Below are 57,671 nucleotides of genomic sequence, written 5' to 3' on the forward strand. Positions count from 1 at the left end.
CCGCCGCCTCTGCCCGCGATCGCACCGGCACTGATGCACAACGCAGCAAGCACGAGCAGGAGATTGCACAATCCACGCCGTTTCATGATGCTCACCCCGAGCGCTCTCTAGCCTCATAGGACAGTTTAGGCGTCGGAAGCCGTTTTTTCCGGCACACGTTGACGCGGCGCATCACGGCGCGCGGCCTGTGCGTCAAGCGCGCGTGATCGATGCGCCTCGCACCGCTCGCACGCTCACGTTTGTTCAGCGGGCACGAACGAAATGATGTTCTATCTTCGCGCGCAAGACGCCATCGACAGCCGCGAGTTGTTCGCGCAGGCGAACCGCTTCACGCTCCGAAACTTCGCCGAACACGATCCTCTGTTCGAGAACGTCGCCGAAGCGGGTAACGGCCCACCGGTCGACCACGATCTGTTCCCCTTCGAGCACGTCGGCGGCCGTCGAAACGACGCCGAGATTCAGGCCGGAAACGAGATGAACCGTATGCGTCAGCGTGAAACCAGGAAGACAGTGCGAGAGATCCTCGCAGGGCGTGGAGGAAGAGGAGGCTGCGATATCCTGGCGCATGGTGGCTCCGGAAGAAAGTTGATCGAACCGGTGCCAGCTGCGCTGCTCCCGTTTCGTTGCCGCAAATCGGCCGCATCGCCTCGAAGGCGTCCACCTTGCCCGGGAGGGCAGGTTGGCGTCGGTCAGTCCGACTCTGGATGCATTGCTACTCGTGCTTGCTTCACTCTCGTTCGATATCTCGAACGAGCTTTCATTATACCGAAATCGAGGAACGGAACAAGCCGTGACGCTTTGCGCGAGGCGCCTACTTCCTGGGAATCGGGCCACGCGATTCGGCCGCTCTCAGAAAATCGAAGTCGGCGCCCTTGTCTGCCTGGGTCACGGTATCGAGGTACAGCTTGTGATACCCCCGGCTTGCCGTGGGCACCGTAACCGGGTTCGACTCTCGCCGACGCCGCAGTTCTTCGTCGTCCACGAGCAAGGTAATTTCGCGGTTCGCCACGCTCAGGCGGATGCGGTCCCCGCTGCGGACGTGCGCAAGCGGGCCGCCTATCGCGGCTTCCGGCGTCACGTGCAGCACGATCGTCCCGAATGCCGTGCCGCTCATGCGGCCATCGGAAATCCGCACCATGTCCTTCACCCCGGCGCGCGCCAATTTCTTCGGGATCGGGATATAGCCGGCCTCCGGCATACCCGGCGCGCCTTTCGGCCCAATGCATTTGAGGACGATGATGTCATCGGCATGCACGTCGAGGTCGTCCGAGTCGATGCGGTTCGCCATGTCGCTCGCGTCCTCGAACACGACAGCGCGGCCAACGTGCTCCATGAGCGCCGCGGAGGCGGCCGACTGTTTGATGATGGCTCCGCCGGGCGCGAGGTTGCCGCGGAGCACGGCCAGGCCGCCTTGTGGGTAGACGGGCGCGCCAAGCGGCTTCACCACGTCTTGCGCGAAGCGGGGCCCCGCGCGCTCCATCTCCTCGCCCAGCGTTCGGCCGGTCACCGTCATGGCGTCGAGATGAAGCAACGGCTCGAGTTCACGAAGGAGCGTGGCCATGCCGCCCGCCCGATGGAAATCTTCCATGTAGTGCTCGCCGGAAGGCTTGAGGTTGAGGATCACCGGTGTTTCGCGACCCATGCGGTCCACCGCATCGAGATCGATGTCGAAACCCATGCGTCCGGCGATGGCAGCAAGATGCACGATGCCGTTCGTCGACCCGCCGATGGCGAGCAGGACGCGCAGGCCGTTTTCGAACGACTCCGCGGTGAGTACCTGATCGACAGTGAGCCGTCGTCTCGCCATCTCCACGGCCTGTGCGCCGGTTTGCTCGGCAACGCGCATGCGGTCAGAGGTCACGGCCGGGGGCGTCGCGCCGCCCGGCACCGTCATGCCCATGGCTTCCGCCACGCAAGCCATCGTGCTGGCCGTGCCCATGACGGCGCACGTCCCCACGCCCGGCACGAGCCGCTCGTTCACCTCGGCGATCTCTTCGGCCGTGACCTCGCCCGCACGAAACTTGCCCCAGTAGCGGCGGCAATCCGTGCACGCGCCAACGCGTTCGCCGCGATGCGCGCCCGTCATCATGGACCCGGTGATGAGCTGAATGGCGGGAATGCCCGCCGATGCGGCGCCCATCAACTGCGCGGGTACCGTCTTGTCACAGCCGCCGATGAGCACGACCGCGTCCATGGGCTGTGCGCGAATCATCTCCTCGGTATCCATCGACATGAGATTGCGCATGAACATGCTCGTTGGCTGCGAGAAACTCTCGTGGATGGAAATGGTCGGAAACTCCATCGGCAAACCGCCCGCCAGCAAAATGCCGCGCTTGAGCGCCTCGACGAGTTGCGGCACGTTGCCGTGACACGGGTTGTACGCGCTCCCCGTATTCGCGATGCCGATCACCGGACGCTCCAGCGCGTCGTCGGTATAGCCGGCGCCCTTGATGAAGGCCTTGCGCAGGAATAGCGAGAAGTCCGTGTCGCCGTAACTGATCAGTCCGCCGCGCATGCCATGGGGGCCATGGGAATCGTTTTCGTCGCTCTGGTTGTTCTCGTTGGGGAAGCTCTTCTCGGACATGGGCACATCCTCGGTTCGTTTCGAATGCCGTCGCCAATCAGCGCATTGAGAGCGTACAGCGAACACGCGCAATGAGCAGGCACCACGATATTACAAAATGCCTGCGAGAACGAATGGAACCCGATGCGCGCAAACCCCGATCATTCGAGGTATCGCATTTGCGCGCTGCGTGTATTTCGGTGCATTGAACCTGGCCATGTCGACGAACCATTCCAGCCGCGATTCCGCCAACGACGCCTCCCGCGCTTCCAGCGCGGCGGCCAGCAAAAAAGCGCCTGACCGCCCCCATGGCGCGCCGTCTGCCGCTGCGTTGCCCGCGCGCAAGCAACCCGCGCCGCCCTGCACGCTCGTGATCTTCGGCGCCGGGGGCGATCTGACCAAACGCCTGCTGATGCCCGCCCTTTACACCCTCGCCGCCGATCGCCTGCTCGACGAGGGCACGAAGATCATCGGCGTCAATCATGGCGAGCGCGAAACGAAGGCCTGGTGCGACGATTTGCACGCCGCGCTGCTGAAGTTCGCCGCCGATAAGGCGAGCACTTTTCACGCCGGCAAGCTCGACGATGAAGCGTGGGACTGGGTCGCGCAGCGCCTCACCTACATGGCCGGCGATTTCGAGGACGACACCGCCTATGAACGTCTCGCGCAGCAGCTGAACGGCAAGTCGCCCGGCAACGTCGTGTTCTACCTCGCGGTGGGCGCGCGCTTTTTCAAGCCGATCAGCGAACGGCTCGGCAACGCCGGTTTGCTCCACGAAGGCAAGGACGGCGATGGCCCGTTCCGCCGTCTCGTGATCGAAAAACCCTTTGGCGCCGATCTCGCTTCGGCGCGCGACTTGAACCGGCATGTGCTGCGCTACGCAAACGAGTCGCAGGTCTACCGCATCGACCATTTCCTCGGCAAGGACACGGTGCAGAGCATTCTCGCGCTGCGTTTCGCCAACGCGATGTTCGAGCCGGTGTGGCGGCGCGAATGCATCGACAGCGTGCAGATCACGGCCTCCGAAGTGATCGGCGTGGAAGGCCGCGGCAGGTTCTACGAGCAGACCGGCGCGTTTCGCGACATGGTGCCGAACCATCTCTTCCAGTTGCTCGCCATGATCGCGATGGAGCCGCCCAATTCTTTCGACGCTCAAGCCGTGCGCAACCGGAAAGTCGAGGTCTTCGAGGCGCTCGAGCCGCTCACCCCCGCCGACGTGGTATTCGGGCAATACGCAAGAGGCCCGGCGGGCGTGGGCTATCGCGAAGAACCGGACGTGGCGAAAGAGAGCCGCGTCGAAACCTATGCCGCCGCGCGCGTGCACATCGACAACTGGCGCTGGGCGGGCGTGCCGTTCTATCTGCGCACCGGCAAGCGGCTGGCCGCGCGGCGCACGGAGATTTCGGTCCAGTTGAAGTGCGTGCCATTTCTCCTCTTTCGCGACACGCCCGTCAACACGCTCGCGGCCAACGTGCTGACGCTGCGCATCGACCCGACGCACGGCACGAGCTTCGATTTCAACGTGAAGACGCCGGGGCCGGTCATGCAGATCGGCGCCGTGTGCTCGACGTTCGACTATGACGACTTCTTCGCGGCCCATGCCAATGTCGGCTACGAAACGCTGCTGTACGATTGCATGCTCGGTGACCAGACGCTCTTCCAGCGCGCCGACGGCATCGAAGCGGCGTGGGCGGCGGTGGATGGCGTGTTGCATCCGGAACACGACGCGGCGCTTCGCGTGTACGACTACGCCGCGGGCAGCGAGGGCCCGGCGCAAGCCGATGCGCTGCTCGCGCGCGACGGCCGGGCATGGCGCCCGCTCGCGCGGGCCGAACCGACGAAGACGTGAACCCGATAGCCAAGGAGGACGAATGGTCAAAAGGAAAAGCCCGATCCGCGTGACGACCGCATCGCAGGACATCGGCGACATTCTCGCCATCGACATCGGCGGGACCGGCCTGAAGGCCGCGATCGTCGACGCCGCGGGCGTCATGCGCACCGAGCGCGTGCGGGTGCCCACGCCGCATCCCTGCCCGCCCGAGTTGCTCGTCGATACGCTCGAAAGGCTCGTCGCTCCGCTGCTCGAGGCGTATCCGTCTACGCACGTCTCGATCGGCTTTCCTGGATTCGTGCGCAACAATCATGTGCTCACGGCGCCGCATCTCGGCCCGCAAGGCTGGAGCGACGTGCCGCTCGCGCAGATGCTGGGCGAGCGCCTCGGCATCGCGTCGGTGCGCATGATCAACGACGCGGAAATGCAGGGCCTCGCCGCCATCGAAGGCCACGGCCTCGAATTCGTCATGACGCTCGGCACGGGCGTGGGCACCGCGATGTTCCGCGACGGCGAACTGATGCCTCACCTCGAACTCGCGCATCATCCCGTCAGCAAGAAGCACGCGTACGACGAGTACATCGGCGACGCCGCGCGCCACAAGGCCGGCATCAAGCGCTGGAATGCGCGCGTCGAGAAGATCATCGGCATCCTCCAATCGCTCGTGCATTACGACAAGCTGTGGATCGGCGGCGGCAACGCGGGTCGCCTCGTGTTCGATCTGCCGCCCAATGTGGCGACCGTTCCAAATGACCGCGGCATCGAGGGCGGCGCGCGCCTGTGGCATCCGCGCTCGGTGCGCGAGACGCGGCAGTTTCCGGCGGCGACGCAGCGCGCGGGCAAGTTCCGCTAACGCGGCGCCAATTCACCGACCAACGTTCGCTGGCCCGGCGCGGCGCGCTTACGCGCGCGTTGCGCCGCTGCGCTTGCGAGCGGGCGCCGCAGCATCCGCGAAGAGTTCGATCACGAGTTCGCGCAGCCAGCGGTTGCCTTCGTCGTGCTGCACGCGCGCGTGCCAGAGGAGGTGAATGGGCGCCGCGGGCAGCGTCATCGGCAGCGCGCACATGCCGAGCGAAAACGGCTTGGCCAGTTGCAGCGCGAGCCGTTCGGGCACCGTGGCGATGAGGTCCGTGCGCTGGAGGATGTAGCCCACGCTCATGAAATGCGGCACCGTGAGCCGCACCTGGCGCTTCACGCCGCGCCGCTTGAGCCACTCGTCGACCTGGCCGTGCCCGGTGCCGGCCGACACCACCACCAGATGCTCCGCTTCGCGCCAGGCCGCAAGCGTGAGCGCGGCCTCCTCCAGCGGATGGCCGCGCCTGAAGAGGCACACATAGCGCTGATCGAAAAGCCGCCGCTGATAGAAGCCGCCCTTGAGCTGCGGCAGCAAACCGATGGCGAGGTCGACGCGGCCGTCGGCCATCTCCTCGCTGAGATTAACGCCCGTGTTGCGCACGGTATTGAGCGCGACCCCCGGCGCCGCGCGCGAGAGGCGCTCGAGCAGCGCGGGCAGGAACACGACTTCGCCGATATCGGTCATGCCGATGGTCGTGGTGCGCGTGGCGCGCAGCGGGTCGAAGCCCGTCACGGGATTGAGCGCGCCATGCAGCGTGGCGAGCGCCTGCGCCACCGGCTCGGCGAGACGCTGCGCGAACGGCGTGGGCACGACGCCGCCCGGCCCGCGCACGAAGAGCGGATCGTCCAGCAGGCGCCGCAGCTTCGCGAGCGCGTTGCTCACGCCGGGCTGGCTCATGTTCATCTGCTCGGCCACGCTCGCCACGCGCCGCTCACGCATGAGCCGATGAAAAAGCAGCAGCAGATTGAGGTCGATGTCGCCCAGTTCCATACATTCTCCTCAGTGATGAAGCAGATTCATTCCATTTTATTGTGGAATGAAGATCGGCCGCTGACAATACGGACACGGCGCGGACACGGCGCGGAGACGGCGCATCGCATCCCATCGCAACCCGGCGCACGGGTGTGCGTTCACGCCAGCCATAAATCTGGATATCGGAGACAAGTCATGAAACAGATGGACCTGAAGATCGCGATCGTCGGCGCCGGCATCGGCGGCCTCACGCTGTCGCTCGCGCTGCGCGAGCACGGCATCGATGCTCAGCTCTACGAACAGACAGACGAACTGCGCGAAGTGGGCGCGGCCGTCGCGCTCTCGGCCAACGCCACGCGCTTCTACGAACGCATGGGCCTGCGCCCCGCCTTCGAAAAGGTATGCGCGGAAGTGCCCGGGCTCGTCTACCGTGATGGACGCAGCGGCGCCCTGATCGGCCATCATCGCGGCGCACCCGACTATCGCGAGCAATTCGGCGGGTCTTACTGGGGCGTGCATCGCGCCGATTTGCAGGCGGTGCTGTCGAATGCGGTCGGGCTCGAGCGCATCAAGCTCAGCCATCGGCTGGTCGATCTCGCCCAGCATCCCGACCGCGTGAGCCTGGCGTTCGCGAACGGCCAACGCGTCGAGGCCGATCTGGTGATCGGCGCAGACGGTGCGCGCTCGATCACGCGGCGCTGGATGCTGGGCTACGACGACGCGTTGTACTCGGGCTGCTCGGGCTTTCGCGGCGTGGTGCCGGCGGAGCGCCTCGACCTGTTGCCCGATCCCGAGACCATCCAGTTCTGGGTCGGGCCCGGCGGCCATCTGCTGCACTACCCGATTGGCGATAAAGGCGACCAGAATTTCCTGCTGGTCGAGCGCCACCCCTCGCCGTGGCCGTCGCGCGAGTGGGTGATGCCCGCCAGCGAAGGCGAGCAACTGCGCCTCTTCAAGGACTGGCATCCGGCCGTCGTGCAGATGATCACGGCGGTGCCGATCAGCCAGCGCTGGGGTCTGTTCCATCGGCCAGCGCTCGGCCGCTGGAGCAAGGGGCGCGTGACGCTGATCGGCGACGCCGCGCACGCGCTCGTGCCGCACCACGGCCAGGGCGCGAACCAGTCGATCGAAGATGCCGTCGTGCTGGCCGCGCAGCTGGGCAAGGCGGGGCCGGGCAACTGGCGCGAAGCGCAGGAAGCCTACGAGCGCCTGCGCCGGGGCCGCACGCGCAAGGTGCAGTACGCTTCCATTTCGACGGCGGACGTGCTGCATCTGCCCGACGGCCCCGCGGCTCACGAGCGCAATGCGCGGCTCGGCTCGCGCGAGGGCGTGCTCCATCACCTGGACTGGATTCACGACTTCGATGCGCTCGCGCAGGAGCCGAACGAACGCCAGGGTGGAACGTGGCTTTGACGGGGCAGCGAACCGCGCCGTTAATGATCTGTTAATCTCGGCACTCTACAATCGCCGCTGTCAACGGACCATTATTCCGCAAGGAGCCCCCATGCAAAACACCGCCGTCCAGCGCTATGACCTCGTAGCGCGTCTGTTGCACTGGCTGATCGTCGCCCTCGTGGTGGCGCAGTTCATCATCGGCTGGACCATGCCGGACGTGCACCGCGATACGCGCCCGGATGGTGAAATCGCCTGGCACCTCGGCGTCGGCACGGCGCTCATCGCCGCGATGGCATGCCGTCTGATCTGGCGCGCGACCCATCGGCCGCCGCCCGACGACCAGACGCCATTCATGCGCGCCGTGGCAGCCCTCACGCATTTCGCCCTCTATGCCCTGGTCATCGCGGTGCCGGTGCTGGGGTGGATCAACGCGTCGTCGCGCGCGTGGGCCGTTACGCTGTTCGGCGCCATTCCCTTGCCCGCGCTCTCGCCCGCGGGCTCGTCGTTCGGGCACGCTATGGGCGACGTCCACGGCGTGCTGGCGTGGGTGCTGTTCGCGCTCGTCTGCCTGCATGTGGCCGCCGCGCTCTTCCATCGTTTCGTGCTCAACGATGGCGTCCTGCAACGCATGAAGCTCTAACCGTCATTCGGCGCGGCGGGGCGCATCGGGCTCCGTCACGAAGCCGACCCTGGCGAGCCCCGCGGCGCTCGCCGCCGAGAGCAGCTTCGCAATGCGGCCGTAGGGTGTCGCTCGGTCGGCCGAGAGGCGGATCTCGGGCTGCGGCGAGAGCCGCGCGGCTGCCGCGAGCCGCGCCGATAGACCGGAGTCCTGAACAGGCTGCGCATTCCAGCTCATGCGCCCCTGCGCATCGACGACGATATCCACATGCGGCGCCGCCACATCCTCGCGCTGGCTGTTCGCGCGCGGCAGCGCAAGCTTCGCGGACTGATGCAGCACGGGAAGCGTCACCATGAAAATGACGAGCAGCACGAGCATCACGTCGATCAGCGGCGTCATGTTGATGTCGGCGGCCGGCATCGCTTCGTCATCGAACTCCCGATCTTCGTTCATGCCCGCTCCTTCGCCACGGCGGGCGCCAGCGGTGCGCTGCCGGTCAGCAACAGCGCGTGCAGTCCGAACGCGAACCGGTTGAGCTGCCCGACGATATCGCGCGACACACGCGCCAGCGTGTGATGGCCGAGCACCGCGGGAATCGCGACGCACAAGCCAAGCGCAGTCATGATGAGCGCCTCGCCCACCGGCCCGGCCACATGGTCGAGGCTCGCCTCGCCGCTCGCGCCGAGCCCCAGCAGCGCATGGTAAATGCCCCACACGGTGCCGAGCAGGCCCACGAACGGCGCGGTGCTGCCAATCGAGGCGAGCAGGCCCAGGCCGCGCTGAAGATGCGCCGCGCTCTCACTCACCGAAGCCTTGAGGCTGCGCTGCAGCCAGTCGCTCAGATCCACGCGCGCCCGGTGCCCCGCCCCGCTCGCCTCGTGCTGTGCGAGCGCGCGCCGGCCCGCGCTCGCCAGTTCGAAGAACGGCGTGCCTGGCTGGCCCAGCGCTTCCATGCCATCGGCGCCGGTGCCCGGGTCCCCGAAGCAGCGCTGCGCGGCGCCCGCACGCCGGCGCAGACGCGCGAACTCGATCGCCTTCAACGCCATCACCGACCACGACGCAATCGACATCGCGGCGAGCAAGGCCGCGACGAAGCGCGTCATCGGATCGCCCTGAGCCCACAGGTGCGTGATTCCATAGGTTGGCATGACGTCCTCCGCTTTATTCACCGGGTCATTCGCTGAGATTGAACGTGAACGGCACGTCGGCGCGAGCCGGCGCCGGTTTGCCGCTCTGCGCGTAAGGCTGGCAGTGACTTTCGAGCGCCGCGTTGCGCGCCGCTTCGTCCAGCCGCGCATAGCCGCTGCTCGTCGCGACGCGCGCGGCGACTACGTGGCCATCCGCTGCGGTTTCGAGTTCGATGACGGCAGTGCCCGCTTCCGCGCGGCGCAAAGACTGCGCCGGGTAATCAGGCTTCGTTAGTGAGCAGTCCAGATGAGCGACGCGATGCGGTGTCTCGGCGACGGGTTCGGCTGCCGCCTGCGGTTGGGGCTGCCGTGCGACGGCTACGGGCGGCGCTGGCACAGCGGCTTGCGTCGCGGCGTGGACATCCGTCGGGGCAGTCACTGGCGTCGCGGCCCTTGCCTGTGTCTGGGCACGCGTGTGTGGCGCATCATGCGGTGGAGGCGCCTCGGCAATACTTCGCACTGCATGCTGAATTGGTCGATTGGCCGACGGCGTTTGCCTGTGCGCTTCGTTCCTTTGCGGCATCGCTGGAATCGTTGGAATCGCTGGCAGCGGTGCGATCAATACCGCCTCGATCGTCCTCGCGCGCAGAGGCTCGCTGCGCTGTAGCGGGGCCTCCCACTGCACTACGGCAAGGAGCACCGCATGCAGCGCAAGCACGCCCGCAACGACAACGGCGATCGACAGCCGCCGCCCCGCTGCTTCCCGCCGCGCGAATGCGCCGCGCTCAAACCGCGGGCCATCCCCACGATCGAAGCGCGCAACGGCCGAGCCCATGACGATCCCCCCGCTCAAAGCGCCAGCGAATTCTGCTTGCTGCGAAACACGATAGGCCGCTCGTCGTCGCGCTTCGGCCGCCGCGCGAACTCCACGGCCTGCACGATCTCGCCATGGTGCGGCGATTTCTCGCATACGGGGTCGGCCGCCCTCGCGTCGCCGGTCAGCAAGTACGCCTGGCACCGGCAGCCGCCATAATCGGCGTGACGTTCGTCGCAACTGCGGCACGGCTCACGCATCCAGCCGTCGCCGCGATACGCGTTGAACGCGTCGCTTTCGTACCAGATCTGCCGCAGCGGAACGTCGCGCACGTTCGGCAACACGAGGCCGGGCAATGAACGCGCCGCGTGGCACGGCAACGCCGCGCCATCCGGCGCAACGCCGAGAAACACGTTGCCCCAGCCACTCATGCAGGCTTTGGGCCGTTGCTCGAAGTAATCGGGCACGACGAACAAAATGCGGCACTTCCCGCCTATGCGGGCGCGATAGCGGTTCACCGTCTCCTCGGCTTCGCGAAGCTGCTCGACGGTAGGCATCAACTGATCGCGGTTGAGCATCGCCCAGCCGTAGTACTGCGTGTTCGCAAGCTCCAGATAATCGGCGCCGAGTTCGAGCGCCATATCGATGATCTCTGCCACGTGCGGCAAATTGAAGCGATGCAGCACGCAGTTGAGCACCATGGGATAACCGTGCGCCTTCACGAGCCGCGCGACATCGCGCTTGCGTTCGAAGGTGCGCGTGTTCGTGAGGAAGTCGTTGAGTTCGCGCGTGGAGTCCTGCATCGACACCTGGATATGATCGAGCCCGGCGGCCTTGAGCCGCTCGATTCGCCCGGCGTTCAGGCCGATGCCCGACGTGATCAGGTTCGTGTAGAAGCCGATCTGGCGCGCATGAGCGACCAGCGTTTCCAGATCGTCGCGCAGCAACGGCTCGCCGCCGGAGAAGCCGATTTGCGCGGCGCCCAGTTCGCGCGCGGCGCTGATGGTCGCGCGCCAGGCTTCGGTGTCGAGTTCTTCGCCGTGCCGCGCGAAGTCCACCGGGTTGTAGCAGAACGCGCAGTGCAGCGGGCACCGGTACGTCAATTCGGCGAGCAGCCACAGCGGCTTGGGCAGGAGAGCGGGATCGGGCGCCATGTCAGTCGAGCCAGCCGCGCAGCCGCGCATGATCGAGAAACCGGTAGACGTCGGGCGCCAGCTCCGACGTGCTGAAAAGGCGCTCCAGTTCGCCGATGATCTCGTCGAGTTCGTGCGCGCCGTCACATCGCGCGAGTATCTCGCCCGCGCTCGAATTGAGCTTCACCATCCCTTCGGGATAGAGCAGCACGTACGCGTCCTGGGCCGCCTCCCATTGCAAGCGGTACATGCCGCGCAAACGCGGCCGCAGCGGCACGCCGCTGCCTGCATCGGTCACTATCGGGTTCATATGGGCCATGCCTTTTCGACCGCATCGAGGATCGACCAGAGAATATCGAGCTTGAACTGCAGGATCTCGACCGCGCGCCGCTGCTCGGCGGCCGTGCGGAAATGGCCCAGCGTCACTTCGAGGCCGTGTTCGACGTCGCGCTGCGCGAGCGGTACCCGGCTGCGGAAATACCCGAGCCCCTGCGGCTCGATCCATGGGTAATGCGAAGGCCAGCCGGCCAGGCGGTCGAGGTGGATCTGCGGCGCGAACATTTCGGTGAGCGACGAGCACACCGCCTCCTGCCACGGCGCGCGCCGCGCGAAGTTCACATAGGCGTCGACTGCGAAGCGCACACCGGGCAGCACATCCCGTTGCGACCACAACGTTTCTCGATCGATGCCTACCGCCTCACCCAGCCGCACCCAGGCTTCGATGCCGCCTTCGTTTGCGCCTTGCCCGTCGTGGTCCACGAGGCGCTGGATCCAGCGGCGGCGCGTTTCGCGATCGGGGCAGTTCGAGAGGATTGCCGCGTCCTTGAGCGGAATATTGATCTGGTAGTAGAAGCGGTTCGCGACCCAGCCGCGGATCTGCGCCGGCGAGCAGCGACCGCTGTTGAGCATCCGGTTGAACGGATGGTGAATGTGATACCGCGATTCAAGGGCGCGCAGACGTGACTCGAATTCGTTCGCAGTCCACGGTATCTCATGCGCATCGGTCAACGTAAAAGGTGCGTTCATTTTCATACCTGAAACTGCATGCCGTCGTGAGCCACGTCGATACCGTGTGCGCGCAGCTGCGCGTGCTCGACGGAATGCGGGTCGAGAATCGGGTTCGTGTTGTTGATATGCGTAAGCACCTTGCGCGTGCCACGCGGCAGCGTATCGAGCCAGTCGATCATGCCCGGCCGCCCGCCGTCGCCGCGCTGCGCGAGGTGTCCCATGTCGACCGCGTGCTTCGTGGATAGACCGAGATCGATCATCTCGGTGGTCGTCCAGAACGTGCCGTCCACGAGCACGAGGTCCGCGTTGCGCATGGTGTGGAGCACATCGGTGCTAACTTGTGCGAGACCGGGCGCATAGAATGCGCGCGTTCCCGCATTGGTGTCTTCGATCAGGAGTGCCACATTATCGCCCGGCACCGAGGCCTCGCGGCGCGGCGAATAGGGCGGTGGCTTGCTCTCCACGGGCATGGCGGTAAAGCGCAGGCCATCGCATGCCGCAATCGTGAAGGGCTCGCCTGGCGCGACCGCGTGTGCCTCGACGCCACAGTAGTGGCCGAGCAGCGGCACGAGCGGCAATCCGCTCGAAAGGTCGTCGAGCACCGGCGCGCAGGCATAGAGCGGCAGCGGCGAGGTGCGCTCGCGCAGCATCAGCAAGCCGGTGACGTGGTCGATCTGCGCGTCCGTCAGCACGACGGCCGCGAGTGCGCTGTCGCGCATTGCGCGCGCGGGCTGCAGGTCGCAATGCGAACGCAATTGCGTCAGCAGATCCGGCGAAGCATTGACGAGCACCCAGTCCACGCCGTCGCCGCTCACCGCGATCGACGACTGCGTGCGCGGCAGCACGTCGCCGCGCGCATGCCGTGCGCGGCGGCAGTTCGCGCAGTTGCAGTTCCATTGCGGCAGGCCGCCGCCCGCACCCGAACCCAGTATCCTGATCTTCATGATCGTTCTCTTCGCAGGCCGCCCGCCACGCCTTCATGGCCGCGCGGACGGCACGCTGCCGTGCGCTCAGCGGTTGGCGATATACATCGTGATTTCAAAGCCGAAACGCAGGTCGGTGTATGAAGGGGTGGTCCACTGCATGACATGTCTCCTTGTTTGAGGTTGCATCGCAATACCGCATCGAATGGGTGCGGCCAGTCTCTTCAAAGCAAAGCCCATGCCGATGTGAGCGCGCGCCCGCCTGATACGTTCAGTGCGGGCGCGCGGCAAAGGGTGTTGCGTTTCGGAACACGGGTGCTACAAGATGCAACACCCGTGGGACAGAGGAAGGGGGAGAGGTCAGCCCGGCGACTGGCGCAGAACGCGCTTCAAGCGCCGCCAGAGCCACGGCCCGGATCGACAGCGGGCATCTTGCGATAGATGGTATTGCGCGACACGCCCAGCGCCCGCGCCGCCGCCGAGACGTTGCCTCCGTGCCGCGCGAGCGTGGCGGCGATCATCGAGGCGGTCACGTCTTCGAGGCGCGCGTCCTCCTGCACCAGGGTATCCGCAGGCGCGGGCGACGCCGCCATGGCCTGCGCTTCGCCGCGGCAGCGCAGATCGTCGAAGAAGTCGTCGGGCAAATGCTCGCGCCGGATCTGGCCGTCGTCGTCGACCATGGCAGCGGCGGTGCGCAACAGGTTGCCGAGTTGCCGGAAGTTGCCCGGCCAGGCGCAGCGCTCGAACAACGCCATCACATCCGGCGCGACAGTGAGCGGCTCCCGGTCCGTACGCCCGTGCGATTCCTGATGCAGCAGCTTCTGGATCACGACCGCGAGATCGGTGCGGTCGCGCAGCGGCGGCAAGCGGACCACGAGGCCATTGAGCCGGTAGTACAGGTCTTCGCGGAAGCGGTTCTGCGCGATCATCTCGCGCAAATCGCGGTGGGTCGCGCAGATGATCGCGATATCGACGGGAATCGTCTTCGTCGAGCCGAGCGGATTGACGATGCGTTCCTGCAGTACGCGCAGGAGGCGCACTTGCAGTGGATAAGGCATGTCGCCAATTTCGTCGAGAAACAGCGTGCCGCCGTTGGCCTGCAATAGCTTGCCCGCCGCGCCTTTGCGCCGCGCACCCGTAAACGCCCCCTCTTCGTAGCCGAATAGTTCCGATTCGATCAGCGTTTCGGGAATCGACGCGCAATTCACCGCCACGAACGGCTGATCGCGGCGCGGCGAATCGTTGTGGATGGCCTGCGCGAGCAATTCCTTGCCGGTGCCGGTCTCGCCGGTGATCAGAACCGGAATGTCCTTGCCGATCACCTTGCGCACCTTCGCGATCACGAGCGCGACCTGCGGATCGCCCGTGTCGAGATAGCTCAGGCGCGAGAGGCCCATGGAAGGCGGCTGCGCCGCCGCACAGGCGGGCACGGCCGCCGCATCGTGCACGACCGCTGGCCGGCTGCCCGGCGCTTGCGTCGCGCGCCTGAACTGGACGCGCGCGCAAACGACCGCCCCGTTGGTCAGATTGAGCATGAGGTGCGGCTCGAGGCTCGCGCGCATGCGGTCGATGAGTTGCGCGCTCGTGGTCTGGAACAGCGACGACAGCGTGTGCGCGCGCAGCGCGGCGAGCGGCAGGCCGAGCTGAAACTGCGCGCTGCGGTTCGCCGAAAGAAAACGCCCATCGCTCGTGAACGCGACGATGCCTTCCATCAGCGTGCCGAGGAACTCCGCTCGGCCGTGAAAGGAGACCTGCAGCGTCTCCTGAAAAGTCGTGGCGAACAGATGATTCTCGATCATCTGCACGGACATGCGCGCGAGCGCCATGGTGTGCTGGTGGTAGCTGCGATGATCGCCCGTCACGTCGAGCACGCCGATCACGTCGCCATACGGATCGAAGATCGGCACGCTCGAACACGTGAGAAAACGGTTTGCCGCGAGGTAATGCTGGTCGCCGTGCACGACCATCGCGCAGCGCTCGGCAAGCGCGGTGCCGATCGCGTTGGTGCCCTGGCGGTCCTCGGCCCAGTTCGCGCCGGGACGCAGCGCGACCTTTTCGGCGCGCTGGAGAAAGTCGTCGTCGCCGATCGAATGCAGGATCAAGCCTTCGGCATTGGTCAGCACGATCATGCTTTGCGTATTGACGATCTGCTCGTGTAGCGTCTCCATGACCGGCATCGCATGCAGGCACAGCACGCGATTCTGTTCGCGCTTCAGTTCGAGGCTCGCGCACGTAAGCACATCGTAATCAGGCTTCACCGTCGTTCGCAGACCGAAAGTTTCCGATCGCTCGTGCGCTTTCTGGATCGCTGGCGCGGGCCAGCCATTGGACATCGCGACCGCTTGCCCTGCGGCCATATGAACTTCGTCGCGCATTCTCTCCTCCACGATTGGCCGGTACCTTGCCGGACACATTTCGGTGTCTCTATTAGCAAGCTCCGGGCCATCCGGCCAGCGCACGAAACGGCCGGCTTGCGGCAAACGCGCGCGCGACGCGCAACACGCTGTGTAAGCGAACCGTATGCAAAGGCGCGGGTGTCGAGTCGAACACGCACACAATCGATTCGCCATTCCGTGTATTACCGCAAATCGCCCGCGTGGACAAATGCGGACTCACCCCGATGCGCGCATGGTCGAGTTCCCTTCGGCTCAGTCCCACGCGTAGTGGAGGCCCACCCAAAAGCCGCGCGGCGCACCTGGTCCGACGAATTGCTCGTTCACGGGGTTCGCGCCGTCGAACGTGTGGCCGGGGCCGTTGAAGAAGTTCTGGCCCAGCACGCCGAAGCTCGCATAACGTCTGTCGAACAGGTTCGTTACGTTCGCATAGATCTCCAGCCGCTTCGTGATGCGGTAGCGCGTATCCAGATCGACAAGCACGTAGCCCGCTATCTTTCCGTTGATGTCCTGATTGTTTTCGTCGCCTTGCGCATAAACGCCGCTGCGCCACGTGATGTTCGTACCGATGCTCCACTTCGCCGTGGCCGCGTAATCGAGCCGAAGCTTGACGGCATGGGTGGGAATGCCGGGCACGTGGTCACCCGGCCGCACCGTCACGACGCCGTTTGCATCCGCCGAGGAATTCGCGGGGCTATGTTCCGTCCACGTCGAGCGGTAGGTCGCATTCACGTAGCTGTAGTTCAGACCTATGCCGACGGGGCCCCATACCGTGTGCCCCGCCAGTTCGATACCCTGGCGGCGCGTCTTGCCGACGTTCTGGAAATAGCCCTGCGTGCTGCCAGCCGCGCTCACGAACTCGATGTCGTTGGACAGCGTAGTGCTGAACGCGGCGGCGCTCCAGGTGGTCGCCGCGCCGGGATGGCCGCGCGCCCCCGCTTCGAACGTCTTCGAAACCACGGCTTGCAGCGCCGGGTCGGCCACGAAGTTGTTCGGTAGTGAGCACGGCGCGGCCGGGTCCGCGCACGCAAGCTCGATGGCGGTCGGCGCGCGCATGCCTTCGTTGTAGGCCGCATAAATGGTGAGGGCCGGCAGCGGATTCCAGTTGAGGCCGACAGCCGGATTGAAACGCGAGAACGTGTGATAGCCGTCGAGCAGCGGCTGCATGCCGCTTTCGTCGCCAATGCGCGCGCTCGACCAGTCGTAGCGGCCCGATAGCGTGAGCGTCCATTGCGGCGTGAGCGTGAGCGTCTCGTTCAGATAGAGGCCATAGTTCACGTTGCGTGTTTTCGCATCGGTCTGCTGACTAAAATTTCCGATGCCTACCGTCGCGCGGTCGGACGTGAACGAGGCGTTCTGCGACGACGAAACGTAGTGCGAGTTGGCGAAGTCCGCCGCCACACCCGCAACGAGCTGGCTGCCAATGCTGCCCAGTTTGCCCAGCAGCGTGAGCTGCAGGCTCGCACCGAAGCGCTCCGTCGTGACGACGGAATCGACGTTGCTTCCCTCCAGCGTGTCGACATTGCCATTTTCGTCGATCGATCCGTAGTTCGCATTGTTGTTGCTGCTCGTGTTCTCGTTGCGCAGATGCCGATAGTACGCGTTGCCGCTCAGTTCGACGTTGTCGGTGAAGAAATGCTCGCCCGATAGCGTGAGATAGCCCACGCTGTTGCGATTCAGGTCCGGGAACGTGTAGGCCTGCTTGGGGTTGTCGAGAAACGAGCGGGGAATGGTCTGGCTGCCGTAGAGCGAGTTGTCCGCGCCGCCGCCGGAAATCGAGAGCGTGGTGTCGTCATCGGTGTAGCGCAGCTTGCCGAATGCCTGGCGCACGCGGCTCGCGTTGTGGTCGGCCCAGCCGTTGTCGTTCGTGACGTTGGCATTCGCGTAATAGTCGAAATGCGGCCCGAACACGCCCCCCTGCTCGAATTGCGCGCTCTTGCGCCCCCATGAGCCTCCTGAGAGATCGACGCTGCCGCCCGGACTCGTGCGGCCGTTCTTTGTCGTGATCGCGATTGCGCCGCCCAACGTGTTCAGTCCATACACGGGGTTCGAGCCGGGAATGAGCTGGATCTTGTCGATCGCCCCGGATGGAATCAAGTCCCAGTTCACGACGTCGCCGAACGGCTCGTTCACGCGCACGCCGTCCAGGAACACCGACAACCCCTGCGGCGTGCCAAGCACTGGCGAGGCCGTAAAGCCCCGATAGCTCAGGTTCATCTGGAAGGGGTTGCCCTGGGCGTCCTCCACGCTCACACCCGGCAGGTTGGCAGCGAAGAAGTCCGTCAGCGTTTCGCGGTGCTGCGTTTCGATGTCCTGCGCGCGGACCGTCTGCACATTCGCCGGCACCTGCGCGAGCGGCGTGCCGATGCCGAGCAGCGGCGTCGTGCCGACCACGACAACGCCGGGCAGCACCAGCGGCGTGGGCGCCCCCTGCGGCTCGCCCCCGGCGTCAGCCGTGGCGGCCCTGGACGCATCCGCGCAAAACACGGCGAGCGTGAGCCATGCGCCAAGCACGGCATACGAGCGCCTGGCGCCCACGCGAGCGTCCCTCTCCGTTGTCGACATCCGTCTCCACCTGTCTTATGCGGTCACGGCGGTCAAACGCCAAGGCGTCTGCCGCCGGCCGATGCGTACACAACCTGTCTCCTCTTCGCTGTGGTCTAGCCAGGAACGTGCCAGCACACGGGAAAGCGTGCTTGCCGCTGTCCGGCAAGCGCGCTTCGCCGCCCGACTGTCACGTTCGCCAACAGTTTCCGCTGCGCCTTGTACCTGAATGCAACAGATCGACCATTGCCGGACACCTCGGCCGTGAGCTGAGGAACGGGCTGCATCCCCCGCTGCGCAAAGCGACGCGGAAAATGGCATACGACTTGCAAGAACGGTTTCGCACCCGGACCGGCCCCACCCCCGCGCATCCAGCCTGACCGCTTCCCGGCCGTGCATCGACAACTAATCAGGAGACGAAGATGAAGAGACGCTCGGCTGCGGCAAGCCGGCTTGCGACCTGTGCCATGGGTATCGCGGCGGCGATCACCTTGAACGCGGGCCCCGTGGATGCCGCCTCGGATTACCCACCCGTGACCTATGACCGCCTGACCCGCGCGCAAAGCGATCCGGGCTGGCTCACGTACTACCGGAGCTACAACGGACAGTCGCATTCGCCGCTCAAGCAGATCGACGCATCGAACGTCGGCGAGCTCAAAGAGGCGTGGCGCTACCAGTTTCCCGCTGAACTCAAACAAGGCTTCGAGGCGACGCCTATCGTCAACGGCAACTATCTTTTCGTCAGTACACCGAAGGACAACGTCTACGCCTTCGACGTGAAAACCGGCACGCAACTCTGGAAATACGAACCGAAACTCAGCGCGGAGTCGTTCAAGACCGCATGTTGCGACGTGGTCAACCGCGGCGTCGCGCTCTATGGCAAGAACGTCTATATCGCCATGCTGAGCGGCGAAATCGCCGCGCTCGATGCGAAAACCGGCAACGTGGTCTGGAAGAAACAGATGTTCGAGCCGGGTCTCGGCTATGCGTTCTCGCTCGCGCCGCTCGCGCTCGACGGCTCGCTCGTGGTCGGCACCTCGGGTGGCGAGTACGGCATCCGCGGCTACATCGCCGCGCTCAGTCCGGACGACGGCTCGATCGTCTGGAAGCGCTACACCATTCCTGGCGCCGGCGAAAAAGGCGCGGAGACCTGGCCCGACGGCATGCAGGCGCACGGCGGCGGCGCCGCGTGGCTCACCGGCACCTACGACGCCGCGAGCCGTACCCTGTACTGGGGTGTGGGCAATCCCGGCCCGTGGCTCGCCGCGCTGCGCCCTGGCGATAATCTGTACTCCGATTCACTGCTCGCGCTCGATCCGAAGAACGGAGATCTCAAATGGCACTATCAGTACACGAGCAACGACACGTGGGACTATGACGGCGTCAACACGCCGATCCTCGCGAACATCCAGTACAAAGGCAAGGATTACGACGCCATCATCCACGCGGACCGCAACGGCTTCTTCCACGCCATCGACCGGCAAACAGGCAAGCTGATCTACGCGGAGCCGTTCGTGAAGGCGACCTCGGTGACGGGCTACACCGCCGAGGGCAAGCCGATTGAGGATGCCTCGAAATTCCCCAAGGCCGGCTCGACCATCGACACCTGCCCGAGCTTTCTCGGTGGCAAGAACTGGTGGTCCGTGTCCTACGATCCTGAGCGGCACATCGCCGTCGTGCCGGCGCTCCACGCGTGCATGAGCCTTTCTGGCAAATCGGTGAGCTACATGGAAGGCCTGCCCTATCTCGGCGAGGGCTTCGAAATCAAGCCTGAACCCGGTAGCGAGGGCTATGGTGAGTTGCAGGCCATCGACGTGAACACGGGCAAGAAGCTCTGGGGTCACTGGAGCAAGATGCCCTGGAACGGCGGCGTCGCGACGACGGCGAGCGGACTCGCATTCAGCGGCTCGCTCGACGGCCATCTCTATGCCTTCGACGTTTCCACCGGCAAGGTGTTGTGGGAGAGCCCGCAGCTCGCTAGCGGCATCATCGCGCAACCGTCCGTGTTCGAAGTCGATGGTAAGGAGTACGTCGCGGTGCTCGCCGGCTACGGCGGTGCGAATCCGATCTGGGGCGGTCCGATGGCCGACGTAGCGAAGGATGTTCCGCGCGGCGGCACGCTCTATGTTTTCGCGCTGAACCGGGGCTGAGCGAGCCGTTCCGCGCTTCATCCCGCGCCTGTCATCCCCTGCTTTGCGCCGCACGCGCACGCCGCGCGCGCGGCGGCCTCGCCTCCACTGGAGCACAAGATCATGAATTTCCGCATCACCCACATCGCCGTGGCCGCTGCGCTCGCGGCGGGCGGCGCGCACATGAACGCACATGCCGCGACCAACGCCGTGCGCGTCTGCACGTTGCCGGGCAGCCCAACGGCCGTACTCGACGTGGCCGTTGCGCGCGCCGTGCTAAAGGCCGCCGGCATACCCGCGACGTTCGCCACGCATGGCATCGACGACGATGGCGGCGACGACGGCATCTCCGCGCACGAACTTTCCCGTGCGCTTGCCCGCGACTGCGACCTCGTTGCGGGCTTCCCGCGCTCGTCGATCGCCGACGCGTCGGGCTCGCAGATGGTCTTCTCTCAAGGCTATCTGCGCTCCGGCTATGTGAGCATCACCTTGCGCGGTCCGCACGCCGCAACGGCTGCCGCAGACGGCAAGGAAACCGTTGCGGCGACCTGGTCGAGCCCATCGCAGCTGATCGCCGTGCAGCAGAAGAATGTGCGCTTCGACCTGGAGAACACGTCCGAACTGACTGTCGACGCGGTCGCCAAAGGACGCGCCCAGCGCGCGATCGTCTGGTACCCGGCCGTCGTTGCTTACCAGCGCACACATCCCGAGCAGCAATTCGCCGTGGCAGCGGCGCCCTCCCCGTATGCCGACTGGAATCTCGTCTTCGCTTCGGGACCCGGCATGCGTGCGCTGCAAGCGCGCATCGACGACGCGCTCACGCATATGAATGGCGATGGACGCCTCGCCGCACTCACGCGCGGCTGGACACTGCCAGAAGGTGCTACGAGCGAGGCGCGTGCGGATGCTCCACATTTCGACGACGCAATGACTTCGTATCGGCGAGCGCGCGACAACGTACGCGCAGCGGGGCACATCATCAAGGTGGCCGCAACCACCGGCGGCAACGCACCGGCATTCGATCACGAACAGGTGGAACACGGCCAACACCTTTATTCGGACTCCTGTGCGAAATGCCACGGCGCACAGCTTGAAGGCATTACAGCGCCCGCATTGAGCGGACCGGCCTTTGCCCCGGCCGCGAATTCGCATTTGACGATCGGTGGCATTTACCAGTACATGTCGACCAACATGCCGGCCGACCGCCCCGGCAAGATGAGTGATCAGGAGTACGCGGACCTGATGGCGTTCCTGCTCTACACCAACGGTTACGACGCGGGCGACGCGAAGCTGACTTCGGAAGCCGCGCAATCGTCGACCACGCCGCTCAATGCCGGCCCTCGGCACTAGGCTTCCCTTTAACCATGGCAGTACGAAATATTTGCAATCTCACTCTGGACATCCGCATGAATACCCGCAATCGCAGAACCTTCATCCTTCACGCCGCCGGCCTCTGCGCCGCACTCGCCACGGCCGGGCGGGCAATCGCAGCGCCAGCGCTCGTTGACGAGAACGACGCCACGGCCAAGTCGCTGGGCTATCGTGCCAAGGCGAGCAGCGTCGACGCAAGCAAATTTCCGAAATATGCCGCAGGTCAGCGCTGCGCCAATTGCCGCTTCTTTACGGGCGCCGCGGGCGAAGCAGCAGGCGCATGCCCGATGTTTTCCGGCAAGGCGGTCGCGGCCGACGGCTGGTGCAACGTCTACGCGCAGCGCGCCTGATACTTCGCCGCCAGGCTTGGCGCGGTGCTGTGCTTTAGCTACCGTCGATGGCGCGGCGCCATGCCGTTTTCTCCTTGCTCGCAAGCCGGGCCAGCAGCCCGGCGAACGCCCTCACGATCGCGCGCCCGACGGTGGGGTCGGCGAGCATCGCCATTTGACGGCTTCCTCGGGCCGGCCGCCTTCGAACTCACCATGAAGATCGCGGCGACACCCTGTCCCCCGTTGGAGCGTTGCTCGGGCATATCCGAATGCAAGGCCCGGATATCATCGTCAACTTTGGCGGCATGCTTTCCGGCCCCCTTTATGAGGCTTCCAACAGCCGTCCCTTGGGAAGTGGCGCTTCGACGCCGCTCTCGCCCCCATGCTGTTTTTCGTCCGCCTATCCGATGCTGGCGCCGGGCATCAGCGGCCATGTGGCAGTGATTGCGGCGTCATGCGATGACAATGCACCGCCATCACCGCATTGATTTGCGATCCGAATCCTATCTCCGGCGGCTTGCTTCATTGAAATCGTTGCGCCGTCCTTCAGCGACCGCGTGCATTCCACGACGAATGGCAGGCAGCGGTCATACCGGTTGTTCTGAGGAATAGCGATACGGCTCCCCCACTGCATCGCGGCACATGCCTTGCGCGCCGCTTTGTCGGCATGCGCGCGGCGCGGCTTTGACAGTTCGGACGCGCTTGTGAAGCGGCTTGGAAATGGAGGGGAGGACAATGAAGCAGTCGACGAAACGCGCAGTGATATGGGCGTTGGCATTGGCGCTATCGGGCGCGGGTTACCCCGCAGCGGCCAGGGGCGGCAGTGGTGGCGGAAGTGGCGGCGGCAATGGCGGCGGCAATGGCGGCAACGGTGCGGGTGGCGGCGCTGGCAATGGCGGCGGTCATGGCAGCGGCGGAGCTGGGGCTGGAGCCGGAGCGGGCGCTGGTGGTGTTGGCGCAGGCGCAGGCGCCGGAGCGGGCGCTGGTGGCGCTGGTGCCGGCGCGGGTGCGGGCGCAGGCGCCGGATCTAGTGGCGCCGGCGCTGGTGCCGGGTCAGGTGGTGCGGGCTCAGGTGGTGCGGGCTCAGGCGGTGCGGGCTCAGGCGGTGCTGGCTCAGGCGGTGCTGGCTCAGGCGGTGCTGGCTCAGGCGGTGCGGGCTCAGGCGGTGCGGGCTCAGGCGGTGCGGGCTCAGGCGGTGCTGGCAAAGGCGGTGCCGGCTCAGGCGGTGCCGGCTCAGGCGGTGCCGGTTCAGGCGGTGCCGGTTCAGGCGGTGCCGGCTCAGGCGGTGCAGGTTCAGGCGGTGCAGGCTCAGGCGGTGCCGGTTCAGGCGGTGCAGGCTCAGGCGGTGCCGGTGCAGGCGGTGCCGGTTCAGGCGGTGCAGGCGCAGGCGGTGCCGGTGCAGGCGGTGCCGGTTCAGGCGGTGCAGGCTCAGGCGGTGCCGGTGCAGGCGGTGCCGGTTCAGGCGGTGCAGGCTCAGGCGGTGCAGGCTCAGGCGGTGCCGGTGCAGGCGGGGCCGGTTCAGGCGGTGCAGGCTCAGGCGGTGCCGGTGCAGGCGGCGCGGGTGCAGGCAGTGCCGGTGCAGGCGGCGCGGGTGCAGGTAGCGGCGGTGCAGGTAGTGCCGGTTCAGGTGGCCCAGGCGGACCGATGGGCGGCGCGTTGGCAGCTACGAGCGCGCGTTTGGGGGTCACTACAACTATTGTAAAAGTCGAGCCCCCCAGCGCACCGCATACGAATAGCTACGATCACCCGAGCGTGGCCCATTCGGGCGACGGCATGAACGTAAGGGCGGCTCCCCCGCCTGTCGCAAACAGCTACGGCCCGTCGGGTGCCGCCAGCCGGAGCGGCGCCATGAGCGTCCGTGCGGCTCCGCCGCCCGGGGTGAACAGCTACGGACCGCCAGGCGCGACCAGCAAGAGCGGCACGATGAGCGCGCATGCGGCTCCATCGCCGGCCGCAAACGACTATGGCCCGCCCGGAGGCGCCAGGACAGACGCCAGGGCCGGCACCGCGCTGGATACGGGCGGCTACGGCCCGCCGATTCTCACGCGCACAGGGATGGTGTATTTGGGGCCGCCGCGCGCGAAGCAGAACGCGCCGTCGCGCGCGAATGTTCCGGCCAACACCAACGGTATGCACACGACTCCGTATGACGATACGAAGCCGTAACGCGTAGCGCGCTGCACTGGCGCGATGCTGCGTGGTTGCCCGAGACCGTTGCCGCGATAGAGCGAACGCTCTTTCGCGGCGGGCCGGCTTGCGGTCGTCGAGCCATGCGTCTTGCAAACCCCGCGGTCCTCGCACGTCCGCTGACTTGCAAATGCCGACGCCTCCGCCATCGAGCCGGTCGATGCGGAGGCAACGAAATTGCCGCTTTCGGGTATCGGCGTGCCGGCGGGCGCCCACCCGCCGGCACGCTGCGATCAGAGGCCGCTTACCGTCTTGACCGTCACCCACTGGCCATTCTTCACCTGATAGACCGTAGACGACCCATTCTTCAGCGAGCCATTGGCGTTGTACTCGATATGGCCAGTGATGCCATCAAAGCTGATGTTTTGCAGCTTCGCGCGATAATCGCCGGGCTTCGTCGAATTGGCCGCCTGCATCGCCTTGATGGCAGCCCAGGCGGCGTCGTAGCCGAACGGCGCGTAGGAGAGCACGTCGTCGCCGTACTTCTGCTTGAAGCGCTCCGCGAACTTCGCGCCCACCGGTGTGCTGTCGAGCGGACGGCCATACTCCCATGCCATCGCGCCTTCCGACACGTCGCCCGCGAGCTTGATGAAGTCGACGTCCTTGACGCCGCCGCCGCCCACGTACTGCGCCTTGATGCCGAGCTGGCTCATCTGCTTCATGATGCCGGCCGCCTGAGGATTGAGGGCGCCCACGAAAATCAGATCGGGGTTCTTGCTCTTGATGTTCGTGAGTTGGGTCTTGAAGTCCGTTGCCTGATTCGTGGTGTATTCGCGATCGATGATCTCGCCGCCGTGCGCCTTCACCGCCTTCACGAACTCATCGGCTTCACCCTGGCCGAATGCCGTGCGGTCGTCGATCACGGCGATGCGCTTCGCCTTCGTCGTCGTGACTGCATAGGCGCCCGCGGTGCCGGCGTTTTGCGCGTCGCTCGAAATCACCATGAAGATGTTCTTGAAGCCCCGGCCGCTGATGACCGGGTTCGTGGCGGCCGGATCGATGTCGGGCAAGCCCGCCTTTTCATAGAGATCGGACGCGGGAATGGTCGTCCCCGAGTTGAAGTGGCCGACCACAACCGACACGCCTTCGTCCACGAGCTTTTGCGCGACTTGCACGCCCACGCGCGGGTCGGCCTGGTCATCTTCGGCGACGAGTTCGAACGAGACGGGCTGACCGTTGATTTTGACGCCTTGCGCCTTGGCGTCCTCAAGGGCCATTTTGACGCCGTTTTCCAGGTCTTTGCCGTAGTTGGCGTTCGGTCCGCTGAGCGGCGCGGCAAAGCCGACCTTGACAACCGATTGCGCGCGAGAAGCGAGCGGTGCAACTGCGAGAAGTGCTCCAACTGCCACTGCGATAGGGGAAAGAGTCTTCGCAAAACGCATCTTTTATCCTTTGTCGGCAAGCATATGTTCACTGCTATGGCGCACGCCGGCTTCGCTCACCCGCTTTTCCCGCTTTCCTGCGGTCGCGGCGGCTGCCGGTTCGCGGCTCCCGTTTGCATTGACTGCGTGTGATGCTCCTCCTGAAAAGGCGTGGTATTGAACGACCGCTCCAAACGAGACATGCCGGAACGCTCGCTGAAAACGACTATAGGAAGCCAATATCGCTTCGTCTTGGCCATTCTCGACAATATCCATGCGCATTTCTGCACAGCGGTGCAAGCCGAAGCAATCAGGATAAATACGCCTGTGCTGACAAAATAAGGCGTAATAGAAATGTAATCGCGTGGGTGTGGACGGCGGCGAAGTCCCGCATCGCGCGCATCGCGGCACAACGCTCCGCGCCTGCCGGGCAACGACGATTAGCGCTGCGGGGCAAGCTGCCCGCCCCCAAGCGCCACATACAGCGAAGCGCCGTTTTGCAGAGCAGCCGCTCGCAGCTGGATCAATTGCTGTTGCGCGGCAAACAAGCTGCGCTTCGCATCGACCACTTCGAGGTAGATGGAGATGCCGTTCTGGTAGCGAAGATCGGCCGCTTGCGCGAGCCGCGCCTCGGCGGCCACCGCGCGTTCCTGCGCCGCGATCTGCTCGTTCAGGCGCTGGCGAGCGATCAGTGCGTCGGACACTTCGCGAAAGGCCACCTGAACCGTCTTCTGATAGTTCGCCACGAGTTCGGTGCGGCGCGCTTTGGACAAACCAAGTTGCGCGCTGCGGCGCCCCGCGTCGAATATCGGCAGCGTAACGAATCCGGAAACGAGCCATGCCTGCTTGCCGGGCACGAACAGGTCACTCAATTCGGGAGACACGTAGCCGAAATTGCCCGTGAGCGAGATGCGCGGGAAAAAGTCTGCACGCGCGGCCCCGATATCCGCGTCGGCCGCTCTCAAGGACTGCTCGGCAGCACGGATGTCGGGGCGCACGGTCAGCAGCGAAGAAGGCAGGCCCGCGTCGAGATTGCCGAACTGATCGGCGTCCGCGAGCGCGTGGTGCTCCGTCGTGCCGGCTGGCAGCGGACCACCGATGAGGACCGCCAATTGATTACGCTGCTGCCCCGTCGTTCTTTGCAGTTCGGCGAGCTGCGTCTGCGCCTGCGTGACGAGAATGCGCGCCTGCTCATAGTCCACAAGTGATGTCGCGCCTGCTTCGAGGCGCAGCTGTGCGACTTCCAGTGCGTACTGGCGCGTCTCGAGCGTATGCTGCGCGAGGTCGATACCCTCGTTGCCCGAAAGAATGGCGTAGTAGGTCGCCGCCACGTTGCTGATCAGCGAGAGACGAAACGCTTCATTGGCCTCCACGGTCGCCAGATAGTTGCGGCGCGCGGATTCGCTCAGGTTCGCCACGCGCCCCCAAAAATCGAGTTCGAACGACGTGACGGCCACCTGCACGCTGTACTGGGTGAAGTGGATCGAGGCGTTGTTGTCGGGCAGTTCAGGTTCGACCGAGGTAAGCGGCGTTTTCGTGCGGGTGGCGTCCGCGCCCGCCGCTACTTGTGGTAACTGCGCGGAACGCTGCACGCGATAAAGCGCCTGCGCCTGCTCGATGCGCGCGACCGATGCGGCCAGATCGCGATTCTGCTCCAGCGCCAAAGCGATGAGCCGCTTGAGCATGGGGTCGCGAAAGAACGTCTCCCACGTGAGCTCCGAAGCGAGCCGGTCGCCCCCCGAGGTGGCGATATCCGCGCTCTCATACGAGTTGGCCACGGGCAAATCCGGCTGCTGGTAGCGCGGAGCGAAATTGCAGGCGGCGAGCAGCAGGCACACTACGACCCCGGCTCCCGCTGAATGATTGGCACACTTAAGCATCGCCCTCTCCCGCGGGCAGCGCATCCGCTTCCTCGTCGTCGGGCGACCGCTTGCGGCTCAGCCACCTGCGCGCAACCACATAAAACACCGGCGTGAAGAAGATGCCGAGCAGCGTGGCGGTGAACATGCTGCCCATGATGCCGGTGCCCACGGCCTGCCGCCCCGCTGCGCCCGCGCCCGTGGCGAGCACGAGCGGCAGCATGCCCAGCACGAAGGTCACGCTCGTCATCAGGATCGGCCGCAGGCGCTGGCGCGCGCCGTTTGTGGCGGCGGTCACGGTATCGCTGCCTGCAGCCTCCTCCTTGATGGCGAATTCGACGATCAGAATGGCGTTCTTGGCCGCGAGCCCGATGATGGTCACGAGGCCGATATTGAAGTAGACATCGGCGGAAAAGCCCCGCGCCATGGTGAGAAGCACCGCGCCCAGCACGCCCAGCGGAATGATGAGCAGCACGGCAACGGGAATCGCCCAGCTCTCATAGAGCGCGGCCAGCAGCAGAAAGACCACGACGAGCGAAAGCAGCAGCAATGCCCCGATCTGCCCGGCTGCCTGCTGCTCTTCGTAGGCCGTGCCGGTCCATTCATAGGTCATGTTGCCGGTGAGAACCTGGTCCGCTATGCGCTCCATCTCCGCGAGCGCCGCGCCGCTGGATCGGCCTGGCGCCGCCTGCCCCGATATCGTCGCCGAAGGAAAGCCGTTATAGCGCTCCACCTGCTGCGGGCCCGTCGTCCAGTGCACGCTCGTGAACGCGGAAAACGGCACCATCTCGCCAAGGTTGTTGCGCAGTCGCAGCGCGCTGATGTCCTCGGGCCGCATGCGCTGGTCAGCGTCGGCCTGCATGAGCACGCGCAGCACATTTCCCTCGTAGACGAAGTCGTTCACGTAGTTCGAGCCGAACGCGAGCGCGAGCGCGCTGTTGACCTGCCCGATCTGCAGACCCAGTGCGCGCGCCTTCACGCGATCGATATCGACGTACAGTTGCGGCGCGGGCGGCAAACCGTCGGGACGCACGCCCACGAGCAGCGGGCTGCGCGACGCCTCCATCAGCATGCGCGCGCTGGCCTGCTGCAACGCCGCGCCGCCTACCCCGCTGCGATCCAGTATCTTCATCGTGAACCCGCTGGCATTGCCGAGTGCGGGAATGGGCGGCGGATCGAGCGCGAACACGAGCGCCTCTGGAATGTTGCGGAAGGCGGCGTTCGCGCGCCCGACCAGCGCCGCCGCGGAGTTCGCCGCGCCTGGCCGGTCCGCCCAGGGCTTCAGGTCGACGAATGACATCGCAGCCGACTGCCCCTGGCCGAAGAAGCTGAATCCGGTGATCGACGCGATATTGCGCACCTGGGGCTGCTGCCTGAGAAAGGCCTCGACCCGATCGACGACTTGTTGCGTGCGCTGCGCGGTCGCGCCAGGCGCGGCCGTGTACGCGACAAAGATATGCCCCTGGTCTTCGCCCGGAATGAAGCCGCGCGGCAGTTGCGTGAAGAGAAACCCCGTCGCGACGCACACCACGAGAAAGACGGCGAGCCAGCGCACCGGCGCGCGCAGCATGGCCTCCACGGCGCGCACGTAGCGCTCGGTGGCCGAGTCCATGCCGCGATTGAATGCGTCGAAAACGCGCTGCTGGACGCGCGCCGGCCAACGTATGACGGTATGCCCGTGCGAGCCGTCACCGGCCTTCGCTTTGCGGTGCAGCAGTGTCGCCGACATCGCCACGCCCAGCGTCAACGCAAGCAAGGTAGACAGAAAGATCGAAACGGTGAGCGTGACCGAGAACTGCCGATAGATCGCGCCCGTCGAGCCGGGAAAGAAGGCCATCGGAACGAACACCGCAATGAGCACGAGCGTGCTGGCAATCGCGGCGCCCGCAATCTGGCCGACCGCCTTGACGGTCGCGCGCCGCGAACCGAGCCCCTCTACCTGGATCACGCGCTCGACGCTTTCCACCACCACGATCGCATCGTCATTGAGAACGCCGATCGCGACGACCATGGCAAACAACGAAAGCAGATTGATCGAGAGTCCGAAAAGATAAATGCCAACACAGGTTCCGATCAGCGCGATCGGCACGACCAGCGTGGGGATCAGCGTGGCCTGCCACTTCTGGAGGAACAGGAAAACGATGACCGTCACGAGCAGCAGCGCCTCGACCATGGTGCGCAACACGCCGCTCAGCGAGGTCGTGATGAACGGCGTCGTATCGAACGGAACCACCCATGTCACGCCTTTCGGAAAGGTCGGCTGCAATTGCGCGAGACGCTGCCGCACGGCGCTGGCCACGGCCAGCGCATTGGCGCCGCTCGCGAGCTGAATGGCGATTCCTGCGGACTCCTTTCCATTCACGCGAAAGGCGAATCCGTAGCTGTCGTTGCCCAGTTCCACGCGCGCGACGTCGCCCACCCGCACCGTGGAGCCATCGGGATTCGAGCGCACGATCACTTCGCGGAATTGCTCGGGCGTCGAGAAACGGCCGCGCATGACGATCTGCGCGTTGAGCTCCGCACCCGGCGCAGTGGGTTGGTCGCCGAGACCGCCGCCCGCCGTCTGGCTGTTCTGCTCCTGAATCGCCGTCATCACTTCGTTAGCCGAAATACCGAAGCTGCTGAGCTTCTCCGGATCGATCCATATCCGCATCGCATACGACGAGCCGAAAAGCTGTGCGTCGCCAATGCCGGGAATGCGGCGCAATTCATTGACGATGTTGTTCGCCGCGAAGTTGCCGAGTTCGACGGCCGGTATCGAACCATCGGCGGATTGCAGCGCCACGAGCATCAGAAAGCCCGACGATGCTTTCGTGACCCGCACGCCAATCTGGCGCACTTCCAGCGGCAGGCGCGGCTCCACGCGGCTCAAGCGGTCCTGCACCTGCGAGAGCGCGACATCGAGATTGGTACCGGGCCTGAGCGTGACGGTGATTTGCGCGGTGCCGTTCGAGCGGCTCTGCGACGACATGTAAAGGAAGTTGTCCACGCCGTTCATTTCGTTTTCGATGATCGACGTCACGGTGCGGTCCAGCGTCTGCGCGTCAGCGCCGCTGTAGACCGCCGATATCGTGAGCGATGGTGGCGCGACGTCCGGGTACTGTTCGACCGGCAGCAGCATGAGCGCGAGGCCGCCAAAGAGCGCGATGAAAAGCGCGACCACCCACGCGAAAACCGGCCGGTAGACAAAGAATTGCTTCATGGGTGCGGCGCTCAGGAGGGGTTCGCGGCAACGGGATGCGCGTCGACGCGCTGCCCCGGCTGCACCCTCTGCCAGCCATCGACGATGACCCGCTCGCCCGGCTCGAGGCCGTCCTTGACGACCCATTGCCCCTCTTCCTGCGGGCCGAGCACGACGTTACGCCGCACGACGGTGCCATCGTCGGCCACGAGCGAGAGGCTCGTCGCGTTGTTGTCGAACTGCACGGCACGCACGGGCACGGCCATGCCATTCGGGATCGTGCCGATTACGATCCGACCGCGCACGAACTGTCCGGGCAAGAGAATGCGCTGCGCATTGTTGAAACGCGCGCGCAGGATCTGCGTGCCAGTTGAAGGCTCGACTACGAGATCGGTGAAGTCGAGCACGCCGGGCTCCTTGAATTCCTCCCCGTTCGAAAGCGTGAGCCACACCTGCACGCGGTCGGTTGGCGCCGCGAGCGCGCCCGAAGCGATTTGTTTGCGTACTTCCAGCAACGAAACATTCGATTGCGTGAAAACGGCGTTCACGGGCGTGAGTTGATTGATCTGCGTGAGCAAGGTCGCGCCGGCTGCACTGACGAGCGCTCCCTCTGTAACGAGCGCGCGCCCCACACGGCCCGCAATGGGCGCGCGCACCGTGCATCGATCGAGCCGCAACTGCGCCAGCGTGAGCGCGGCGCGTGCGTCCGCAACGTTCGCGTCGGCCTGTTGCCGCGCACTCAACGCGGCTTCGTACTCCTGCGCGCTGACCACCTGGCGCGCCACCAAGGGCTTGAAGCGCGCCACTTCCGAAGCTGCATTGCCCTGCACGGCCTGAGCCCGGGTAAGCGCCGCCTGCGCCTGCCCCAACGCGGCTTCGTAATCGCGCGAGTCGATGAGAAAGAGCGGCGCGCCGGCGCGCACATCGGTGCCTTCTTCATAAAGGCGCCGCTCGACGATACCGTCCACGCGCGCGCGCACCTCTGCGGAGCGGATCGCTTCAATGCGTCCGGGCAGTTCGATCACGCGTGGAATGGGTTTCGACCTGACCGTTTCGACGAGCACGCTCGGCGGCGGCACGGCGCCAGTGGGGGCTTGCCGGTCGCGGCATCCGAAAGCCGCCAGCAGCACTACAGTCGCGACGGCGAGCAGGCAGGGGCGATAGCTTCTGAATTGGCACTGATGTGGCACGCAGGCTCCCCAATTCAATGGAGACGGTACGCTCCGCCGTGGGATCACTGATTGCGCAGGCGCGTGACCGGCTCATCAAGATATTCACTCAAACGGCGTCTTTCAGCCTCCGATGTGCGCAGTACGAGCGGGGACTGCTAATTGTTATCTAACGATAAGTTCACTCATTCACAGGAATTACCCAGAACTTCGAGAAAATTCGCCAGTCGCAAATTACTTGAAGTCGGAATTCCCTCTACTACTATGGATAGACGACTCACGCCCCAAAATTTTTTCATTTTCAAGCCATCGCCCCTGCTCATTTAGGGCACATTCGCACTGTCGGTTATCACGGCTTTCAGGATGTTCTATAACCGAAGAAGCCATCACTCATGGCGACGTTAATCATCTTCTTGCCTCAGGAGATCGGATCATGAAAAGCCAACTCGTCCTCTCGGTCATTGCTGCTCTCGTCGTCGGTGTGTCCTCGTCCGCAATCGCTCAAGACACGCAAGGCACATCCGGTGGCGACCAAAGCCAGGGGACAGGTCGCCAGCAGGTCATGCCGACCATGCCGCATCGCGACTGGCACGAGGGCCAGCAAGTCCCTTCGAAATACCGGCATTACAACTTTGTGATGAACGGAAACGACTGGAAATCGCACAACCTGGACGCGCCCAAGCGTGGCCAGCAATGGCTGGGGGTGAACGGCGACTACGTGCTGGTGAACCGCAGCAACTGGAAGATCGCGAAGATCGTTGCGGGTACCGAGTGACCGGTCGGATGGCGCGGCGGGCTATGCCATCATAGCCCGCGCCGCGATTTATCCACCATGACTTGCGATAGCCAGGCATGCACGAATGCCATGCCTGACGCCCTTCTTAATCGACGAGCCGCGCGCGAAGGCGCCTGTACTCGTCTTCCGTGATCGAACCCGTAGTCTTGAGTTTATCCAGCTTCTCGATTTCGTCGGCGACGCTGTAGCCCACCATGTGGCGCAATTCGTCGCGCGCTTTCTGCGCCCGCTCCTGGTTGCGATGCGCCATGTCCCTGCCTTGCGTGATGATATAGGCGAATATGCCGATATAAGGCAGCACGATGAGAAAGATCACCCATACGATCTTGAGAAATCCCGATATATCGGTTCGGCGAAACAGGTCACTCGTGATCGTGATGAACAGCCAGAACCACAGAATGAACATGAATATCGAAAATGCATCGATAATAAAGTTCGAAAACGTAAAGCCATTTGCGAAGATCATGAATGCCCTCCGTCGGTTTTTCGTGTGGGGAACTGCAACCGCAGGCTAACACGGGCTTCGCAGGCGCGCGTCGACGCCGTATGCGCCATATGCGGCACGACTCACGCGGATGACGCGGCCCTGCAGTCGGCGGTCCAGTCAGACCGGGCCGCGCCTGCTCTCTCGTCCGGCAAGCGGCACCACGGCCATCGAAATGAGATCGAGCCCGAGGAACAATCCGAGCAAGGGTACGGGCACGCTCGGAAAGTTCGCGGCGAGGAAAATGGCGAGCAGGAAAGACAGCGCGGCGCTGACAAGGCCGATGTTATTGAGCTTGACGTCCTGCCCGACCGAAGCGACGATCTTGAAGAAGCCGTCGGCCACGAAGAATATCATCAGCATCACGGTCAAGCCGCGCGCGCGCGCACTATCATTGACCAGAATGAGAATGCCGATGAGCAACGGTACGACAACCGGTGGAATACGCCTCACGCCGAGTTTCCAGTCTTTCGTCGTAAAGAGATTCAGGGCGTGCACGAAGCCGCAGAACAGCAGCATTCTCGCGATAAAAAGCGTGCCTATCATGGACCTTGTCGTGAGCGACAAGATGATGCAGAAAATGCCTGCCGCGATGAGAAGGGTTGAACTTGCAATCGGAAAAATAGCACGCTTTTTCATGTTCGAATGTAACTGCGTCAATACGGTTACGTTCTTGTCGAATTGCAGGTTCAAGCGAAATTAAGCGTTCCACTATCAGCCGTGGAAGTATAGTGCGTGACTCTGCAAATACAAGGGCGCGATTGCACCGTGAAACTGGAACGCAGCCATACCTTTTCGTTCAGCTCAAACAGCGAGCATTTCCTGCTCGACGGCGAACCTTTCCAGATCCGCAGCGGCGAAATGCATCCGGCGCGCATCCCGCGCGAATACTGGCAGCACCGCATCCGCATGGCGAAAGCCATGGGGATGAACTGCATCGCCCTGTACATCATGTGGAATTACCACGAAACGCACCAGGGCTTTTTCGACTTCGCGAGCGGCAACCGCAATATCGCTGCGTTCATCGGCTTGTGCCAGGCCGAAGCGATGTGGGTGCTGTTGCGCCCGGGGCCCTATGTGTGTGCGGAGTGGGACCTGGGAGGCCTGCCCTCGTACCTGTTGAGCGATGCGGATATCCGGCTGAGGACCGACTCGGCTACCGACGCCCGCTACATGGCGGCGGTCACGCGCTATATCGAGGCACTTGTTCCTCTAATCAAGCCGATGATGATCGAACGCGGCGGCCCGATCCTGATGATCCAGATCGAGAACGAGTTCGGATCGTACGCGCACAATCCCGCGTACCTCGAAGAACTCAGGCAGCTTTGGCTACGCGGCGGCATAACGGGACCGTTCTATACCGAAGATGGTCTTGCACAACTCGAACGCAACCGCAGCACGGTGGCCGGGGGCGCGATCGCATTGAGCAACGGCAATGCGGCGCAGATCGCAGCGGTGCGCCTCGCCTTTCCCGACGTGCCCGCTATGGCGGGCGAGGTCTACCCGGGTTGGCTCACGCACTGGGGCGATCCCGCGTTCGCCGGGCAGAACTACGATCTCTCCGATACGTTGACGGCATTCATGCAGTCGCAACTGTCTTTCAACCTCTATGTCATTCACGGCGGTACGAGCTTTGGCTTTTATGCCGGCGCAAACATCGACGACGCAGGCAACTATCAACCCGATCTCACCAGCTACGACTATTGCGCACCAATCAACGAACAAGGCGCGGCCACGGCGAAATACAGACGGTATCGCGAGATCATCGCGAGCTACCTGGCCGAGCCGCTGCCTGACATTCCCGAAGCCATCCCCAGGCTCGAATGCACGTTCGACCGCGACCTGATGCCGGCGCGCTATGCCTCGATCTGGGACAACTTGCCCGCGCCCTTGCCACGCAGGCAGCACGCCGATCCGCAGTCCTTCGAAGAGCACGGGCAGGCGTTCGGCTTCGCGCTTTATCGCAAGCGAGTGCACGCACAGTCGGAATGCGCGCTGGACATCAGTGGCGTTCATGACTATGCCGCTGTTTTCGCGGGCGAGCACTACGCAGGCGCCGTGTCGCGCGCAAGCCTTCCACGTGACTATGCACAGGCGCTGCGCGTAATGCATCGCACACCGCTTCCCCTTTCCTGCTCGTTTGCCGAGAAGGCTTCCGGCGCTCCCATCATGCTGGAGATCCTGGTGGAGGCCATGGGACGCGTCAACTTCGGAGCCGACATGGTCGACCGCAAAGGGCTCATCGAGCCCGTGAGGCTCCAACACGCCGACGGATCGATCGCGCTCCTCGATGGATGGGAAGTCTTCCCGCTGCCGATGGACGAAACGTTTATCGCCGGCCTCGAGGAACGCTGCACGAATCCGCAGAAACCCGGGCTCTTTTTCAAGGCGATCCTGCACCTCGATAAAGCCGGCGACACATGGCTCGATATGCGTCACTGGACCAAGGGCGTGGTCTGGGTCAACGGGCACAATCTCGGGCGCTACTGGAACATCGGGCCGCAAAGGCGCTTGTATTGCCCCGCGCCGTGGCTCGCGCAAGGCGAAAACGAGGTGCTCATCTTCGACCTTCACCAGACCGAGGCGAAGCCCGTACGACTCGAAGATTCGTTGTATTAGCACTCCTTCAAGAAGTACTCCCGGCAACCGGTTGCAGTTCCAGCGTGAGCACCTCGAACGGCGCGAGTTTGACTTGCTGCAGCGAATCCGCGTCCAGCAGCGCCGGAATGCCAGCGGCACTCGCCCCCCAGACGCGCCGCACATGGAATCGCCCAGGCGCCGATGCAGGCAGCTCCAGTTGACGCCGCAGGTCCAGTGCGAAGCCCTGAGCACGACGTTCCGGATTGCGCAGCGTGACGATCGACTTGTGCGGCGACCACGCGGCCCAGCCGTAAATGGCCGCCTCGTCGGGCGCCCCGCCTATCCAGTGGCTGTCGCGCAATACGCCGGCATTCGCGCGCGCCCAGCGCGCTGCATCCGCAAGCACGTCCCAGTCCTTCCCAGCCAGCAGAGCCGGCGTGATGTATAGCTCCTGCAATTGCGTACCGCTCGCGAAATACGATCGCACTTCATTGGCGAACGCGTGCCCCGCTGACGTGTTCAGGCGCGGATTGCACTGCGCAAACACAACGCCGTGCAGCATGAGCGAATTGAGCGGAAAGTGCGGGCTACGCTCGACGACATTGTGGTACGTCTGCGCGTCGCGGTACGTGATCCAGCGCTCGCGGTTCGTGCCGCTTCCCGCCTGGCCGTCGTCGTTGCCGCCGCGCCAGATCGAATCGACATGGCGCAGCCAGAACGGCGACGGATACGTGCCTGTCGAGAGATTGACGAAGGTTGCGGGACTCGCCGCCCGAATGTCCTCGATGAGCTGGATCGCCGCGGCCCAGTCGCTGTCGAAGCGGCTACCCGGAACCACGCGGTCCGCATTGCCGGTCCCGTCGAACTTGAAGTGGTTGACGCCGTCTCTCGCGAGCAGATCCATCACGACTTCATGAAAGCGCCGGTAGTATTTCTGCCCTGATAACGCGAAGCCGTTGTCGAATACCTCATAGCCGACGGCACGGCCGCGCGTCACGCGCTGGTCTTTCGGCGCGCAATAGCCGCCCCAGGGCGAAAGCCAAATGCCGGGTGCGGCGCCGTATCGAGCCGCGGCCTCGCGCAGCGGAATGAAACCGCGCGGGAATGCCTCGCTGAACTCCCAGCTGCCGCCGAGGTCGTCCCACCCGTCGTCGAACAGGAACGAATCGATCTGCACCCCGCGCGCCGCGTGCAGCGCGCGGCCAATCGCTTCGATGCGCTCCAGCGCCTGATCCTGCGTGTAAGGCGTGAGGTAACCAATATCCCACCAGCTGTTGTAATGCAGAAACGGACACCAGGGACGCGCGCGCTCCTGCTCGATATATGCGGCGAAATCGCGCCGCCCCTGGCCTTCGCGCACGACGCCGGCCACTGCGGTGCAAACGAGCGATTTGTTGCGCTCCAGCGGTAAGGCACGCGGCAGAACGAAGCCGAATCGATCGCTTTCCACATGCGTGGTCGCAAGCGGCAGTTCGAAGCCCAGGTAGAAGTGGCCTGCGAACACCGGCGTGCCCTTGCGTTCGCCGCTGGCATGGGCGCCGACAGCCTGCGTCTGCAGTAGCGAAACCGCTTCGATGGCTTCGTCGTGATGCGCTGTGACCGCCAGCTTCATGCGCAGATATCGCGAGCCCGCGCGCTGCTCGACGCTCCATTCAATTGTCAGACGTTCTTGCGCGTCGGCCAGCATCATGGTGACGCGCCGGCCCGCGATGCGTTCGGCCAGCCGCGATGCCAGTGGATCAGGTACGAGCGCGCTGTCCCTCGCCGGCCCCAGCACCCTCGGTTCGCCAGAGTCGAGCGCCGTGCCGTCGGCAAACGTCAGGGCGAAGGGCGCGGCGACAGGCAGCACGCGGGCGCCGCCGCGATCGATCAGCGAGAAGTCGCCAAGGCGTGCATCTCGCACTGCCCAACGCAGTGCAACCACATCGTTGCCGAGCGAGCAATCGTCGCCCCTCCTCTCGAAGACGGGCATGCCGGATTGCACGGGCGTGGCTTCGTTGGCGCGCATCGGGGAACGTGGTTCGAACACGGGCTGCCACCAAGGGTAATGGCAACGGCCTTGCGCATTCAAGCTGCCGGAGGGTGGAGCAAGCGGGTTACGACCCCAACTTCGCTTTTCCGCAGGTACGAACCTTATGAGAACCTTAAGGCTTGAACAATTTGCACGGCTTTACCGCCAGTTACACGATTGACAATTCGGCACCGATATTGGGTCGTCGCAGCATCTAGAATCCGCTTCCATCGCAACCGCGTCCGTTGACTGGAAAAGAGATCCTCATGAAACGCCTGACCGTTTATTTCCTCGCAGGACTGGCAGGGACGTGTGTCAGCAGTGCGGCGTTCGCCCATGCCGATATCGGCGTCTACCTCGGCGTTCCGGGCCCTGTGTATGCCGCGCCCGTATATCAGGAGGCGCCGCCCGTTGTCTATGAAGCTCCGCCGCCGGTCGTCTACCAGGCAGCGCCAGCCTATTACGGCTATGGCTACCGCTACGACGACGACGAACACCGCTGGCACGACCACGGCCGTCACCGCGGCTGGGAACATCACCACCGCGACGACGACTGACCGCGTCGCGGCAGCGTCGCAGCCACGACTCGCTTGTTGCGCGCGCAACTTCTTGCGCGCGCCCTCCTTCTCCCCCAGGCCGCAAAGCCCCTCCCGCCTCCCGCCGACTCTCGCGCGCTGCCCCATCTTGTCTAGTCAATAATCGCTTAAGGCGCACCGCCCACCTCTTCCGGGCCGCCTAGATTTGCGCTATGCGCCGCGTTTTTCCCGTGTTTTCGCTCCGCCCTCAGCAAAGACCCTACTTATCTCATTATGTGAGATCGCTTATCTTGTCTATACAACATGGCTGACCAGAGCCCGCTGTTGACCATGCCGCCAACGGTCACGGCGGTATCGATAAACGTCATGGAGACTCCACGTCAATGAAAAAGCTTGCCTTGTGCATAGCGATGCTCGCGATCGCCACCTCCGCCTGCGCGAAGGACTGGTCCACCGTCCGGTTCGGCGTGGACGCGAGTTACCCCCCGTTCGAATCGAAAAGCACGGATGGCAAGCTGGTCGGCTTCGACATCGACGTGGGCAACGAGATCTGCAAGCGTATCAACGCCAGGTGCGTCTGGATCGAGAGCGAGTTCGACGGCATGATTCCGGCGCTGAAGGCCAGGAAATTCGACGCAGTGCTTTCGTCGATGTCGATGACACCGCAGCGCGAAACACAAATCGCGTTCTCGGCGAAAGTATTCCACACGCCCACCCGCCTCGTCGCGAAACAAGGCTCGAGCCTGCAGCCCACGGCAGATGCGCTCAAAGGCAAAACGGTCGGCGTCGAGCAGGGATCGATTCAGGAATCCTATGCAAAAGCCAAATGGGCACCTAATGGCGTGAAGATCGTGCCTTATCAGGATCAGGACCAGGTCTATGCGGATCTGCTCGCGGGCCGCCTCGACGCCGCGCTGCAAGACGCCGTGCAGGCCGACATGGGCTTTCTGAAGACGCCGCGCGGCGCGGGCTTCGCGTTCACGGGCGGCGAGCTCAGCGATCCGAATGGCGCGCTCGGCAACGGCGCCGCAATCGGCCTGCGCAAGGAAGATACCGATCTGAAGACGAAGATCGACAAGGCGCTCGCGGACATGATCAAGGACGGCACGTACAAGAAGATCGAGTCGCGCTACTTCGCATTCGATGTGTATGGTGGCTGAGCGGCGCCTGCGCCCAGACTGACCGGCAACGGCGCGGGACTTCCCCCGCGCCGTTGCTCGTTTTATCCTGCTTCCCTCTGTTGAACACTGCCCCCGCGCACGCCATCATGCAGACACAAACCCATCCGTTGATTTCGCCGGCACTCGGCACCGAGCGGCACATCACGAGCTTTCACTACGGGCCTGCCGGCGCCCAGAAAATCTATATCCAGTCGTCGCTGCATGCCGACGAGCTGCCAGGCATGCTAGTGACCTGGGCGCTGCGCAGGCGCCTGGCCGCGCTCGAATCGGCGGGCAAGCTGCGCGGTGAAATCGTGGTCGTGCCCGTGCCCAATCCGATCGGCCTCAACCAGCGACTGCTCGGCCAGATGCTTGGCCGCTTCGAAAGCGGCACCGCGGCCAATTTCAACCGGCATTTCCATGCGCTCGCCGACCTCGTGATCCCGCGCGTCGGGCCGCGCCTCGGCGGCGACGCGCAGCAGAACCTGCTCGCCGTGCGCGCCGCGATGCGAGACGCGCTTGCCGAACAGACGCCGACTACCGAGCTGGCATCGCAGCGTCTCGCGCTGCAGCGCCTGTCGTACGACGCCGATGTGGTGCTCGACCTGCACTGCGACTTCGAAGGCGTGATGCATCTCTACACGAACCCCGATCTCTGGCCCGACGTGGAACCGCTCGCGCGCTATCTGGATGCGAAGGCCTCGCTCTTCGCGCTCAATTCAGATGGCAATCCATTCGACGAGATTCACAGCTTCTGCTGGTCGGCATTGCGCGCGCACTATGGCGAACGCTACCCGATCCCCAACGGCTCGATCTCCGTGACGATCGAGTTGCGCGGCCAGGCGGACGTGAGCTACGCCTGGGCCGAGCGCGATGCTAGCGCGATCATCGACTACCTGACGCATCGCGGAGTCGTGGAAGGCGCACCCGCACCGCTGCCGCCGCTCGCATTCGCGGCCACGCCGCTGGCGGGCGCCGAGGCGCTCGTCGCACCGAGTTCCGGCGTGCTCGTTTTCCACGCGCCGGTTGGCGCGCGCGTGGAACCGGGCCAGCCCATTGCCGACATAGTTGACCCGCTTACCGATCGCGTGCTCACGCTCACAAGTTCCGTCGCCGGCGTGCTGTACGCGCGGCAACGCGCGCGCTTCGCCACCGCGGGCATGGAGGTGGCATGGGTCGCAGGCGCCACGCCGCTGCGCAGCGGGTCACTGCTGCCGAATTGAGCAGAAGAATCGTCGGTCGAAAGAAACCTTGGCCGGGAACGCGGTATGCGCACTGCATCCGACAACGAACGATATGTGACGATGCGTAACAGCCATACCGCGCGGGGCGCTACAAAACGGGCGTTCTTGCTTCGCGGCGTCGTCGGGAAGGGAGCAGGCACTATTTACACTTGCTTTCGATTCTCTCCCCGTTCGGGATGATTTCAAACCTAGAATCAGAAGATGCTCGATGTGTCGGGACCAAGGCGGCCGGGGACTTCTGTACCGGCCGCCTTTCTCATTCGTCAACCAACTCGGCGGAATGGCCCACAATAATGAACAGCTTCGATACCGTCATTCTGGGCGCCCTGACTCGTGTCGATCTGCCCCCACTGCTCAATCATGCAATCCGCGTGATGGCGGGGCTGTACACGTTCAAGGGTTACTTCCTGATCCCTCTCCTGTGCTGGATCTGGTTTCAGCCCCACGAGCGCCGCGAGTGGCGGCGCGAGATCATGGTCGCCACGGTGGCGAGCGGCCTGATATCGCTTGCGGTGGGACGCCTCCTCGCGCGTTATCTGCCGTTCCGGCAACGTCCGCTGTTCAATCCCGACTTGCATCTGCATTTCGCGTCATCGTCGCTGCGTGCCGCCGGGCTGAGCAACTGGAGTTCGTTTCCGAGCGATCACGCCATGCTGTGGGTGGCGATTGCGATGGGAATTTTCCTGGTATGGCGGGTCATCGGCGCGCTGGCGCTTTTGTATGTAACACTAATTATCTGTTTGCCGCGTGCGTATCTGGGCTATCACTACCCAACGGACCTGATCGCGGGCGCCGCAATCGGCGTGGTAATTACCTGGATCTTGACGCGTGATGCAGTCAGGAAGCGAACCGCCGTGCCCGTTCTGCGCTCGATGAAGCGTTTTCCCGGACCGGCCGCGGCGCTCGCATTTCTCGTGTGTTTCGAACTGGTCACGCAATTCGACGATTTACTTCAGTTGGCCCATTCGGCGTTGCACGGAATGAGCTGAGGCGTGGCGCGGGCGACGCGGGGAAGTCGTCCCCGGCCGCCTGCGCCGATCCATTAAAGCGCGCCCGGATTGATATAGGCCGTCTTCACCGTCGTGTAGAACTCGCGCGCATAGCTGCCCTGCTCACGCGGACCGTAGCTCGAACCCTTGCGGCCGCCAAACGGCACGTGATAATCCACGCCAGCCGTTGCAGTATTTACCATGACCATGCCGGCCTGCACGTGACGGCGGAAATGGTTTGCATGACTGAGCGAGCTCGTGCAGATGCCCGCCGACAAGCCGAACTCCGTGTCGTTCGCCACGGCCAGCGCCTCGTGATAATCCTTCACCTTGATGACGGAGGCGACAGGGCCGAACACCTCCTCACGGTTGATCCGCATGGCCGAGGTGGTCTGCGTGACGAGCGCGGGCGCGAGGAAATAGCCGCGCGTGGCGCCTTCAACGCGCTCGCCGCCGAACACCTCGCCGCCTTCTTCGCGCGCAACCGCAATGTAGCGCTCGTCCTGCTGAAGCTGCTTGTCGTCCACGACAGGCCCGATATGCGTGCCGTCCGCGAGCGCGTCGCCGGTCTTGAGCGTCTTCATGCGCGCCTTCATGGCTTCGACGAAGCGGTCATGAATGCCTTCGGTCACGATGAGCCGGCTCGACGCCGTGCATCGCTGCCCCGTCGAGAAGAACGCGCCGTTGATGCACGCCTCCACGGCCACGTCGAGATTGGCGTCGTCCAGCACGACCATGGGGTTCTTGCCGCCCATCTCCAGCTGAACCTTCTTGCCCGTTGCGAAGCTCTTCGCGCCTATCGCGCGGCCCGTTGCGACCGATCCCGTGAAACTCACGGCATCGACATCGGCATCACTGACGATCGCTTCCCCAACCACCGAGCCCCGGCCCATCACGAGGTTGATGACGCCGGCCGGCGCGCCCGCCTCCGCGATGATCTTCACGAGCTCCCACGTGCTGGCCGGCACGAGGTCCGCGGGCTTGATGACGACCGTGTTGCCGTAGGCAAGCGCGGGCGCGATCTTCCACGCGGGAATGGCAATCGGGAAGTTCCACGGTGTAATGAGCCCGATCACGCCGAGCGGCTCACGGGTCACTTCGACCGTCATGCCAGGGCGCACCGAAGGCACGATTTCGCCGCCAAGGCGCAGCGCCTCGCCCGCGAAGAACTTGAAGATCTGCGCGGCACGGCCAACCTCGCCCATCGCCTCGGGAAGCGTCTTGCCCTCTTCGCGTGCGAGGAGGCGGCCCAGCTCGGCCTTGCGGGCGAGAATGACGCTGCCCACCTGATCGAGCAAATCGAAGCGTTGCTGCGGCGTCGAGAGCGACCACTGGGCGAAGGCCTTGCGCGCGGCGGCAATGGCGTCGCGCGTTTGCGCGGCGTCCGCTTGCGCGAATTCGCCGATCACGTCGTCGAGATTGGATGGATTGATATTCTGGGAGGCCGTGGTGCCGCGCACCCACTGGCCGCCGATGTAGTTGTCGAACTGGTTCATGTTGCTATTCCCGAGTGAATGGCTCACAGCAATCCGCGCGAAGCGAGATTGCGATACAGCGCGCGCACGCCGAAGGTCCACGGCGCGAGCTCCGTGCTCAATTGCACGGTGTTGGTCAGCGCGCCGAGCTCCGGCGCCGAGATGGTGACCTTGTCGCCAAGGTGATGCGTGAAGCCGCCCCCTGCCGTGTCGCGGTCCTTGATGGGCGAGAACATGGTGCCGAGAAAGAGCATGAAGCCGTCGGGATACTGGTGATGGCGGCCCCACGTCTGCGCCACGAGGTCGGCCGGGTCGCGGCTGATTTCGCTCATATGGCTGATGCCCTCCAGCACGAAGCCGTCATCCGTGCCCTCCACGCGCAGCGAGACGCTCGTCTTGCGCACCGAGTCGAGATCGAACGATTCGTCGAACAGGCGCACGAACGGGCCGATCGCGCACGAAGCGTTGTTGTCCTTGCACTTGCCGAGCAGCAGCGCCGAGCGGCCTTCGATGTCGCGCAGGTTCACGTCGTTGCCGAGCGTCGCGCCCACGATCTCGCCGCGGCTGTTCACGGCAAGCACGATCTCGGGCTCGGGGTTGTTCCAGACCGAGGCGGGCAGCAAGCCGATGTCCGCGCCGAAGCCGACTGCCGACATGGGCTGCGACTTCGAAAACACTTCGGCGTCGGGCCCGATGCCCACTTCCATGTACTGTGACCACGCGCCGCGCCGCTCCAGTTCGGCCTTCAGCTTCATCGCCTCGTCGGAGCCCGGCTTGATCTTCGAGAGATCGGTGCCGATCGTGGCCACGATGGTTTCGCGAACCTCCTGCGCTTTCGCAGGGTCGCCGCCGGCCTGTTCCTCGATCACGCGCTCGATGAGACTGACCGCGAATGTCACGCCGCAGGCCTTGATTGCCTGAACGTCGTTGGGCGCGAGCAGGCGCAACGCGGGCTCGCTGCCAGGCAGATTCGCTTCGATCAGCTTCTCCACCGGGCCAAGCGATTCGCCGTTCACCGTGCGCGCAAACTGCACGATGTCCTCGCGGTCGAAAAGGTCTGCGGTGGTCGGCGCGCTGCGTGTGATGTCGATGACTTCGCCATCGCGAACGAGCACGACAGAGGGGCCCGTGTTTTCGCCTTCGTTGCGCCATACGCGGCCAACGAGCAGCGCCTGCCCGACGTCGCCAGGAAGCCAGTTTGATTGGGAGTTCGAGGTCATGGTGCGATTTGTCTCCAGTTCATGTGTGCCGCGGCAAGGCCGGCCTCGATACGGCGAGGCGAGCCTCGCGGCCTGGTGTCTCAGCGCCTGCTCAGCGCCTCAGTGCGAGTGGCGCGGGTTGCCGCGCTCGGCGATGACTTTCAGATAAAGCGTGGCTGGCTCGAGGCATCCGCCTGTGGAAAGCTGCCCCACGGTCTTGCGGTACAGCTCCTGCCAGGGCGTTTGTGCGGGCGGAATCTCGAAGTGCGCGGTTTCGCGGCGCCGCTCGAGCTCCGCTTCGTCGACGAGCACATTGACGCTGCGCGCGTTCAGATCGACGCGAATGCGATCGCCCGTTTGCAGCAGCGCGAGTCCGCCGCCCACGGCGGCTTCGGGCGACATGTTCAGGATCGAGGGGCTCGCCGAGGTGCCGCTCTGGCGGCCGTCGCCCATCGTGGGCAGCGACGTGATGCCCTGGCGCACCAGCTCCGCCGGCGGCGCCATGTTCACGACTTCCGCACTGCCCGGATAGCCCACCGTGCCCGCGCCGCGAATCACGAGAATGCAATGCTGGTCGATTTCGAGCGACGGATCGTTGATGCGCGCGTGATAGTCCTCGGGACCGTCGAACACGATCGCTCTCGCTTCGAACGCGTTCTCCGCGCCGGGCTCGCTCAGGTACGTTTGACGGAAAGCGTCGCCGACCACCGACATCTTCATGATCGCGCTGTCGAAGAAGTTGCCCGACAGCACCATGAAGCCCGCGCCGTGCTTGAGCGGATCCTCCGTTGTCCTGATGACTTCGCGATCCGGCTCGGGTGTGCTGTCGGCGATGGCGCCGATGGTCCGGCCGGAAACGCTCAGGCATTCGCGGTGCACGAGGCCGGCGCGGTCGAGTTCGCGCAGCACGCCGGGCACGCCGCCCGCGCGGTGGAAGCTCTCGCCCAGATATTCGCCTGCCGGCATGCAGTTAACGATGAGCGGCACCTGTTCACCCACACGCTGCCAGTCTTCGAGGCTCAGCTCGATGCCCATGTGCCGCGCAATCGCAATGAGGTGCGGCGGACAGTTCGTGGACGCGCCCAGCGCCGAGGCAACGACGATGGCATTTTCGAACGCTTCTTTCGTCATGATGCGCGAAGGCCGGATGTCGTAGCGCACGAGGTCCACGATGCGCTTGCCCGTTGCATACGCCATCTGGCCGCGTTCGCGATAGGCCGCCGGAATGCTCGCGCAACCGGGCAGCGACATGCCGAGCGCTTCGGCGAGGCTGTTCATCGACAACGCCGTACCCATCGTGTTGCAGTGGCCGATTGAGGGCGACGAGGCCGTCGTGAGTTCCATGAAGCCCTCATAGTCGATCTCGCCGGCCGCCAGCAGGTTGCGCGCATGCCAGATGACCGTGCCCGAACCCACGCGCTGGCCGTTGTGCCAGCCGTCGAGCATCGGGCCGCCCGAGAGCACGATGGCGGGCATGTCGACCGTCGCCGCGGCCATCAGGCACGCGGGCGTGGTCTTGTCGCAGCCCGTGGTCAGGACGACGCCGTCGAGCGGGAAGCCATGCAAAATCTCGACGAGGCCCAGGTAGGCGAGATTCCGGTCGAGCGCCGCGGTGGGCCGGCGGCTTTGCTCGGCGAGCGGATGGACGGGAAACTCCATGGGAATGCCGCCCGCGTCGCGAATGCCCGCCTTGGTGCGAGCGGCCAGTTCGATATGGTGGCGATTGCAGGGCGCGAGGTCGCTGCCCGTTTGCGCAATGCCGATGATGGGACGGCCAGACTGCAATTCTTCGCGGGTCAGACCATAGTTCATGAAGCGCTCGACATAAAGCGCGGTCATATCGGCATGGGCCGGATCGTCGAACCATTCCTGGCTGCGCAGGCGCCGTGCGTTGGGCAGGGTCATTTCACTCACTCCGTTACTCCTCGTCTCCCGACCGGCCACATCGAACTGTTACCGGTAACAATTCCGGAATATTAGCACTTTGCGGCGGCGCTGTGCACCAGGTGAGACTCGCGTTTTCGCGGGAAATAGTCGGCGACGAAGCACCTCCCCCGCGCAATCGCCAACTTGCGGCCGCCCCACCCGCCATGCTAATTTAGCACCCGCTGTGTTACCGATAACAAATCAGGTACATTGTCCATCGACAGTGCCGGAATCCAATAACACGCCCACGAAGTACGTGGCCAGCCTCCCCGCAGCGGGGACAGTTCAAAGGCATATGTGAATGGAGACACAACCCATGCCAACCCTCACCCAGATCGCAGACTCCCCGGCCGCCGCCAGCGAAGCCGAAGATCTGCTGTACCGCAAGGTGCTCAAGCGCATTCTGCCGCTATTGCTCCTTTGCTACGTCGTCGCCTACCTCGACCGCGTGAACGTCGGCTTCGCGAAGCTGCAGATGCTGGACTCGCTCGGCCTGAGCGACCGCGTCTACGCCCTGGGCGCCAGCATTTTCTTCTGGGGATATTTTCTCTTCGAGATGCCGAGCAACCTGCTCCTTCACCGCTATGGCGCGCGCTTCTGGATCGCGCGCATCATGGTCACCTGGGGCATCGTCTCTTCGTCGCTCGCGTTCATCGCGCCGCTTGCGAGCTTTTTTCACGTTCAAACGTCCACGATGTTCTACGTCCTGCGGTTCCTGCTGGGCGTATGCGAAGCGGGCTTCTTCCCTGGCATCATCCTTTACCTGAACTACTGGTTTCCGGCGCGGCGCCAGAGCATCGCGATGTCTGGGTTTCTGATCGCCATTCCGGTGAGCCTCACGCTGGGTGGCGTGATCTCGGGGTGGCTGATGGAGAACACCCACGGCCTGCTCGGCCTGGGCGGCTGGCAGTGGATGCTGCTGCTCGAAGGCGTGCCGTCGATCCTCGTCGCCTTCGTCGTGCTGTCGTGCATGGGCGACGGCATCCAGACGGCGAAGTGGCTGACGGCTTCGGAAAAAGCCCTGTTGCAACGCAATCTCGAGCACGAGGGCGCCAAAAAAACACATAGCGCCGCGGCGGCGCTGAAGAGCCCGCGCGTCTGGCTGCTGACCTTCATCCTGCTGACCTTCAATACCGGCTTCTATGGCCTCGCGTTCTGGCTGCCTTCCATCATCAAGGCCTCCGGCGTGAAAAGCACATTGAACATCGGCTTGCTGAGCGCCATTCCCTATCTCAGCGCGGTGGTCGCCATGATCTGGAACGCGTCGCACTCGCGCAAGACGGGCGAGCGCCGGCTCCATGCGGCCATTCCCGCGTGCATTGGCGGCATCGGCCTGATTCTCAGCGCATTCTTTGCGCACAACGTGCCGCTTTCCATCGTATTCCTGACGATCGCCACCTGCGCGATTCTCGGCCTGATGCCGATCTACTGGACGTTTCCCGGCCAGATTCTCTCGGGCACCGCTGCCGCGGCGGGCATTGCGCTCATCAACTCGGTCGGCAACCTGTCCGGCTTCACCGGCTCCATGATCACGAGCGTGGCGAAAGACCTGACTGGCGACATCAACAACGGCACCTACGCGCTGGGCGCATGCCTGCTCGTCAGTTGCGTCCTCATTCTCTCGATTCCGAAAAGCATGCTGAACAAGGACGCGAACGAAGACAACTGAAGCTTGCTAGCCAGATCAAACACGCGCTGAGGAAGTCCGGCTTCTCGCCGGAGCTTCCTTACAGCCTCCCTAAGCGGAAATTGCGTCGGCCTTGCGCCGGCGCTTTTTTTTGCCTTTTCACCCGCGATTCACGCGCCGCCCGTTCCCGCAGGCGACTGGGGCCTGCACAATAGGCAGACAAAACGATATCGTTGCGCCCGCCTCAAGTATCGCAGCGCGCTGCCGATAAGACGTGCAGACTGTTTTCCGCCCAACAAACCGCCACCAGGCCCCGCTCACCCAACGGAGACACTGTGATTCGAAATTGCCTTGGAGCCCTGCTGCTCGCGCTCGGCTGTCTCGGCACCGCATTTGCCGCGGGCCCCGACTGTTCGCGCTCATTTACGCTCGCCTTACACGACCACGGCCTGCTCTACTCCGCCGAGACGGACACCGGCATCGACAAGGACTTCGCCGACGAACTGGCGCGGCGCAGCGGCTGCCAGATTCGCGTGAGCCTGATGTCGCGCGCGCGCATCTGGAAGCTGATCGAATCGGGCGCGCTCGACTTCAGCCTCTCCGGCATTGCCAACGACGAGCGCAATCAGTACGCGGATTTCGCCTGGTACTTCAGCAACAAGTACTATCTGCTGGTTCGCAAGGATTCGGGCATCCAGCAACTGGCCGATTTCGAGCACAACGACAAGTTTCAGCTTGGCGTGATCCGCAGCTTCCGCTATAGCGAATCGGCCAACCGGCTCGTCGATTCGCTGGCCGCCGAAAATCGCGTGAGCCAGGCCGGCGGTCTGGAGCCGCTGTACGACGCGCTGATTCTCGGGCGCATTCAGGGGATGATCATCGAGCCTTTCGATTATCCGGCCATCGACGAAGCGAAGATCCGGAGCGTGACCCATATCGTGGAGTTCGACGATCCGCCCATTCCGCATGGACTCATCATGTCGAAGAAGGCGCTCTCGCCCGAGGAACGCGACAAGTGGCGCGCGGTCGTCAATGAAATGATCGCGGACGGCACGGTGCGGCGCATTTTCCGCAAATACTTCAGCCCCGACCTTTCCGATTCGATGGTCCCCTTCTGAACGCCGCCATGAACCGGATGCGCCTCGTTCTCCTCCCGCTGGTGATCCTGGCCACCGCGCTCGCCGTGACATGGGCGTTGTGGAGTCACGAGCGGCAAGCGGCCCGCCACGAGCTGCTCACGCAGTTCAACTTCTCGCTCGGCGACGCGGTGAGCCGCATCGAGCAGCGCATGGGCACGTACGAGCTGTTGCTGCGCGGCGTGCAGAGTCTTTTTGCCGCGAGCGGAGCAGTCGATCGCGAAGCGTTCCGCGATTACGTCGACACACTCAATCTCGACGCCAATTTTTCCGGCATCCAGGCGATCGGCATCGTCGCCTGGGTGCCGGCAACGCAAAAGGCCGCGCATGTCGCGTCCATGCAGCAGCGCGGCCTGCCGGGCTACGCGATCCAGCCCGAGGGCGCGCGCGAGAACTACGCGCCCATCATCCAGCGCGAGCCGTTCATCGGCGCCAATCGCGCGATGCCAGGCTTCGACTCCTGGGCCGATCCGGTGCGGCGGCGCGCCATGGAGCAGGCGCGCGATACGGGCATGGCGACCATTTCCGGAAAAGTGCGCCTCTCGGTGGACACCGACCCGAACGCCAACCCCGGCTTCATCATGTACATGCCGGTCTACGCGCGCGGGAAAGCACCGGAAAATGCCGACGAACGCCGCGCGCGGCTGGTGGGCTGGGTCTACGCGTCGTTTCGCATGCACGACGTCATCGCGAGCCTTTACGGCGAGGACCCGCCCGGACTCGCGATCGCCCTTTACGACGGCGTGGAAACGTCGCCGGAAGCGCTGCTCTACAAAACATCGGGCGCGCCCGCGCAGCACGTGCCCACGGATCTCGCGGCAACCGAATACCTCGTCGTGTGCGGACACGACTGGATGCTGAAGCTGACGGCACGCGACGGCTTCAAGGCCCGCTTCGGCCGCGACGCGGCCACGCTCATTGCGATCATCGGCACGGGCCTGAGCATCCTCCTCGCCGTGCTCACGCGGCTCTTGATGACGGGCCGCAGCCGCGCAATGCGGCTCGCTTCGTCGATGACGCAAGAGCTGCGCGAAAACGAGGAAAAGTTCCGCGCCATTGCCGACTGCACCGTCAATTGGGAAATCTGGTGGTCGCCCGAAGGCAAGCCGCGCTGGATCAATTCGGCGGTCGAGCAGTACATCGGCTATACCGTCGACGAGTGCATGGCGATGAAGGACTTCGCCTGCACCGTGATTTATCCGGGCGATGTCGCGCATGTCGCGCCCGCTTTTCGCGGCGCCCAATATGGCTCGCGCGGCGACAACCTCGAATTTCGTTGCGTGCGCAAGGACGGCTCGCTGATGTGGCTCTCGGCTTCCTGGGTGCCGATTACCGACTCCAGGGGCGAATTCATCGGCTTTCGCACGAGCGGGCGCGACATCACCGAACGCAAGATCGCCGATGAACGCATCAAGGAGCTCGCCTTCTACGACGCGCTCACGGGACTGCCCAATCGCACGCTGCTGCTGGACAACCTGAAGGAAGCCATTGCCGGGAGCGCGAGACACGGCACGAGCGGCGCGCTGCTGTTCATCGATCTCGACCACTTCAAGACGCTCAACGACACGCTGGGCCACGACAAAGGCGACCTGCTGCTGCAGGAAGTGGCGAAACGCCTCGCGGCGAGCATCCCCGAAGGCGACACCGTGGCGCGGGTGGGCGGCGACGAGTTCGTCGTCGTGGTGGGGAACCTGCATCCGGACAACGCGGAAGCGGCGCAGCAAACCGAGCGCCTCGGCGAGAGGATACTCGAAGTCCTTGGCGATCCTTATCGTCTTGGCGATATCGACTACCGCAGCACGGCGAGCATCGGCGCGACCGTCTTCAAGGGACTTCAGGCGTCGACGGACGATCTCATGAAGCAGGCCGATCTCGCGATGTACAAGTCCAAGGAAAGAGGTCGCAACGCGGTGCGTCTCTTCGATCCCGAGATGCAGACTTTCGTGCTGGAGCGCGCGGCGCTCGAAGCGGCGCTGCGTGAAGCGATCGAAACTGGGCAACTGGTGCTGCACTACCAGATGCAGATCGACGGCGATCGCATCACCGGCGCCGAGGCGCTGGTGCGCTGGCGTCACCCCGAACGCGGGCTCGTCTACCCTGCCGATTTCATTCCCGTGGCCGAAGAAACGGGGCTCATCGCCGGGCTGGGCAACTGGGTCCTGCACGCGGCTTGCATGCAGCTGGCGCGATGGGCCGCGCGACCCGACACCGAGCACCTGACGATTGCTGTGAACGTCAGCGTGCAGCAGCTTCACAAGCCCGACTTCGTGGCGAACGTGCTGGCAACGCTCGAACAGACGGGCGCGCGGCCCGACCGGCTGAAGCTGGAACTGACCGAAAGCGTGCTGGTGGACAACGTGCAGGAGATCATCGAGAAGATGGAGGCGCTGAAGGCCAGGGGCATCGTCTTTGCGCTCGACGATTTCGGCATTGGCTATTCTTCGCTTTCGTATTTGAAACGTCTGCCGCTGGACCAGCTGAAAATCGACCGCTCATTCGTGCGCGATGTTCTGGTCGATCCCAACGACGCCGTCATCGCCAGAACCATCGTCGCGCTCGCCCACAGCCTGGGCCTGGGCGTGATCGCCGAAGGTGTCGAAACCGAGGAGCAGCGCGCCTTCCTCGCCGCGGCAGGCTGTTACGCGTATCAAGGCTATCTCTTCTGCCGACCGGTTCCCGTCGAAACGTTCGAAGCGACATTGCGCGGACTCGAAGCGCCCGAGTGTCTCGTCGGGTAGGCGCGCTTCGCACTCCGCGCAGCGGGCGCTCTCAAGCGGCGAGCGCGGCATCGACCGCCGCCAGATAGCGCCGAAAGCCGGCATCCAGCAGCACGGTTCGCACGCGCTCGAGTTCGCGGCGCACGGCTTCATCGGCCGGCGCCTCCAGCGTGCGGGCCAGCGCGCGGCCGCGCGCGGCGAACAGCTCGGCCCAGGGCAGCGGTTCGCGTTGCGTGTACGCCTCCAGGGCGCTCGCGTAGCGCAACACGGCGGCCGGTTCGCGGGCCGCCAGCATCGCCTCGATGGCATCGCGGTAGAACCAGAGGTGGTTGTGGCCAACCGCGCCGAGGCGCAGGAGCTCCTCGCCTTCCGCGAGCAGCCGCGCACGCTCGTCGTTCGCTTCCACAGCACGCGCGAGGGCGCCCAAAGCTTTCGGCGCGCTAAACTGCGTGCCCACTTCGCGCGACATCGCGAGCGCCTCGCGAAGCGCTTTCACCGCCTCGCCGCGGCCTCCCTCGTCCAGCGCAACACGCCCCTGCATTTCCAGGTTCTGCACTTCGAAGCGACGCGCGCCCAGCTGCCGGATCACCCGCCTTTCCTGCTCCAGATGAACCCGCGCAGCCTCCATGTCGCCTAGCTCGTAGCAGACGAATACGCCGAGCGTCTCGCCCAGCAATTGCGCGCGCGGCTGCCCGATCAGCTCGGCGGCACGCACGGCGGCTATGGCGTCCTCGCGCGCCTCGCGCGCGTCGTTCAGATAGATGCGGCTGAAGCCCCGCATCGAAAGATTGGCGACTTCGATGCGGCCGAAGCCGTGCTCCCGGCTCAACGCCACGCAATCGCTGAAATGGCGAAACGCGGTGCGCATGCGCCCCTGCGCATAAGCGGCGTCGGCAAGGCCGCCGAGCGCACGCGCCTGGGGTTCCGGCTGGCCGAGGCGCCGCGCATAGGCGAGCCCGTGTTCGTGCTCGGCGCTGCAGGCATCGATCTTTCCCAGCGGAAAGAGGATGTTGCCGCGCAGATAGTGAAGGCTCGCAAGCTCGGCCACCCGATCGTCGCGCTCCGCGATCCGCTGCGCGGCCTCGAGCAGCGCCAGCGCTTCGTCGAGGCCTTCGCTCACGCGCAGACCTTCCGCGAGCCCGAGCTGGCAGCGGCACAGACCCGCGTCGTCGGGGGCGGCCGCCAGCGCCGCGCGCCAGGTCGCGATCGATCCCGCGATGTCGCCGAGATCGCGCTGGAGTTCGCCCTTGCAACAGCTGAGGGCGTGACGGTCCGCGTCTGTCTGCGCGATCTCGAGGCCCCGCTGGGCGAGGCGCAGCGCGGCCTCGAGCAGATGGGCCGCGCTTTGCGCGAGGGCTGCGGCCAGATACGCCTGCGGCGCGCGTTCGTCCTCCGCGCGGTCGAGATGCTGGGCGTGCAGCGTGGAGTCGCCGTGCGCGAACCAGTCGGCCGCACAGCGGTGCAACTCGCGCCGGCGCGCACGCAGCAGCGTCGAGTAGGCGCTCTCCTGGATCAGCGCGTGAGCGAACAGGAAGTCCTCGCCCTCCGGCAGCACGAGCGCATTGGCGAGCAGGCCGTCGCAGACGTAGCCGGGGTCGTCGATGAGCCGCCGCAGCAACGCGAGGTCGAAGCGCTGGCCGATCACCGAGGCCGCCTGGAAAGCGAGGCGGTCGCGCGGCGCGAGCCGGTCCATGCGCGCGAGCACGAGGCTGCGGATCGAGGCGGGCACGGCGCCGTTGCTGCCTTCCTCGGCGTTGCGCAGGAGTTGCTCGAGAAACAGCGGATTGCCGCCCGCGCGCTCGATGCAGGCGAGCGCGACACGCTGCGACGCGTCGATGAAGTTGCCCGCGAGGCTCAGGGCCTCGTCCTTGCGCAAGGGCCCGAGATCGATCGTCGCGAACGGGGTGTCGCGGCAGCGCGCGCGCCACGCGGCATCGATCGGATCGCCTTCCACGCGCGAGGTCGTGACGAGCAGGCCCGGGCCGTTCGCGATGCCCGCGGCAAAGGCCGAGAGATAGGCGAGCACTTCGGGGTCGGCCCAATGCAGGTCTTCGACGACGATCAGCGTCGGCGTCTGCTCGCAGGCGCGCTCGGTCAGTCGCGCGACGAGCGCCTGCTTGCCGCGCTTGCGCGCGCCGTGGTCCATCGCGTCGTAGACGGTTCGCCATTCGTCCGCGAGCGGCAGGTCGAGGAGATCGTGGAGAAACGCGCCCTGTTCGGCTTTGACGACGCCTTCGGCGGCGAGGCGCGCGGCGGCGGCCTGCCGCGCGTCGATCGAGGCGCCGGCCGGCAGGCCGAGCAGGCTGCAGACGATCGCGTGCACGGGATCCTGCCCTTTGCCCACGCCGAAATCGAGCACGAGGCCCCGATGGATCGCGAAGCCCTGCGACTGCGCGTGGCGGCGCATTTCGTCGACGAGACGCGTCTTGCCGATACCCGCTTCGCCGCGCACGTGGACGACTTGACCAGCCCGCCTCGCGACGCACGCGCGGACGACACCGTGGAACTGCTCGAGCTCCGCCTGGCGTCCGACGAAGACGCTCTGGTTCGCCTTCGCCAGCTCGCTTGCCGAGTCGCTCGCAATCGCGCGCAGCCGCCAGACCCGCACCGGCGTGTCGATGCCCTTGAAGCCCTGCTCGCCGAGCGCCTCGCAAATAGCGGTGTCGCCGAGCGCGCGCGCCACGTCATCGGCAAGCCAGGTCTCGCCGGGTGCGGCGGCGGTCTGGAGCCGCGCCGCCAGATTCACCGGCGTGCCGGTCACGGTGTAGTCGCGCGCGTCGACGCAGCCGAGCGCGCCCGCCACCACCTCGCCGCTCGCAATGCCGATATGCGCCTGCAAGGTCCGCCCCGCCTGCGCGCTCAGCTGCGTCAGCGCCTCATGGATGTCGAGCGCCGCGCGGGCCGCGCGCAGCGTGTCCGTGTCGTGCGCGCGGGGCGCGCCGAACAGCGCCATCACCGCGTCGCCGATGTGCCGGTCCGTCGTGCCGCCATAGGCGAGCACGATGCCGTCGACGAGCGCCGTGTAGCGGCCGATCAGCGCGCGCAGTTCCTCCGGATCGAGCGTACGCGAGAGCGCCGTGAAGCCGCAGAGATCGGCGAAGAGGATCGTGACCTGCCTGCGCTCGTCCGCGGCGGACGCGAGGGCATGGGGCGCCGCCGGTGCCGCCACCGGATCGCGCGCGGCGGCCGCGAGAATGCGCCTGCGATGGCCGAGCGACAGCACCCCGAGTTCTTTCAGGTCGGCATCGGTCAGTTGCGCGAGCAGCGACGGATCGATATCGTTCGCCGCGAACGCTTGTGCGTACTGCTCAAGCCCGAGGACGTTCAGCCATTGCCCGATTTCCATGTTCGCCGCCTGCGTCCAATGCCGGATGGCGCGCGCCGCCGTGCCGCGCTTTCGCTTCCGGTGCCTTCGCATTGGCTCCAATGAGCAGACGAAAAGCGTGCGCCGCTTGCCGGTGCGAACGGCGCCGGCGGTCCCGCGGATCGTGCCGATGCATACCCAGTGTAGGCGCCGGCACTGACCGCGTGTAGGCCGGGTTTGACGGCTTTCGGTCGAGGACGGATACTGGATCGCTCCCCATCGAGAGTGCGCATTCCACCGGGAATTCACGTGAAGCCGGGCAAGACCGTTTCCGTCGGCGATGTCCCGCCGCGCTCGCGCGTCGCGGGGCTGCCCGGCGATCTGGCGGCCGGGGCGGTATCGGCGCTCGTCATGCTGTGCTACGCGATGAGCCTCGGCACGATGATCTTCAGCGCCGATCTCGCCCGCTACGCGATGCTCGGCGTGCCTACCGCGCTCGTCAGCTGTGTCGTCACGGCGCTCGTGATTGCGTTGACGAGTTCGATGCGCCTGAACATCGGCGGCCCCGACAGCAATGCGGCGGCGTTTCTCGCGGGCGTGGCCGCAGGCGTCGCGAGCAGCGTGCGCGCCGACGGCGGCTCCCCGCAAACCCTGCTCCTCACCGTGCTGATCGCGATCGCGCTCTGTTCGATCGTGACCGGCATCGTCCTCTACGCGATCGGTTCGTCGAAGCGCAGCCGCTCGCTGCAGTTCCTGCCTTACCCGGTACTCGGCGGATTCCTCGCCGGCACGGGCTATCTGCTGCTGGCCGGCGCGTTCCGCGTGATGACGGGCGAGTCGCTGCAATGGCGAACGCTCGCGCTGCTGACCCATCTGCACTGGCTCGCGTGGCTCCCCGCGCTCGTCACCGGCGTGCTGGCCACCATCCTGTTGCGCACCTGGAAACACGTCGCGGCGCTGCCGCTCACGCTGGCCTTCGGGATCGTGCTCTTCTACGTCCTCCTGGGCGCCGCGGGGCTGTCGATCGACGAGGCGCGCCGCATGGGGCTGCTTCTGCCGCGCGCCGCGTTTCGGCTCACGGGGCTTCCCGAGCTGCACCTCGGCGCGCAGCTCGCGCGCGGCGGCATCGACTGGCCGGCGATCTCCGCGCACCTGCCGGAGAGCCTCGTGGTCACGTCGGTCTCGGCCGTCACGATCCTGATGAATTCGACGGCGATCGGCGCGGCGACGGGCGAAGAGATCGATCTCAATCGCGAGATGCGGGCGGCGGGCCTCGCCAATCTCGCGAGCGGGCTTTTGGGCGGTATGGTCGGCTATCAATCCTTCAATCGATCCATGCTCAACGCGCGCGTGGGCGCGACGAGCCGGATGGCGGGCGTGTTCGCATCGCTCGCATGCCTCTTCCTGCTTGCCGCATCGCCCGGTTTCGTCGCGCTCTTTCCCGTGCCGGTGCTCGTCGGCCTTCAGCTTTTCATGGGGCTGCGCCTGCTCGTGCAGTGGGTGGTCGGCGCCTGGGCGAAGCTCGCCTGGTACGAGTACCTGCTCGTGCCCGTCATTCTCGGCACGATCGCGGCGTGGGGCGTGGTCATCGGCGTGGTCGCAGGCATCGTCGCCGCGTGCGTGATGTTCACGCTGCTCTATGGCCGCGTGAGTTGCATACGCATGGAATTCGACCTTCGTACCCGGACGTCGAATGTGGAACGCAATATTGAGGAAACCGAAGCACTGCGCGGGCTCGGCGCACAGGTGTGCGGCATGTGCCTGCAAGGGTTTCTCTTTTTCGGCACGGCCAATTCGATCCTCCAGCGCATGCGCGAGCGGCTCGCCGCGCGTGCGCCCGCGCCGCTCCGCTTCGTCGTGCTCGACTTCGCGTCGACCCAGGGAATGGACGCTTCGGTATCGATCAGCTTCGTCAAGCTGCGGCAGCTCTGCGCGCAGACGGACGCCGACTTGATCTTGACCGCGCTGCCGCCGCACTCGCGCGATCTGCTGACCCGATCCGGCACGCTCAATCTGCGGATTCGCGAATTCGACACGCTCGATGCGGGCCTGGAATGGATCGAAGAGAAACTACTCGCATCCAGCGCGCTCGCGCAAAAGCGCGGCGACGACCTGAACGCGTTGCTCGCGCCGCATTTCACGGAACGTGCGCTCGCCACCCTGTCCACCAGGCTCGAAGCGCATGAACTGCTGGCGGGTCAGCCACTGTTTCTTCGCGGCGAGCCGGGCGACTCGCTATACATCATCGAACGCGGCCGGGTCACGGTTTCGCTGCCGCTCGGCAACGGGCGGTCGGTCAGGCTGCGCGCTTGCTGCCCCGGTACGGTCGTCGGAGAGATGGCCGTGTACACGCAGCAGCCGCGCAGCGCGGACGTGTACGCCGAAATGCCGACGCGCGTGTGCCGGTTGTCGCTGGCCGCGCTCGCTCTACTGGAGCAGGACGACCCCGCAGCCGCCCAGCAGTTTCATCGCTTTCTGGTGAAGGTCATCGCGTCGCGGCTCGCCCTCGCCACGGAGGCCTTGCGCGCGGTCTACTGAGCGGTGGACGAAGGATGCGGCTCGGGCTTCATGCCGCGCGCCGCAGCGGGATCGGCCTCGCCCTGGCGGTGGTGACCATCGAGCGAAATCCGCGACGTTTCCGGCAAGGACATGCCGCCAACCAGTGCCAGCAGCGAAACGGCGATCAGGTAGAACGCGGGAGAGAGGTTATTGCCGGTCGACTC

At 64.9% G+C, this 57,671-nt stretch carries 45 protein-coding genes and 1 riboswitch (1 of these 46 running past the window's edge); of the genes, 19 read left to right on the plus strand and 26 right to left on the minus strand.

Annotated features, from left to right (window positions below):
* Window positions 1-243 precede the first annotated feature (243 nt).
* Together VSR34_RS22345 and VSR34_RS22350 are read right to left on the minus strand one after the other, a co-directional pair.
* Complete coding sequence (locus VSR34_RS22345; RefSeq protein WP_154671235.1) at window positions 244-567, minus strand: hypothetical protein; 324 nt, start codon at window positions 565-567, stop codon at window positions 244-246.
* A gap of 42 nt (window positions 568-609) precedes the next feature.
* A riboswitch (SAM-I-IV-variant riboswitch) is annotated at window positions 610-713 on the minus strand.
* Window positions 714-811: 98 nt separating this feature from the next.
* On the minus strand, window positions 812-2,584 hold the full coding sequence (locus tag VSR34_RS22350) for an IlvD/Edd family dehydratase (RefSeq protein ID WP_342963587.1): 1,773 nt from the start codon (window positions 2,582-2,584) through the stop codon (window positions 812-814).
* Window positions 2,585-2,780: 196 nt separating this feature from the next.
* Here VSR34_RS22350 and zwf point away from each other — a divergent pair, with 196 nt between their 5' ends.
* On the plus strand, window positions 2,781-4,412 hold the full coding sequence (gene zwf / locus VSR34_RS22355; protein ID WP_342963588.1) for a glucose-6-phosphate dehydrogenase: 1,632 nt from the start codon (window positions 2,781-2,783) through the stop codon (window positions 4,410-4,412).
* 22 nt (window positions 4,413-4,434) lie between these two features.
* On the plus strand, window positions 4,435-5,247 hold the full coding sequence (locus VSR34_RS22360) for an ROK family protein (RefSeq protein ID WP_342963589.1): 813 nt from the start codon (window positions 4,435-4,437) through the stop codon (window positions 5,245-5,247).
* Between the two features lie 48 nt (window positions 5,248-5,295).
* On the opposite strand, the gene VSR34_RS22365 is transcribed toward VSR34_RS22360, so the two are convergent.
* Complete coding sequence (locus VSR34_RS22365) at window positions 5,296-6,240, minus strand: LysR family transcriptional regulator (RefSeq protein WP_028212493.1); 945 nt, start codon at window positions 6,238-6,240, stop codon at window positions 5,296-5,298.
* 177 nt (window positions 6,241-6,417) lie between these two features.
* Between VSR34_RS22365 and VSR34_RS22370 the strand changes: the two genes are divergently transcribed.
* The gene (locus tag VSR34_RS22370; protein WP_028212492.1) at window positions 6,418-7,635 is read left to right on the plus strand and encodes an FAD-dependent monooxygenase; all 1,218 of its coding nucleotides are present in this window, start codon (window positions 6,418-6,420) and stop codon (window positions 7,633-7,635) included.
* Between the two features lie 91 nt (window positions 7,636-7,726).
* Window positions 7,727-8,257 (plus strand): cytochrome b, encoded by a 531-nt coding sequence (locus tag VSR34_RS22375; protein WP_342963590.1) that lies wholly within the window; start codon window positions 7,727-7,729, stop codon window positions 8,255-8,257.
* A 3-nt stretch (window positions 8,258-8,260) separates the two neighbouring features.
* On the opposite strand, the gene VSR34_RS22380 is transcribed toward VSR34_RS22375, so the two are convergent.
* The 10 genes from VSR34_RS22380 to VSR34_RS22425 form a co-directional block, all read right to left on the minus strand.
* Window positions 8,261-8,689, minus strand: coding sequence for a biopolymer transporter ExbD (locus tag VSR34_RS22380; protein ID WP_028230910.1), 429 nt, complete (start codon window positions 8,687-8,689; stop codon window positions 8,261-8,263).
* Window positions 8,686-9,384: a MotA/TolQ/ExbB proton channel family protein gene (locus VSR34_RS22385; RefSeq protein WP_028212489.1), complete on the minus strand. Its 699-nt coding sequence runs from the start codon at window positions 9,382-9,384 to the stop codon at window positions 8,686-8,688. The genes VSR34_RS22380 and VSR34_RS22385 overlap by 4 nt, the downstream gene beginning before the upstream one ends.
* Before the next feature lie 25 nt (window positions 9,385-9,409).
* A complete protein-coding gene (locus tag VSR34_RS22390) occupies window positions 9,410-9,802 on the minus strand; it encodes an energy transducer TonB (RefSeq protein WP_161635525.1) in 393 nt (130 codons plus the stop codon).
* A 410-nt stretch (window positions 9,803-10,212) separates the two neighbouring features.
* Window positions 10,213-11,331, minus strand: a complete 1,119-nt coding sequence (gene pqqE / locus VSR34_RS22395) for a pyrroloquinoline quinone biosynthesis protein PqqE (RefSeq protein WP_342963591.1) — start codon at window positions 11,329-11,331, stop codon at window positions 10,213-10,215.
* A 1-nt stretch (window position 11,332) separates the two neighbouring features.
* A complete protein-coding gene (pqqD, locus tag VSR34_RS22400) occupies window positions 11,333-11,620 on the minus strand; it encodes a pyrroloquinoline quinone biosynthesis peptide chaperone PqqD (protein ID WP_028212486.1) in 288 nt (95 codons plus the stop codon).
* Window positions 11,617-12,336: a pyrroloquinoline-quinone synthase PqqC gene (gene pqqC, locus VSR34_RS22405; RefSeq protein ID WP_028212485.1), complete on the minus strand. Its 720-nt coding sequence runs from the start codon at window positions 12,334-12,336 to the stop codon at window positions 11,617-11,619. Before pqqC ends, pqqD begins: the two co-directional genes overlap by 4 nt.
* Before the next feature lie 2 nt (window positions 12,337-12,338).
* Window positions 12,339-13,262: a pyrroloquinoline quinone biosynthesis protein PqqB gene (gene pqqB / locus VSR34_RS22410; RefSeq protein ID WP_028212484.1), complete on the minus strand. Its 924-nt coding sequence runs from the start codon at window positions 13,260-13,262 to the stop codon at window positions 12,339-12,341.
* A 66-nt stretch (window positions 13,263-13,328) separates the two neighbouring features.
* On the minus strand, window positions 13,329-13,403 hold the full coding sequence (gene pqqA, locus VSR34_RS22415; RefSeq protein WP_006485436.1) for a pyrroloquinoline quinone precursor peptide PqqA: 75 nt from the start codon (window positions 13,401-13,403) through the stop codon (window positions 13,329-13,331).
* 227 nt (window positions 13,404-13,630) lie between these two features.
* Entirely contained in the window at window positions 13,631-15,616 is a 1,986-nt protein-coding gene (locus tag VSR34_RS22420; RefSeq protein WP_028212483.1) for a sigma-54-dependent Fis family transcriptional regulator, read from the minus strand.
* Window positions 15,617-15,889: 273 nt separating this feature from the next.
* Window positions 15,890-18,199: a TonB-dependent receptor gene (locus tag VSR34_RS22425; RefSeq protein ID WP_042289925.1), complete on the minus strand. Its 2,310-nt coding sequence runs from the start codon at window positions 18,197-18,199 to the stop codon at window positions 15,890-15,892.
* A 401-nt stretch (window positions 18,200-18,600) separates the two neighbouring features.
* Between VSR34_RS22425 and VSR34_RS22430 the strand changes: the two genes are divergently transcribed.
* From VSR34_RS22430 to VSR34_RS22450, 5 genes are all read left to right on the plus strand, one after another.
* A complete protein-coding gene (locus tag VSR34_RS22430; protein ID WP_028230916.1) occupies window positions 18,601-20,328 on the plus strand; it encodes a methanol/ethanol family PQQ-dependent dehydrogenase in 1,728 nt (575 codons plus the stop codon).
* Between the two features lie 102 nt (window positions 20,329-20,430).
* A complete protein-coding gene (locus VSR34_RS22435; protein WP_342963592.1) occupies window positions 20,431-21,657 on the plus strand; it encodes a c-type cytochrome in 1,227 nt (408 codons plus the stop codon).
* A 56-nt stretch (window positions 21,658-21,713) separates the two neighbouring features.
* Entirely contained in the window at window positions 21,714-22,028 is a 315-nt protein-coding gene (locus VSR34_RS22440) for a high-potential iron-sulfur protein (protein WP_028212479.1), read from the plus strand.
* An 802-nt stretch (window positions 22,029-22,830) separates the two neighbouring features.
* On the plus strand, window positions 22,831-23,709 hold the full coding sequence (locus VSR34_RS22445) for a hypothetical protein (RefSeq protein ID WP_342963593.1): 879 nt from the start codon (window positions 22,831-22,833) through the stop codon (window positions 23,707-23,709).
* Between the two features lie 146 nt (window positions 23,710-23,855).
* A complete protein-coding gene (locus tag VSR34_RS22450) occupies window positions 23,856-24,173 on the plus strand; it encodes a hypothetical protein (RefSeq protein WP_028212478.1) in 318 nt (105 codons plus the stop codon).
* A 254-nt stretch (window positions 24,174-24,427) separates the two neighbouring features.
* On the opposite strand, the gene VSR34_RS22455 is transcribed toward VSR34_RS22450, so the two are convergent.
* The 5 genes from VSR34_RS22455 to VSR34_RS22475 all read right to left on the minus strand — a co-directional run bounded on the left by VSR34_RS22455 (window position 24,428) and on the right by VSR34_RS22475 (window position 31,785).
* Window positions 24,428-25,576, minus strand: a complete 1,149-nt coding sequence (locus tag VSR34_RS22455) for a branched-chain amino acid ABC transporter substrate-binding protein (RefSeq protein ID WP_028212477.1) — start codon at window positions 25,574-25,576, stop codon at window positions 24,428-24,430.
* Window positions 25,577-25,579: 3 nt separating this feature from the next.
* The gene (locus VSR34_RS22460) at window positions 25,580-25,831 is read right to left on the minus strand and encodes a hypothetical protein (RefSeq protein ID WP_155836874.1); all 252 of its coding nucleotides are present in this window, start codon (window positions 25,829-25,831) and stop codon (window positions 25,580-25,582) included.
* Between the two features lie 164 nt (window positions 25,832-25,995).
* Window positions 25,996-27,435 (minus strand): efflux transporter outer membrane subunit, encoded by a 1,440-nt coding sequence (locus tag VSR34_RS22465; RefSeq protein WP_342963594.1) that lies wholly within the window; start codon window positions 27,433-27,435, stop codon window positions 25,996-25,998.
* Window positions 27,428-30,616: a multidrug efflux RND transporter permease subunit gene (locus VSR34_RS22470; protein WP_342963595.1), complete on the minus strand. Its 3,189-nt coding sequence runs from the start codon at window positions 30,614-30,616 to the stop codon at window positions 27,428-27,430. The genes VSR34_RS22465 and VSR34_RS22470 overlap by 8 nt, the downstream gene beginning before the upstream one ends.
* A gap of 11 nt (window positions 30,617-30,627) precedes the next feature.
* Window positions 30,628-31,785, minus strand: a complete 1,158-nt coding sequence (locus VSR34_RS22475; RefSeq protein ID WP_028212475.1) for an efflux RND transporter periplasmic adaptor subunit — start codon at window positions 31,783-31,785, stop codon at window positions 30,628-30,630.
* A 412-nt stretch (window positions 31,786-32,197) separates the two neighbouring features.
* Here VSR34_RS22475 and VSR34_RS22480 point away from each other — a divergent pair, with 412 nt between their 5' ends.
* A complete protein-coding gene (locus VSR34_RS22480) occupies window positions 32,198-32,539 on the plus strand; it encodes an RcnB family protein (protein ID WP_028212474.1) in 342 nt (113 codons plus the stop codon).
* Between the two features lie 106 nt (window positions 32,540-32,645).
* On the opposite strand, the gene VSR34_RS22485 is transcribed toward VSR34_RS22480, so the two are convergent.
* Both VSR34_RS22485 and VSR34_RS22490 read right to left on the minus strand, forming a co-directional pair.
* Window positions 32,646-33,026 (minus strand): SHOCT domain-containing protein, encoded by a 381-nt coding sequence (locus VSR34_RS22485; protein ID WP_028212473.1) that lies wholly within the window; start codon window positions 33,024-33,026, stop codon window positions 32,646-32,648.
* A gap of 138 nt (window positions 33,027-33,164) precedes the next feature.
* A complete protein-coding gene (locus VSR34_RS22490; RefSeq protein WP_028230920.1) occupies window positions 33,165-33,737 on the minus strand; it encodes a DUF308 domain-containing protein in 573 nt (190 codons plus the stop codon).
* A gap of 75 nt (window positions 33,738-33,812) precedes the next feature.
* Here VSR34_RS22490 and VSR34_RS22495 point away from each other — a divergent pair, with 75 nt between their 5' ends.
* Window positions 33,813-35,663, plus strand: a complete 1,851-nt coding sequence (locus VSR34_RS22495) for a beta-galactosidase (protein WP_342963596.1) — start codon at window positions 33,813-33,815, stop codon at window positions 35,661-35,663.
* Between the two features lie 7 nt (window positions 35,664-35,670).
* Here the strand turns inward: VSR34_RS22495 and VSR34_RS22500 are convergent, their stop codons facing one another.
* Window positions 35,671-37,632 (minus strand): enterotoxin, encoded by a 1,962-nt coding sequence (locus VSR34_RS22500; protein WP_342963640.1) that lies wholly within the window; start codon window positions 37,630-37,632, stop codon window positions 35,671-35,673.
* A 269-nt stretch (window positions 37,633-37,901) separates the two neighbouring features.
* Here VSR34_RS22500 and VSR34_RS22505 point away from each other — a divergent pair, with 269 nt between their 5' ends.
* From VSR34_RS22505 to VSR34_RS22520, 4 genes are all read left to right on the plus strand, one after another.
* Window positions 37,902-38,192, plus strand: coding sequence for a hypothetical protein (locus VSR34_RS22505; protein ID WP_028212469.1), 291 nt, complete (start codon window positions 37,902-37,904; stop codon window positions 38,190-38,192).
* A 362-nt stretch (window positions 38,193-38,554) separates the two neighbouring features.
* Window positions 38,555-39,331: an ABC transporter substrate-binding protein gene (locus tag VSR34_RS22510; protein WP_028212468.1), complete on the plus strand. Its 777-nt coding sequence runs from the start codon at window positions 38,555-38,557 to the stop codon at window positions 39,329-39,331.
* A gap of 107 nt (window positions 39,332-39,438) precedes the next feature.
* Window positions 39,439-40,554 (plus strand): succinylglutamate desuccinylase/aspartoacylase family protein, encoded by a 1,116-nt coding sequence (locus VSR34_RS22515; protein WP_342963597.1) that lies wholly within the window; start codon window positions 39,439-39,441, stop codon window positions 40,552-40,554.
* A gap of 314 nt (window positions 40,555-40,868) precedes the next feature.
* Entirely contained in the window at window positions 40,869-41,564 is a 696-nt protein-coding gene (locus VSR34_RS22520; protein ID WP_028230923.1) for a phosphatase PAP2 family protein, read from the plus strand.
* A gap of 53 nt (window positions 41,565-41,617) precedes the next feature.
* On the opposite strand, the gene VSR34_RS22525 is transcribed toward VSR34_RS22520, so the two are convergent.
* The 3 genes from VSR34_RS22525 to VSR34_RS22535 all read right to left on the minus strand — a co-directional run bounded on the left by VSR34_RS22525 (window position 41,618) and on the right by VSR34_RS22535 (window position 46,143).
* Window positions 41,618-43,060: an aldehyde dehydrogenase family protein gene (locus VSR34_RS22525; protein ID WP_342963598.1), complete on the minus strand. Its 1,443-nt coding sequence runs from the start codon at window positions 43,058-43,060 to the stop codon at window positions 41,618-41,620.
* 23 nt (window positions 43,061-43,083) lie between these two features.
* Window positions 43,084-44,259, minus strand: coding sequence for a fumarylacetoacetate hydrolase family protein (locus tag VSR34_RS22530; RefSeq protein ID WP_342963599.1), 1,176 nt, complete (start codon window positions 44,257-44,259; stop codon window positions 43,084-43,086).
* A 99-nt stretch (window positions 44,260-44,358) separates the two neighbouring features.
* Window positions 44,359-46,143 carry an IlvD/Edd family dehydratase gene (locus VSR34_RS22535; protein WP_342963641.1) on the minus strand — a complete coding sequence of 595 codons (1,785 nt, stop codon included), beginning with the start codon at window positions 46,141-46,143 and terminating at the stop codon, window positions 44,359-44,361.
* A gap of 337 nt (window positions 46,144-46,480) precedes the next feature.
* Here VSR34_RS22535 and VSR34_RS22540 point away from each other — a divergent pair, with 337 nt between their 5' ends.
* The 3 genes from VSR34_RS22540 (at window position 46,481) to VSR34_RS22550 (ending at window position 51,665) form a co-directional block, all read left to right on the plus strand.
* Window positions 46,481-47,833, plus strand: a complete 1,353-nt coding sequence (locus VSR34_RS22540) for an MFS transporter (protein WP_342963600.1) — start codon at window positions 46,481-46,483, stop codon at window positions 47,831-47,833.
* A gap of 293 nt (window positions 47,834-48,126) precedes the next feature.
* Window positions 48,127-48,909, plus strand: a complete 783-nt coding sequence (locus VSR34_RS22545) for a transporter substrate-binding domain-containing protein (RefSeq protein WP_028212461.1) — start codon at window positions 48,127-48,129, stop codon at window positions 48,907-48,909.
* Between the two features lie 8 nt (window positions 48,910-48,917).
* Window positions 48,918-51,665, plus strand: coding sequence for an EAL domain-containing protein (locus VSR34_RS22550; protein ID WP_342963601.1), 2,748 nt, complete (start codon window positions 48,918-48,920; stop codon window positions 51,663-51,665).
* Window positions 51,666-51,696: 31 nt separating this feature from the next.
* On the opposite strand, the gene VSR34_RS22555 is transcribed toward VSR34_RS22550, so the two are convergent.
* Window positions 51,697-54,990, minus strand: coding sequence for an adenylate/guanylate cyclase domain-containing protein (locus tag VSR34_RS22555; protein WP_342963602.1), 3,294 nt, complete (start codon window positions 54,988-54,990; stop codon window positions 51,697-51,699).
* Between the two features lie 267 nt (window positions 54,991-55,257).
* Between VSR34_RS22555 and VSR34_RS22560 the strand changes: the two genes are divergently transcribed.
* The gene (locus tag VSR34_RS22560) at window positions 55,258-57,486 is read left to right on the plus strand and encodes a SulP family inorganic anion transporter (RefSeq protein WP_028212458.1); all 2,229 of its coding nucleotides are present in this window, start codon (window positions 55,258-55,260) and stop codon (window positions 57,484-57,486) included.
* Here the strand turns inward: VSR34_RS22560 and VSR34_RS22565 are convergent.
* Window positions 57,480-57,671 carry the final stretch of an MFS transporter gene (locus VSR34_RS22565; RefSeq protein ID WP_154671238.1) on the minus strand. It continues 1,179 nt past the right edge of the window, so only the last 192 of its 1,371 coding nucleotides appear in the window; its start codon lies beyond the right edge, outside the window; its stop codon occupies window positions 57,480-57,482. The genes VSR34_RS22560 and VSR34_RS22565 overlap by 7 nt on opposite strands.

Origin of the sequence: Paraburkholderia sp. JHI2823 (genome assembly GCF_038900695.1) — a bacterium.
In the GTDB taxonomy this organism is placed as follows: Bacteria; Pseudomonadota; Gammaproteobacteria; order Burkholderiales; family Burkholderiaceae; genus Paraburkholderia; species Paraburkholderia mimosarum.

What these genes read in the sequence shown, in the direction of transcription:
- pqqD (WP_028212486.1), bottom strand. Translation starts at nt 11,620, where the DNA reads ATGAACCCGATAGTGACCGATGCAGGCAGCGGCGTGCCGCTGCGGCCG.
- VSR34_RS22375 (WP_342963590.1), top strand. Translation starts at nt 7,727, where the DNA reads ATGCAAAACACCGCCGTCCAGCGCTATGACCTCGTAGCGCGTCTGTTG.
- VSR34_RS22420 (WP_028212483.1), bottom strand. Translation starts at nt 15,616, where the DNA reads ATGCGCGACGAAGTTCATATGGCCGCAGGGCAAGCGGTCGCGATGTCC.
- VSR34_RS22510 (WP_028212468.1), top strand. Translation starts at nt 38,555, where the DNA reads ATGAAAAAGCTTGCCTTGTGCATAGCGATGCTCGCGATCGCCACCTCC.
- pqqE (WP_342963591.1), bottom strand. Translation starts at nt 11,331, where the DNA reads ATGGCGCCCGATCCCGCTCTCCTGCCCAAGCCGCTGTGGCTGCTCGCC.
- VSR34_RS22555 (WP_342963602.1), bottom strand. Translation starts at nt 54,990, where the DNA reads ATGGAAATCGGGCAATGGCTGAACGTCCTCGGGCTTGAGCAGTACGCA.
- pqqC (WP_028212485.1), bottom strand. Translation starts at nt 12,336, where the DNA reads ATGAACGCACCTTTTACGTTGACCGATGCGCATGAGATACCGTGGACT.
- VSR34_RS22515 (WP_342963597.1), top strand. Translation starts at nt 39,439, where the DNA reads ATGCAGACACAAACCCATCCGTTGATTTCGCCGGCACTCGGCACCGAG.
- VSR34_RS22350 (WP_342963587.1), bottom strand. Translation starts at nt 2,584, where the DNA reads ATGTCCGAGAAGAGCTTCCCCAACGAGAACAACCAGAGCGACGAAAAC.
- VSR34_RS22550 (WP_342963601.1), top strand. Translation starts at nt 48,918, where the DNA reads ATGAACCGGATGCGCCTCGTTCTCCTCCCGCTGGTGATCCTGGCCACC.
- VSR34_RS22500 (WP_342963640.1), bottom strand. Translation starts at nt 37,632, where the DNA reads ATGCGCGCCAACGAAGCCACGCCCGTGCAATCCGGCATGCCCGTCTTC.
- VSR34_RS22365 (WP_028212493.1), bottom strand. Translation starts at nt 6,240, where the DNA reads ATGGAACTGGGCGACATCGACCTCAATCTGCTGCTGCTTTTTCATCGG.
- VSR34_RS22345 (WP_154671235.1), bottom strand. Translation starts at nt 567, where the DNA reads ATGCGCCAGGATATCGCAGCCTCCTCTTCCTCCACGCCCTGCGAGGAT.
- VSR34_RS22380 (WP_028230910.1), bottom strand. Translation starts at nt 8,689, where the DNA reads ATGAACGAAGATCGGGAGTTCGATGACGAAGCGATGCCGGCCGCCGAC.
- VSR34_RS22540 (WP_342963600.1), top strand. Translation starts at nt 46,481, where the DNA reads ATGCCAACCCTCACCCAGATCGCAGACTCCCCGGCCGCCGCCAGCGAA.
- VSR34_RS22505 (WP_028212469.1), top strand. Translation starts at nt 37,902, where the DNA reads ATGAAACGCCTGACCGTTTATTTCCTCGCAGGACTGGCAGGGACGTGT.
- VSR34_RS22470 (WP_342963595.1), bottom strand. Translation starts at nt 30,616, where the DNA reads ATGAAGCAATTCTTTGTCTACCGGCCGGTTTTCGCGTGGGTGGTCGCG.
- zwf (WP_342963588.1), top strand. Translation starts at nt 2,781, where the DNA reads ATGTCGACGAACCATTCCAGCCGCGATTCCGCCAACGACGCCTCCCGC.
- VSR34_RS22520 (WP_028230923.1), top strand. Translation starts at nt 40,869, where the DNA reads ATGAACAGCTTCGATACCGTCATTCTGGGCGCCCTGACTCGTGTCGAT.
- VSR34_RS22530 (WP_342963599.1), bottom strand. Translation starts at nt 44,259, where the DNA reads ATGACCTCGAACTCCCAATCAAACTGGCTTCCTGGCGACGTCGGGCAG.
- VSR34_RS22480 (WP_028212474.1), top strand. Translation starts at nt 32,198, where the DNA reads ATGAAAAGCCAACTCGTCCTCTCGGTCATTGCTGCTCTCGTCGTCGGT.
- VSR34_RS22430 (WP_028230916.1), top strand. Translation starts at nt 18,601, where the DNA reads ATGAAGAGACGCTCGGCTGCGGCAAGCCGGCTTGCGACCTGTGCCATG.
- VSR34_RS22370 (WP_028212492.1), top strand. Translation starts at nt 6,418, where the DNA reads ATGAAACAGATGGACCTGAAGATCGCGATCGTCGGCGCCGGCATCGGC.
- VSR34_RS22450 (WP_028212478.1), top strand. Translation starts at nt 23,856, where the DNA reads ATGAGCGTCCGTGCGGCTCCGCCGCCCGGGGTGAACAGCTACGGACCG.
- VSR34_RS22425 (WP_042289925.1), bottom strand. Translation starts at nt 18,199, where the DNA reads ATGTCGACAACGGAGAGGGACGCTCGCGTGGGCGCCAGGCGCTCGTAT.
- pqqB (WP_028212484.1), bottom strand. Translation starts at nt 13,262, where the DNA reads ATGAAGATCAGGATACTGGGTTCGGGTGCGGGCGGCGGCCTGCCGCAA.
- VSR34_RS22535 (WP_342963641.1), bottom strand. Translation starts at nt 46,143, where the DNA reads ATGACCCTGCCCAACGCACGGCGCCTGCGCAGCCAGGAATGGTTCGAC.
- VSR34_RS22385 (WP_028212489.1), bottom strand. Translation starts at nt 9,384, where the DNA reads ATGCCAACCTATGGAATCACGCACCTGTGGGCTCAGGGCGATCCGATG.
- VSR34_RS22455 (WP_028212477.1), bottom strand. Translation starts at nt 25,576, where the DNA reads ATGCGTTTTGCGAAGACTCTTTCCCCTATCGCAGTGGCAGTTGGAGCA.
- VSR34_RS22360 (WP_342963589.1), top strand. Translation starts at nt 4,435, where the DNA reads ATGGTCAAAAGGAAAAGCCCGATCCGCGTGACGACCGCATCGCAGGAC.
- VSR34_RS22460 (WP_155836874.1), bottom strand. Translation starts at nt 25,831, where the DNA reads ATGGATATTGTCGAGAATGGCCAAGACGAAGCGATATTGGCTTCCTAT.
- VSR34_RS22440 (WP_028212479.1), top strand. Translation starts at nt 21,714, where the DNA reads ATGAATACCCGCAATCGCAGAACCTTCATCCTTCACGCCGCCGGCCTC.
- VSR34_RS22435 (WP_342963592.1), top strand. Translation starts at nt 20,431, where the DNA reads ATGAATTTCCGCATCACCCACATCGCCGTGGCCGCTGCGCTCGCGGCG.
- VSR34_RS22525 (WP_342963598.1), bottom strand. Translation starts at nt 43,060, where the DNA reads ATGAACCAGTTCGACAACTACATCGGCGGCCAGTGGGTGCGCGGCACC.
- VSR34_RS22465 (WP_342963594.1), bottom strand. Translation starts at nt 27,435, where the DNA reads ATGCTTAAGTGTGCCAATCATTCAGCGGGAGCCGGGGTCGTAGTGTGC.
- VSR34_RS22485 (WP_028212473.1), bottom strand. Translation starts at nt 33,026, where the DNA reads ATGATCTTCGCAAATGGCTTTACGTTTTCGAACTTTATTATCGATGCA.